Source organism: Martinezella sp. CNPSo 3957 (assembly GCF_057784395.1).
In genome coordinates this window covers 1-57,040 of record NZ_JBXSOU010000019.1, presented here as the reverse complement: position 1 = coordinate 57,040, position 57,040 = coordinate 1, and the positions used below count along the sequence as shown (strand labels likewise).

Here is a 57,040-nt window from a genome sequence, read left to right as displayed (position 1 = left end):
TGGTTGGTGAATTGCCCGAATTCAATCTTGCCAGTCGCATCGCGAAGATCGGTGCCGTTGATGGCAGGACCCGTCTGGACACGAACGGTGATGCCGTCAGGCATGCCGTCCACCTTGAATTCGTTGAGGTTGGCCTTGCGCTCGCCAAAGGTGCCCGTCAAGGAGACGGGAAGAACGGGACCGGTTGTAGTCGCGACGCCATATTTCTCGCCGGCCGCCTTCTTGTCGGCGAGAGCCGCACTGGCGAGCGTCACCGCATCGACGGCGCGCTTTTCGACATCGGCCTGTACCTTCGGGAATTCGGCAGTGCCATAGGTATCCGGTTGGAAACCCTGTTCGCGCACGTCGTGTTCGGAGCCGATTTTGACCACCTTGGTATCGGCGGCGATGGCGCCGATCACGATCAAAAAGGCGGCTATGGAGGCGACGATCTTCGCCTTGGAGCTGGTCGGCTTGGCAGTTGCGTATTGAGCTTGCGTATTCATGTTCAAACGACCTTGGGCATCTCAGCCGGATTGCCTGATGGAGAAAGGGAGAAAAGTGCCGCGATCCGGCTTAGCGGCAGTCGGGCTTGCGCATTTAGCGCGCGGCGCGTTCCGCTTGGCTTCGGGCTACGCCGTCACCGGAAAGGAAATTCAACATCAGGAGCCTCCTCAGCATATGGGCGACTGTCTCCTCCAATCGCCCTCTTCACAACTTTCGCATCTATGCGATATTTGTGATATAAGTATGTTAATAACTGCACTTCATATGTTATAAATCTTTAAGGCTGTCAACCGTGATTTAGTGCGCCTTGTATTCGGTGGGCCTCACTGAGTTTCAGTGTTTCCTGTTTTTTCGCGCTTAAGCTTGCTGCTCTATTGGTGCTGTACGGACGTCCTGCGATCGGTGCCGCTTTAGTCGCCTTAACCACAGGGAAACTACTTAAGTAATTAAAAATAATTCGTAAATATGGAAACGCTGCACACATATTTTGCAACGTCTTACTAACCCTTTCTGAGAAGCTCCGTCCGTTACGTCAATTTTCTTCGATTGCAGTCGCCGCTCCTGCTTGTGACGGCGCGGCGTTCATTCACATCTATTTTATATGAAAAAAATTACAACGCCAGAAAATTATTACTGCAGCCGCGATATCTTTGTGTTATGAGAACGGTATCTGGATGAATCGTGGATCCAATGTCTGTTAGGTAGCGCTTCATTCGTCATTCTGTCTGTGGAGTGGCAAATATAGCGACGACGAATGCGGACAAGCATAGCTTATGCCCTTGGTCGTAAGGGGAGGAATGAAAATGTTTGTGGTGTTTGCTTGCGCTCGTGTTGCAAGACGCGGAATGGTGGGGTCGGCGTCCAATGCCTAAGGCTGACGGGATCATCATCGGGATCGATGCGGGGACCTCTGTTTTGAAGGCGGTTGCCTTCGACCTAACCGGAAAGCAGATCGCTTCCGCTTCGGCGCGAAATCGCTACCGGACGGGTGAAGACGGATCGGTCACGCAGTCGCTCGACCACACCTGGTCGGACTGTGTCAGCGCATTGCGCCGGCTTGGGGAGAAGGTCGAGAATCTCGCCGCCCGGACGGCTGCGATCGCTGTTACGGGGCAGGGTGACGGCACCTGGCTTGTGGGTCCAGGCAATGCACCCGTCGATGATGCCTGGCTTTGGCTTGATGCCCGCGCCGCATCGACGGTCACGCGGTTGAGCGCCCTGGAAGGTAACCGCGCCCGTTTCGAGGCGACCGGAACCGGTCTCAATACCTGCCAGCAGGGTGCGCAGCTCGCCCATATGGATCGCTTCATGCCTGAGCTTCTCGATCGGGCCGAGACGGCGCTACATTGCAAGGACTGGCTCTATCTCAATCTGACAGGCATTCGCGCGACCGATCCATCCGAGGCGAGCTTCACTTTCGGCAATTTCCGCAATCGTCAGTATGATCCTGTTGTCATCGATGCGCTCGGCCTTGCCCGCCGGCGCTCGCTTCTTCCCGCGATCGTCGATGGAACGGAGATCAGCCATCCCTTGACGGAAACAGCGGCAAAGGCCGCCGGTCTGCTGGCCGGAACGCCGGTATGTCTCGGCTATGTCGACATGGTGATGACCGCACTTGGCGCCGGAGTTCGCACCGGCGGCCAGAACGCGGCCTGCTCAACGATCGGATCGACGGGCGTGCATATGCGCGCAAAGGCCGTGCCGGATGTCCAGCTCAATGACGAAGGGACCGGCTATGTGATCGCTTTGCCGATCCCTGGTATCGTCACGCAGGTCCAGACCAACATGGGTGCGACCATCAATATCGACTGGATTCTGAAGATCGCGGCAGATCTGATGTCCGCAAGCGGGAGCGAGGTTTCCTATTCGGACCTCATTCCGCGCATCGACGCCTGGTTTGCCGAAGCGAGGCCGACGAACCTTCTTTATCATCCCTATATTTCCGAGGCCGGCGAGCGTGGTCCCTTCGTCAATGCCCATGCGCGTGCCGGCTTTACCGGCCTTTCGACGCGGCATGGATTTGCCGACATGCTGAGGGCTGTCGTCGAAGGGCTCGGCATGGCAACGCGCGATTGTTATGCCGCCATGGGCGACATGCCTTCGGAGTTGCGCATCACGGGAGGAGCTGCCCGGTCGCGCGCACTGCGGGGTTCTCTGTCGGCCGCCGTCAAGGCGCCGGTGCGCATTTCCGACCGCGAGGAGGCGGGGGCCGCAGGCGTCGCGATGATGGCCGCCGTCGCGATCGGCGCCTATCCGGACATGGACAGCTGCATTGCCGATTGGGTCACGCCGCTGCTCGGCGAAGCCGAAGCGCCGGATCAGGAAAATGTCGAGCGCTATGACCGCTTGTTCGACGCCTACAAGGACGTGCGCCAGGCGATTGCGCCGGCTTGGGACAAACTGGCCCAGCACTAGCCGTTATCGGGCCGGCGAGCGAGCGCGGCTTAAAGGATTGAATTGATGATGCCACAGGCATCCTTAGGAGCATGACATGATGGAACCGGAAATCTTTGATCTTTTCGTGATTGGCGGAGGCATCAATGGTGCCGGCATTGCCCGCGATGCGGCCGGCCGCGGCCTTTCGGTTATCATGTGCGAGAAAGGCGATCTCGCCGAGGGGACGTCTTCGCGCTCCGGCAAGCTCGTGCATGGCGGTTTGCGTTACCTCGAATATTATGAATTCCGCCTGGTGCGCGAGGCGCTGATCGAACGTGAGGTGCTGTTGAACTCGGCAAGCCACATCATCTGGCCGATGCGCTTCGTTCTTCCTCATAGCCCGACGGATCGTCCGGCCTGGCTCGTGCGTCTCGGTCTGTTTCTCTACGATCATCTCGGCGGCCGCAAGAAGCTGCCGGGCACCCGCTCGCTCGATCTGCACCGCGATCCGGAAGGAGCGCCGATCCTGGATCAATATTCCAAGGGTTTTGAATATTCCGACTGTTGGGTTGATGACGCCCGGCTCGTTGTTCTCAACGCTCTCGATGCTTCCGCAAAGGGTGCGCGGATCCTGACGCGCACGGCTTGCGTCAGCGCGCGCCGCGAGCAGGGTAACTGGCTCATTCAGATGCGCAGCGAGCGCTCCGGTGAGGTGCGGACAGTGCGCGCCCGCGTATTGGTCAATGCCGCCGGTCCCTGGGTCAACGACATTATTGGCCGTGTCGTCGGCTCGAACAGCCAGCGCAGCGTCCGACTCGTCAAGGGCAGCCACATCATCGTTCCGAAATTCTGGGCGGGCCAGCAGGCCTATCTCGTCCAGAACCACGACAAGCGCGTCATCTTCATCAACCCTTACGAAGGCGACAAGGCGCTGATCGGCACGACCGATATTCCCTATGAAGGCAAGCCGGAAGAGGTGAGGGCCGACGAGAAGGAAATCGATTACCTGATCACGGCGGTCAATCGCTACTTCAAGGAGAAGCTGCGCAGGTCTGATGTGCTTGAAAGCTTCTCCGGTGTGCGGCCGCTGTTCGACGATGGCAAGGGCAACCCGTCTGCTGTCACGCGCGACTACGTCTTCGATCTCGACGAGACCGGCGGCGTGCCGCTCCTGAGCGTCTTCGGCGGCAAGATCACGACCTTCCGCAAGCTCTCCGAGCACGCGATGCAGCGGCTTGCGAAATTCTTCCCGAAGATGGGTGGCGACTGGACGCGGAGTGCTGTTTTGCCGGGCGGCGAAATCCCCAATGCCGATTATGTCGCCTTTGCCGATACGCTGCGTGCGGCCTATCCCTGGATGCCGCGTGCGCTCGTCAATCACTACGGCCATCTTTATGGTGCGCGCACCAGGCAGATCGTCGGCAATGCCGCGTCGCTTGCTGAGCTCGGCCGGTATTTCGGCGGCAATCTCTATGAAGCCGAAGTCCGCTATCTCGTCGCTTCCGAATGGGCGCAGGCGGCCGACGACGTGCTGATGCGGCGTACCAAGGAAGGTCTGCACATGACAGCTGAGGAAAAGGCGGCTTTCGCCGCCTGGTTCGACGCCGAACTGGCGCTAGCCGCCTAAACCACCAGATCCTGCCGGAGAATACGCATGCCCTTGACGCTTTCACTCAACACCAACCCGCTTGTCAATCGCTTTGCCGAGCCGGCCGATTTGATCGAAACGGTCGCGGGTGATCTGCGCATCCGCGATCTGCAGCTGACGCACGAATTCATCAATCCGAGCTGGCAGGCGCCGGTCATTCGCCGGCTGACGCGGGATATGCAGGTGGCACTGAAGCGCACCGGCGTTCGCGTAACCTCAGGCATGACCGGTCCCTATGGCCGCCTTAACCATTTCGGCCATCCGGACAGGGATGTTCGTCGCTACTATATCGACTGGTTCAAGACCTTTGCCGATATCACTGCCGATCTCGGCGGTCATTCGGTCGGCACGCAGTTCGCGATCTTCACCTACAAGGATTATGACGATCCGGTCCGCCGCGCGGAATTGATCGAGATCGCAATCGACTGCTGGGGCGAGGTGGCCGAACATGCGCGTGCTGCCGGTCTCTCCCACATCTTCTGGGAGCCGATGAGCATCGGTCGCGAATTCGGCGAGACGATCGAGGCCTGCCTTTCCCTGCAGGACAGGCTGACAAAGGCGCCATTCGCCATTCCAATGTGGATGATGGCCGACATCGATCATGGCGATGTCAGCTCGGCCAATACCGATGACTATGACCCTTACGCCTGGGCGCGCGCCGTGCCGAAGGTTTCGCCGATCATCCATATCAAGCAGAGCCTGATGGACAAGGGAGGGCATCGTCCCTTCACGGCGGAATTCAATGCCAAGGGCCGCATCCAGCCTGAACCTTTGCTCAAGGCTTTCGCGGAAGGTGGTGCCAAGGACAATGAGATCTGCCTGGAATTGTCGTTCAAGGAGCGCGAGCCCAATGATCGTCAGGTTATCGCTCAAATAGCCGAAAGTGTCGCCTTCTGGGCGCCTCATATCGACACGGGCGCTGGTGACTTGCATATCTAGCCGGTGAAGAGCCCGAGTCCTGATTCATCAGGTACCAAATTCTTTCGAGGAGGTGGCCGGATCGGACACTATGGCCGGAGAGAACAGACGAGGGACCATGCATAGAAAAATGAAAGGGAACGGACGATGACGGATGCGGATGCTTCGCTCGCCGTGCGGGCGGCCTGGTTGCACTATGCCGGCGGATTGACGCAGTCCGAAGTGGCGAAACGCCTCGGCGTTCCCTCGGTGAAGGCGCATAGGCTGATTGCGCGCGCGGTTGCCGAAGGCGTCGTCAAGGTAACGATCGACGGCGATATCGTCGAATGTGTCGAGCTTGAAACGGAGCTTTCAGCGCAGTTCGGGCTGCAATATTGCGAGGTCGCACCCGATCTTGGCGAGGAAGGTTTTGAGTTTCGCGCACTCGGCCAGGCGGGTGCCGGCTTCCTGCGTCGTGAAATCGAGAGTGGCAATAATAAAGTCATCGGCCTCGGCCATGGCCGAACGCTCTCTTCCGCCGTCCATCACCTGTCGCGCGTCAGCGCCAAGGATTTACGTTTTGTCTCGCTGCTCGGCGGCCTGACCAGAAATTATGCAGCCAACCCCTATGATGTGATGCATCGCATCGCGGAGAAGACCGGCATGCAGTCGCATGTCATGCCGGTGCCCTTCTTCGCCAATACGCGGGAAGACCGCGATGTGCTGCTTGCGCAGCGCGGCGTAAAGGAAGTCTTTGACCTTGCAAACGGTGCCGATCTCAAGCTTGTGGGTCTCGGCACCGTCGATACCGATGCGCAACTCGTCTTATCGGGCATGGTCGAGCCGAAAGAGATCAAGGAGATCACGGCCGCCGGCGGCGTCGGCGAAATTCTCGGCCATTTCTTCGATGGCGACGGCAATATTCTTGAGACGACGCTGACCTCGCGCACACTGTCTGCCTCCCTGCCGCGCTTCAAGGGTGAGCGGCTGGTCGCGCTCTCGGGCGGATTGCCGAAGGTCGAGGCCATCCGCGCCGTCCTCAAGAGCCACTGTCTCTACGGTTTGATAACGGATGAGAAAACGGCGCGGGCACTCCTAAAGGATGAGATGTGATGCTGCGGCATAAAACAGAAATTCATCTCAATGTAACAGAAGAAATGTTGATTTGTGAGATTTTGATGTTATATCTCCTTTAAGATCCATTTCGAGCCAAAGGCCGGAGTGCAAGGTGAAACGCGAAGAGCGCCAGCAATCGATCATCAATCTGCTCATCGAACACAAGACCGTCGATCTCGACGATCTCGCTGACCGCTTTGTCGTGTCCAAGATGACGATCCACCGCGATCTCGATGACCTCGAACAGGCCGGCGTACTGCGTAAGGTTCGCGGCGGTGCGACGATCGATGCCGGCACGCAGTTCGAAAGCGATTTCCGTTTCCGCGAACGCCAGGGCCATGACGAGAAGCTCGCTATGGCGCGCGCGGCGTTGGAATTCGTCGAGCCCGGCATGACCGTCATGATCAACGATGGGTCGATGGCGGCAGTTTTGGGCGAGATGCTGCTGCAGAAGCGGCCGTTGACGCTGATCACCAACAATGCCGCAATCATCGATCGGATGAAGAACGAAAGCGGCATCACCTTGATAGCGCTCGGCGGCATCTATTCCGCAAAGTTCAATGCATTTCTGGGCGTCGTTACGGAGGAGGCATTGTCGCGGCTGCGGGCCGATATCGCCTTCCTGTCGACGCCGGCCGTTTCCGGCAAGCTTGCCTATCACATGGACGATAACGTCGTGCGCACCAAGCGGGCGATGATCGCATCGGCTGCCAGGAGCTGCCTGCTCGTCAGTCATCAGCGCATCGGCCATACCGCACTGCACGTAATGGCCGCTCTGACCGATTTCGATGCCGTAATCACCGATCACGCGCCTGATGCCGACATCCTCGAGCAATTTCGCCGCGACGGCATCGCTCTTACCATCGCCTCGAACCAGGATATGACATGACAGAGAAGCCTCGCTATTGGATCGGCACGAGCTGGAAGATGAACAAGACGCTTGCCGAGGCCCGCGCCTTCGCCGAGGCCTTGTGTGCCGCCGATGTTCTTCGGGATCCTCGCATCCAGCGCTTTGTCATTCCACCCTTCACGGCCGTGCGCGAGGTCAAGTCGATCCTCTCGGAAAGCTCCGTCAAGGTGGGTGCCCAGAACATGCATTGGGCCGACCAGGGTGCGTGGACGGGGGAAATCTCGCCGTTGATGTTGAAGGATTGCAATCTCGATATCGTCGAGCTCGGCCATTCGGAGCGTCGCGAGTATTTTGGCGAGACCAACGAAACCGTCGGCCTCAAAACAGAGGCGGCCGTCCGTCATGGCTTGATCCCGTTGATTTGCATCGGCGAAACGCTGGCTGATCGTGAAAGCGGCCGTGCAACGGAGATCCTCAGCGAGCAGGTCGTCGGCGCTCTGTCGAAACTCTCGGGCGTGCAGAAACAGGCCGAGATCCTGCTCGCATACGAACCGGTATGGGCGATCGGGGAAAAGGGCATTCCCGCCGAGCCATCCTATGCCGACGCGCGCCAGGCCGAAATCATTGCGGTCGCGCAAAAGGTGCTCGGTCGCAAAATTCCGTGCCTCTACGGCGGATCGGTCAATCCGCAAAACTGTGAAGAACTTATATCCTGCCCGAATGTAGACGGGCTCTTCATCGGCCGCTCCGCCTGGAACGTCGAGGGCTATCTCGACATTCTCGCCAAGTGCGCCGCCAAACTCTGAGGAGATATATCATGAAGCTTGCTATTGCTGGAGACAGCGCCGGCGAAGGCCTCGCCAAGGTTCTCGCCGATCATCTGAAGGAGCGTTTCGAGGTGAGCGAAGTCTCGCGCACTGACGAAGGGCCTGATGCGTTTTACGCCGACCTCGCCGACCGCGTTGCCTCCGGCGTCATCGACGGCACCTATGACAAGGCGATCCTCGTCTGCGGCACCGGCATCGGCGTCTGCATCTCGGCCAACAAGGTGCCGGGTATTCGCGCTGCTCTGACCCATGACACCTATTCGGCGGAGCGCGCAGCGCTCTCGAACAATGCCCAGATCATCACCATGGGTGCCCGCGTCATCGGCACTGAGCTCGCCAAGGCGATCGCTGATGCCTTCCTGGCGCAGACGTTTGACGAGAATGGCCGCTCGGCCGGCAACGTCAAGGCCATCAACGAGGTCGATGCGAAGTACAACGCCCGTTAAGAGCGATTTTGGGAAAGGGCAGGCCGGTTTGTCTGCGCTGCTCGGATGGCTGCCTCCCAGGCTGGATCGAGCCAATATCAGGCGAAGGCACGTGAAGCGCCTTCGCCTGATTATTTTTGTAGGCCTACGACGCGGCCTGTCAGGCAGCGGGGGCCAATGGCTGTGTCGCCTGATGGCGCGCCCAGGCGATACCGTCGTCGAGTGAGGTCGCGCGGTAGGCAAGATCGGTGCCGCCGGAGAATGCCGCCATGAACCGACGTATCTTGCCATAGCTGTTGTCCAGCACCGCATGCGGCCGTCCAAGCAGGATCGAGCAGATGTGGACATGCAGACGGTCCGTGACGATCGCCTGGCCGCGGGAAATCTGGCGTATGCCGCGTCTCAGACGATTATGTGCCGCTGCGTCGAGCTTGCGCAGCCTTATTTCAGCCGGTTTGAGAGCCATGAGAGCCGTTGCCGCGCCGATCGCCTTGGAGATGCGCACACGCTTGGCGGATTCGGTCGTCCAATCCTCTTTCGGAATATCGGGATAGGCGGAGAGATTGGCGTCGCCCACCTTCTCGAGATCGGATCTCAACATGGCAAGCACGGGAAATTCCGGGGCTTCTGGCCGGATTGGGCCGATGCTGAAGGCCATGTCCGGGCAAAGGCGCACCTCGCAATCGAAGTGCTTATGGGCAAACTCTTTCGATTCCTCGTCGCGCACCAGCAATACGAAATGCTTATGACGTCCGATGACGCGGGCGCTTTCCTCTATGCGTGCCTGCGATTTGTAATGGATGGATTGCGGGAACTGGATTACCTGCCGATTGGGAAATCGCTCCAGAACCCGTTCACGAAAGTCCTGATGCGCATCCCAGATGTCGCCGAAATTGCCGCCGCCATGAATGAAGATTGGGCCGGTCGGCATGGTGCGCTCGAGCTGCTCGGGCGAGAAATCGTCGATGCGCGAGACATAGGCCGGCCGCTTGCCGTATCGCCTGTTGAGATAAGCCATTTCGCCGAGCCATATGGCGGAGTCGCCGCAGTTGCGGATGTCGGGAAAGTCGAGGATCGCCAGAGGTTCATCATTGCTGATGTAATCCTTTAGGCAATCGTGGATCATATTGTCCAGTTTGGCGATCAGCTGTTGATTTGATGGTAATGTCATTTCCCCATTCCCCCATTCAGATGACAATCGGTCCGGCCGGTATCGGCCGCGCTTCAGGCAGGCCGAAGTCTCGGCAGCACCTTGCCGAGTATGTTTCGGACCTCCGTTTCCGGGCCGGCCGGCCGCTTCATCAGCGTCCACAGCAGGAGCGTCGAACCGCAATAGAGCAGGCCGCCGAGCAGGATCAGGATTGCGAGATGCGTCACGAGCACGAACTTGTCGTCCGTGTAGGCAAGATGGCTTGAGGCGAGCGAGACGCCCGCCGCCATGATGGCGACGCTTGCGAGTGCCCGAAGGTTCACCGACAATTGCTTTGCAACGGTAATGCCGGTGAAGCGTCGCACGAGCATCATGTTGACGGCCGTGCTGAAAAGGCCCGTGAAGACGCGCCCAGCAATGACCCCCGGAAGGCCATAGAGCATCAGGCCGCCGATCATGATCGGTACGCGCAGGCAGAACATCTGCGTGTCCCGGACGAAGAGCACGCGCGTCTCGCCCTTTGCCATGCCGAGCGGCTGTACGAGCGAGCCCAGCGTCTGCAATGCAAAGACCGAAGCAAGCGACTGGATGATGAAGATGACTGGCGCCCATTTATCGCCGAGCGCCAGCCTGACCAGCGGATCGGCCGTCACGGCAACGCCGATCCCGGCTGGAAGGGCGACTGCCGCGACCAGCGCCTGCACGCGCTGATAGGCGGCGGCTAACCGGCCGGGATCGCTGTGAATACCGGCAAAAGCCGGATAGATTGTCTGCGTGAGCGGAGCGGTCGCCTCCCGCGTCGGCATCATGGCGAGGTTGCTGCCGACCGAATAATAGCCGAGCTGGATGCCGCCGAGCATCTTGCCGACAAGCAGATAGTCGAAGCGCCAGTTGAGCGTGCTGACGATCTGGCCGGCGGTCAGCCAGGCGGAGAAGGAGAAGAACTCCCGCATGTGCTGGAAGGTGATCCTGGGGCGGAAGGGCAGCACGAGATAGGAGACGATGACATTCGTCGCCTGGCTGATCAGCGTGCCGACGATCAGCGCCCAATAGCTTTGATAGATGATGGCGATTGCAACGGAGGCGACGAAGCCGGCGAACTTCTGCGAGACCGCAAGCACGAACTCCTGCCAGAAGATCAGATCGCGCTGTAGCATGATGCGGCGCGGATTCGTCAGACCACCAAGCAGCATGCTGATGCCAAGAGCGAACATGACGCCCGCCAGTCTAGGCTCATTGAAAAGGGCCGCCGCCGGATAGGCAAAGATCGCAAACAGGATGCAGATCGCCAGCCCGCGCGCGGCATTCAGCGTCCAGGCGGCACTGAAATGGGATTCGTCCGGTGCGGCATGACGGATCAGCGCCTCCGAAAGGGAAAGTTCGGTAATGGTCGTGACGATCATCAATATCGTCATGCCAAGGGCGACGACGCCAAAATCGGCGGGCGCCAGATAGCGGGCCAATACGAAGGTGCTGAGCGTTGCAAGTCCGTTCACGATGGTCCGGGACAGGCTTAGCCACATGCTTCCTTTGACGAGCCGTCCAGTGATGCTGCTCATGCGATACTGAAGTCCCACTGCGCTATGATGCGACCTCTTAACCGCACGAATATTCCTTGCCGTAACAGCGTCTTAGCTGCTGCAACGGCTGCACAGGATTATGCAGGATCATATGGTCGCTATGGATGGGGCGGGCCCCGGCGTATGAGCGGGAACTAGTTCAGCGATTCCTTAAGTCAACATTCAAAATTCATTTTCACATCAGTTTTAATTCATTTTCGTATCATTTTCTTCGCGATGCAGCATTTGCCCTTCAGAGGACCAAAATTGGTAAGGTTGCTGCCGAGAAACGCTCCCTCCGCAGGCACGAAGGCTTCGCTTTGGATTGCTGACAGCGCCGGAGGACGCAAAAGCCCGGGCGATGAGAAACCGCCCGGGCTTTCTTGTCTGCCCGTTAAGCCGAAGGGGCTTTATTTGCCGCTTCTGGTCGCGAGCCACCGCTTGAATTCGACATTCGTATCGGTCTGGATGGCGCCGACGCCGGCGTCAACAAGCGTTCCCCATACGCCTTCAGGGTCGCTAAGCGCCCGGCTATCGTTGAAGTCGAGATTGTAGGAGACATCGAGCGTATTGATCCAGAGCCGGATATTTTGGCGTTCCAGTTCCTCGCGCCCGGCTGCGAGATCAGCAATGTCGGTAAATTTCACCTCGATCATCGGCGCCTTGAGCAGTTCGATCATTCGAAGATCCTCGGTAAATTTGCCGGGCCGGACGCGAAACATCGGCATATGCGGGATCGATCCGAACCAATCGGCATCGAGCACGGGGAAAGAGCCGCTTTGCGGCTCGACATCCGACTTGATGATGACGTGATCCTCGGCACCTAGCCGGCGCACCGCGGCAATGACCTGCGGCAATTCACGCGGAAATTTCGTGTCGATATTGACGAAGACGCGCCCGCGCGCCTCCTCCAGTGCCTCTTCGAGCGTGGGGACACGCTCATCCGTCAACGCTGCCATCTCTTCGCCGGCGCCGACACGCAGTCGAGCCTCGCGGATTGTGGCAAAGCTGCTCGCGCCGACCACGCCTTTAGCCGACGTGGTGCGGTCCAGCGTCTTGTCGTGAATGACGACGAGATGGCCATCAGCAGTCGCCTGCGTGTCGATTTCGACGAATTCCACGCCAAGCTCGGCTGCCGCACGGATTGCCGCCAATGAATTTTCGGGAGCTGCCGACCAAAGCCCACGATGGGCAATAGTGAGAATGTTTGGATTGGTCCGGGAGAGGAGGTCGTAGATATCGGTATTGCGGGATAAGGGCGAGGTGGCGGTCTGGCTGTGCATGAGAAGAGCTTTCGTGAGCTGTCGGTTTTCAGGCGGTTCGATGTCGAATGTGAGCACCACTGGCTGTGGTCGACGCGGTGCATTGGCACCGATCGCTGTTATGGTTATTAATACACATAAAGTGTAATATTTGTGACGAGTAGCCGCGAATATATGGGTCCGGATTGTGCCCGGATAGGCGAACGGCTAGGTCGGTACGACAGGATCAGGATTGCAGTCATGGTAGCGCTTGAAAAATTCCCACTGGCAAGCGAAAACGAACGCCTCATCCTTGATATTGTCCGCAGCCGCGAGCCGATCCCGCGCGCGACCATTACGGCCCACACCAACTTAACGCAGCAATCGGTACATCGTCTCGTCGAGGCGCTGATGACTCGCGGCTTGCTTCGCGCCGGTGCGCCAATCAAGGGCGCGCGCGGGCAGCCGAGCCCCACAATCGAATTGGAGCGGCAGGCAGTTTATTCGGTTGGTATTTCCGTCAACACAGATGCCGTGACACTGTCGCTTGCCGATTTCGGCTGCGACATCGTCGATCAGGAGGTGCTGAGTGGCGTGCCCGCCGACCGCAAGGCAATGCTAGCAATCCTCGAGGAAAAACTGGATTCGATCCTGGCGCACCATGAAATATCGCGCGCAAATCTCATTGGACTCGGCTTTGCCATGTCGGGTTTCTTCGTCGGCGATGATCGTCGCTTTAATGCTCCGGAGCCGCTGCGCGACTGGTCTCTGGTCGATCTGCAGCCGGAACTCGAGCATGTGTTCGGAGTTCCGGCCTGGTTGGAAAACAACGCAACGACGGGCGCCATAGGTGAGAGCCTGCGCGGTGTCGGGCGCTGGTGCAAGACCTTTGCATATCTCTCCTTCAACTATGGATTTGGCGGCGGTCTTGTTCTGGAGGGCAGGCCTTATCTGGGCTTCCATGGGAACGCTGGGGAATTCAGCGTCATCTATAATCCGGACGAAGTGCTGCGCCGGCCGGCTTTGCAATATCTCATCGCCACGTTGCGGGAGAGCGGTATCGACATAGGCTCCATCGAGGAACTGAAGCAAAATTTCAACCCTACCTGGCCCGGCGTCGAGAGCTGGCTCTCCGAGACCATGCCGATGCTCGACCGTCTGATCGCCACGCTTGCCGGGGTGATCGATCCGCAGGCCATCGTCTTCGGTGGCCAGCTACCGCCCGAGCTTGGACGAATGATGATCGCGCGCGCCCGCCTGCCGTCGCAGCGCCCGCACCGCTATGGTGCCGCACCGCCAGGACCTCGGCTGGTTCTCAGCGAAACCAAAGGTGATGCCAGCGCGATCGGCGCGGCGCTGCTTCCACTGAAGTTCCGTTACTTTCTGTAGCCATTTCATTTGCTTTGCGCTGCTGCGACTGGATCTAGGGGATTTCAGTTCCGCCTCATCAATGTTTCAGTGTGCTGTCAGAACCTCTTGCTAAGGCACAGCCCGTATTTTCTGGACGACCGTATTGGTGCGCAACACTGCAATCATTGTCGGCAATGGCAAGCTGGAACGCGATATCGCCGGTATCGTAGACGAGGCGCAATTCGTCATGCGTTTCAACGAGCCGGTCCTTTCCGGCGGCATGAGCGGCGAGCGCACCGACATGATCATGCTGGCCGCCTCGAGCAAGATCCTGTATCGGCGGCTTCTCGATCCTGGCTTCATGGATAACGCTGCGCTTAAGGCCGCAAAGGTCTTCATGCTGGCCTACCACCCCGATATCATTCGTAAATATCATCCAAGACCCAACATTTTCCAGCGTCTGCAGGGCCGACGGGCTGACTGGACGATGCAAGCAATCGAGTTACTGGGCAGGGCTGGCAAGGAGATCCGCATCATGCCGCCGCAGACCTATATTGCAGGCTGCGGTGAGCTCGGTATTTCCGGGCGCCGCATGCACAAGGTCTTTCCCAGCACAGGCTTTCTTGGCATCCGTTATGCGCTCGCAAGGTTCCCCGCGTCCGAATGGGACATCAAGCTATGCGGCTTCGGCTGGGAAGGGTGGAAGCGGCATGATTGGCAGAATGAACGAGCCTGGGTCGAAAACAAGATTGCCACTGATCGCGTGAGCCTGATCGCCTGATTAGGCCAAGGTCTTCATTGGTGAAGTTCTGCCGGCCTATTGGCTGTTGTCGCTGCCGAGCAACCCGCGCAGCTCCGGAAGTTTATCATTCACCAGCCAACCATAATAGTTTTCTTCCGGCAGTTTCTTGCCGCCGGAAGCGTCCGCTGCTTGCCGCAGGGCGGCCGCACGGCGGCGCGGCTGACCGACATTGTAAAGCGTTGCCGTCAGGCCGGGGTTGTCGGTGATGTCGAAACCCTCCGCGCGGTAGGCGTCGATGGCATCCTTTACGATGGCGGCGATATAGATCACGCTGCGATCGGGATCCATGATGTCGCGGTAGATCGCCTGCGGATCATCGACGGAAAGCTTCGGCAGGCCGCTCGTCGCATGGACGAGATCGGTGACTTCAAGGGCGGTCAAAGGGCTGATCTGTCCAAGGCCGAAGGTCTGGCCGGCAAAGAAAGGCTGGAAGAAGGCGCGCTGGAAGGTCATGTTTTCGTAAGCGACGCCGTCGATGACCTTGCCTCGGAAACTCTTGTCCCAGGTCTCGTCACGGCATTCCCACAATTCGGCGCTGCCGGTAAAGGCGTCGCAATGGGCGAATTCCGGCTTCTTCAGGAAGGTCTGGACCGTCACGTCCTTATAGGCAAACTTGAAATCGGACTGCGAATAGGCGAGCGCCTTGACGTAATAGGACTTTACCCTGTTGACGATCGTGATGTTGTAGGTGTGCTCGCCGACAAGGGCGCCAACGATGTGAATGGGATCGATCTGGTAGGCCTGTCCGGCCTTCCTGATCGAGGCCATCAAATCCTTGTCGTCGCGAAGCACTCCGACGATCTTCTGGTATTTTTCGTCGTAAGTCGTGTTGAAGGCCTTGGCCCGCAGCACCGAGGTATTGGGTATGGGCGGCTGAACGCTGTTGCGATTGCCCGGCGGTACGCGTACGAGCTCACGCGCGGAAGTGGCATTCGTCAATGCAAGGATAAAAAGGAGACCGAGTGCCGGGAGTATCGACAGGCGTGTTCGCATTCGCAAGCTGACTTTCCAAAATGTACTCCGGCGCGGGGACGATCTTGATACGCGATCGTTATCCGAAGGCAAGAGCGCAAGCTTCTTCCGCCTCGCGAATCACAATAAACTTCGATCAAAGCAGCTTTCGGCTGCAGAGGCATACGGGATATAGCCGTCCAGGGTTGCGTTCCCGTGGTCCAGGCTTTCGAAAGGATGTCGATGCAACATCTCGTGATCGCAGGGAGCATCTTGCTTGCAGCGGCCCCCGGCGAAACCATGCCGACCATGGCGGATGTCCCGGCACTGGCCAAGGCAGCGGTCGCACGGCGCATAGAGGTGCCGCCCTCTGCCATCCATATTCTGACGGCCAAGCCGAGCGAACGAATGCCAGGCTTCGTCGTCTGTGGTCGTGTCGACGCGGCAAGTGCAAATGGCAGCGCCGGTGCAGAAAGCGGAGAACGCTTCTTCGTCGTTATTCCCGGCAATTTTGCCATCCTAGACCAAGACGGCAAAGGTCTGATCGATAGCTATTGGGCTGCCAATCACTGTGAATGAGACGCCAAGGCCTTGCTGATCATGGCAAGCTCTTCAGGTGTGCGACCGGATTCCAGCCGAACCCAATTGTTCGGATCGTTGGCCGTCTGGCGCTTGATGAAGGTATAGCCTGTTCCGCTCCAGTTTTTGACTGCATCGGTGAGATTGTCGAGGATGAGGTCGCCGTCGTTCGTGCGCGCCATCAGGACAAGATGTCCCTCGTTATGGGTGTCGAGGACCACCGTAAGCAGCAGGGCAGACCGTGGCCAGCCTGCTTCGATGAGCAATTTCTTCTTCAGGAGGACATAGTCGTTGCAGTTGCCGGCACCATCGTCGGGATAGGTCCACCAATTGACGATGCCGAGCTTGTAGATGCCGTAATGATCATTGTCGCCGATGCCCTGGATCTCGTGATTGACCAGGCTGTTGATCTGCTGCAGTTGCAGCCGATGATCGCGATCGAGATTGACGAATTCCGTGCTCTTTTGGCCGGCCACGCATTCGGTTGGTTGCGCTTTGCAGAAGTTGATCCAGCCGACGGGTACGCTCGCATCTGTCACCTCGCGCGCAAATTGGTGCGCGTGCGCCGCGGCGGTATTGGCCACGGGCTTTGCCGTCGTTGCCGTCGAAAACAACATGCCGGCGACGAAGAGAAAGCTTGCAGCGACGAGAAGTGAACGCATACTCGGCTCCATGAGTTGGGCTCATGAAATCCGACACGGTCAAATTTATTCAGAAAAAGATTATTCGCATTTTATCGAACCGGTGCTTTTGCCAGGCGCTGCCATCGGCGATACCCGTGCAAGCACCAAATTTATGATTTCCGACTGGTTGCCACGCATGTCGCGATGCGGAAAAGATCGAATATTACGGAAAAATAGATGTTATTTCATTGGTTTACCGATTTATCCAAAGAGCATCTGGCGTATTTATGATTTGTTGGTCTTAAATACGAATCCTCACCGCGGATGGACGGTGGAACAGCCAGGGAATTGCTCGGGAGGCCTAATGATCGACGATATTCTCGACCGGATGACGCTTGAAGAGCAGGTTTCGCTGCTGTCGGGCGCCGATTTCTGGACCACGGTGCCGGTTGAGCGCCTTGGCGTCCCGAAGATCAAGGTCACGGATGGGCCGAACGGAGCTCGCGGCGCCGGCTCGCTGGTTGCCGGCGTTAATGCGGCCTGCTTTCCCGTTGCGATCGCGCTTGGCGCCACATGGGACCCCGCCCTTGTCGAACGTATGGGCGTGGCGCTCGCCGGCCAGGCCAAGAGCAAGGGCGCCTCGGTGTTGTTGGCGCCGACGGTCAATATTCACCGCTCTGGCCTCAATGGCCGCAATTTCGAATGCTATTCGGAAGATCCCATGCTGACGGCCGCTCTTGCCGTTGCCTATATCCAGGGTGTGCAGAGCCAGAGTATTGCCGCCACGATCAAGCATTTTGCCGGCAATGAATCCGAGATCGAGCGCCAGACGATGTCGTCGGATATCGATGAACGCGCCCTTCGCGAAATCTATCTGCCGCCGTTCGAGCAGGCCGTGAAGAAGGCCGGCGTCATGGCCGTCATGTCCTCCTATAACAGGCTGAATGGCACCTATACGAGCGAGCATCCCTGGCTTTTGACCAAGGTCTTGCGGGAGGAGTGGGGATTCGGCGGTATCGTTATATCGGACTGGTTCGGCTCCCATTCGACAGCGGCGACCGTCAACGCCGGGCTCGATCTGGAAATGCCTGGTCCGACGCGTGACCGTGGCGAAAAGCTCGTGGCGGCGGTGCGCAACGGCGAGGTCAAGTCGGAAACGGTGCGCGAGGCTGCTCGCCGCATTCTGACATTGCTTGAGCGGGTCGGCGCCTTCGAGAAGACGCCTGATTTGAGCGAACACGCACTTGATCTGCCGGAGGATCGCGCGCTGATCCGCAAGCTCGGAGCCGAGGGTGCCGTGCTCTTGAAGAACGACGGCATTCTACCGCTGCAGAAGACAGGCCTTGGGCATGTGGCTGTTATCGGACCGAATGCCGCCGAAGCCCGGGTCATGGGTGGCGGCAGCGCCCAGATCGCAGCGCACTACAGGGTCAGCCCCTTGGAAGGCATCCGGCAGGCACTGTCGAATGCCAACAGCATTCACCATGCTACCGGCTGCCGCAACAATCGCCTCATCAATGTCTTCTCCGGTGAGATGCGGGTGGACTATTTTAAGGGCCGCGATCTTGCAGGACCGGTGATGGTCACCGAAACGGCAAGCAAGGGTGAGTTCTTCTGGTTCGATCTGCCGTCCTCCGAGCTCGATCCCAATGAGTTCTCCGCCCGGATGACGGCCTCCTATGTGCCGACGGAGAGCGGGGAGCATGTATTCGGTATGACGAATGCGGGTCTTGCCAAGCTCTTTCTCGACGGCAAGCTCGTCGTCAACGGCTATGACGGCTGGGCTCGCGGCGACAATTACTTCGGCACCGCCAATGTCGAGCAGCGACAGGGCATCCATCTGGAAGCCGGACAGAGCTACAGGGTGGTGGTCGAATATTGCTCGTCCGCGACGACCGAGGAGGGGATCAATCTGACGGCGGTACGCTTCGGCGTGGAGAAGCCGCTCGGCGAAGAGGCGATGCTGGATGCCGTCCAAAAGGCAAGCGATGCAGACGTCGTTCTGCTCTTTGTCGGCCGCGACGGCGAGTGGGATACGGAGGGCCTCGATCTGCCAGATATGCGCCTGCCGGGTCGTCAGGAAGAACTCATAGACCGTGTGGCGGCCGCCAACGCCAATACGATTGTCGTGCTCCAGACCGGCGGCCCCATCGAGATGCCCTGGCTCGGCAAGGTTCGGGCCGTGTTGCAGATGTGGTATCCCGGTCAGGAGCTCGGACATGCCGTTGCCGATGTGCTCTTCGGCGATGTCGAGCCTGGCGGACGTCTGCCGCAAACCTTCCCGAAGCGCCTATCGGATAACTCCGCCATGGTTGGCGACGCATCCGTCTATCCCGGCAAGGATGGGCATGTGCGTTACGCCGAGGGCGTCTTCGTCGGATATCGCCATCATGATAAGCGCGATATTGAGCCCTTGTTCCCCTTCGGCTTCGGTCTGGGCTACACGCGATTTTCCTGGGGCGAGGCCCAGGCTTCGGCAACGAGAATGGACCAGGATGGCATCACCGTGACGGTCGATATCATCAACACCGGCGACAGAACCGGTTCGGAGCTTGTGCAGCTTTACGTGCGCGCGCCTGCTTCGACAGTCGAGCGGCCGGATAAGGAGTTGCGCGCCTTTGCCAAGCTTCGGCTGATGCCGGGTGAAAGAGGCACCGCCTCTCTTGTCGTTCGTCCGCGCGATCTGAGCTATTTCGACGAGCGGATCGGAGCATTTCGAGCCATCGCCGGTCGCTATGAGCTTCTCGTGGCCGTCAATGCTCTCGATATCCGCTCCGCCGTTGCGATCGAGCTTGAAAGCGAATGGATTGGTGAGGTTTCGGACCGTTCGATCTGATATCGCGAACGGCCGCAGCTGACGAAATCAAGCATAAGTCAGGGAGGGCGCAGGTCTACGCCCTGCAATTGCCGCAGATTTTGCATTGACGCGTGTGGAACTTCCTAGCGACGGCGCATGCGATAGGGCGGCAGCCGGCCGGAAAATGCCGACGTCTCGTCATCCTCTGCCGATGATTCCATTTGAAAGATCTGCCCGACGGGCTTTGGCCGGCCGAGGAAGAAGCCTTGTGCCTCGTCGCAGCCTTCGACGCGCAGGATTTCGAGCTGATGGTTGGTCTCGACGCCTTCCGCCAGAACAGGGATATCCAGGCTCTTGCCGAGCGTCAGTACTGCGCGAACGATCGCTTTTGCCTGAATGCTGTGATCCACCTCATTCATGAAGGAACGATCGAGCTTGATCTTGTCAAAGGGGAAGGATCGCAACGTATCGAGCGAGGAATATCCGGTGCCGAAATCATCGATAGCAACGGTCACGCCGAGATCCCGGATCTGCCGCAGGACATGCAAGGTCCGAGTTTTATCGGCAATAATTGTGGATTCGGTAATTTCAAGTTCCAGCCGCGATGGCGCAAGGCCGGTTTCGAGAAGGATCGTATGAACGAGCTTTGCAAGATCCGCATAAGCAAACTGTACGGGCGAGAGGTTGACGGCGATCTTGTAGGGCTGTTCCCATGATGCTGCCTCCTTGCAGGCCGTGCGCAAAACCCATTCGCCGATGACGAGGATCGTGCCGCTTTCTTCCGCGATCGGAATGAATTCCGAAGGCGGCACCGCGCCATGCTCGGGATGATGCCAGCGGACGAGGACCTCGTAGCCGCAGATCTGCCCTGTGCGAACTGATGTCTGTACCTGATAGTGCAGGTCGAGCTGATCCAATTCGACGGCGCGGCGTAGATCTTGCGCCAGCGTATGACGGGCGCGGGCAGCTTCATCCATCTTGGATTCATAGAAGCAGACAGCGCGGCCGATGTCGGCCTTGGCGCGATACATTGCGAGATCGGCGTTGCTGACGAGGCGCTCCTGGTCGACGTCATCGTCGGGATAGATGGCAACACCGATGCTGGCGCCTGTCACTGTCTCGAAGTCGTCGATCCGGATGGGCTCGAACAGGACTTTCTCCAGCCGGGCTACGAAATCCAGCAGCTCGCTCTGTTCGCGAAAGCGCTTGGCCGCGGCAAACTCGTCGCCACCGACACGAGCAACGAACTCGCCGTCCCGGACGAGGCGCAGCAGGCGTCGTCCGATTGCCTTTAACGCCTGGTCGCCAGCCTTGTGTCCTCGCAGGTCGTTGATTTCCTTGAAGCGATCGAGGTCGATGCCGATGACCGCGAGTTTTACGCCGTCTTCCTTGGCATGACCGATCTCGCGCTGCAGATGGTCAGTGAAACTGCTGCGGTTGGGCAGGCCCGTCAGCAGGTCGTTGAGTGCCATATGCTGAAGCTTCTCGATGGATTCGCGCGAGGCCCGCTCGTCGATCATGTAGCTTGCCACGCCTGTACCGATAATAAGCAATCCGCCGCCGGCAACAGCAACCGCCATAGCCTTCAGTGCGTAGGTGTCCGCAATCGCAGCGCCGGTTGCAAGCGGCGTGACAGAGACGGCCGTCATCGCCGTAAAATGAAGCGAGACCACGGCGATGACAAAGAGAGCGAGGCCGGCGATCGGGGAGAGCTGCCAAGGCCGGCGCACGGCCTGATTGAGTGCAAGCGCTGCAAAAATCACCGAAAGGGCAACAGAAGCGGCAACATAACCCTGGTTCCACTCAACGATGCCATCGACGTGGTAGGCCAGCATACCGGTATAGTGCATGCTGGTGATGGCAAGGCCGACGACGGCTCCGCCGAATTCCGGTGCGATGCGCGGCAGGCGCGACAAGGCGATCGCAAAACCGCCGGCACAGCCGATGGCGGCCAAAAGAAACGAGGCCATCGTCAGGATGGGATCGAAGGTGACCGGCGCGCCGACTTCATAGGCCAGCATGGCTATGAAATGCGTGCACCAGATCGACGAACCGGCAGCCACGGCGGTCAGAAAAATCCAGCCGCCACGTTGAAGGTCGCGCGTCTTTTCGGCTCGGCGGAGCAGATTGAGGGTGATCCATCCGCCGCTGACGCAGACGAACGCCGCCAGGAGAACGAGCCACAGATTGTGCTCCGTGAAGATGCAGGAAAGAACGCGCACGCAAAGATCCCAACATTAACCATCAGGGTGAGGGGCAGTTTCCGATGCGGTCAGCTGCGCCTGATATCGACACTGCTGCTTTCACGGGTAAACACTGAAAATCAAGTAAAGATACTTGGCGTGAAATTGCAATTTCTGCAACCTCCGGCTTTGTGCCCGCTGCATATCTTCTTTACGAAGTATTGGATTTTGCGCATCTTTTTCGTTTCGAACGAGCATTTCATCGCGTTCGATTTTCATCCGCCGTTTGCGCCATGCACAGATATATTACGGATTCTTGGTAAATTTCCCCTGAATATTGGAAGTATAATTGAGAAACTCTCCCTTATGAGAATCTAAATATTTCTCGAATATAATATACATAAGTATATTTGAAAGTAATAATGCTTTCATTTTGGCGAATGTTTTGACGCTGCAACTTATAATGTAGAAGGTTTGCTTGTGAAGAGATCTACGATTTATCTGAAGTCCCTTTATGCCATGCGAAAGCTCTCGGGACGACTGTTTCTGGATCGGTCGGGCAATTTCGGGATCACAACGGCATTGGTCGCCGTTCCGTTGATCGCGGCTGGGGGACTGGCGCTCGATATCACCAATGCGATGCTCGTGCGAACGGAGCTGCAGAATGCTGCCGATGCGGCCGCGGTCGGCGCAATTGCGGATTCGTCGCCGGCTGTTGCGGCTGCCATGGCCATGACAAGCGATGGGACCGTCACGATCGGTCAAAGCGATGCCAACAAGCTCTTCTATGGCCAGGCGTCCAGCGATATTCAGAACATACCGGTTAACGTCAGCGTCGGGGTAATGCGTACGGGAAATGTTGTCTCATCGACGGTCAATTTTTCGGCGAACGTACCGACGACGTTGAGCCAGATTATCGGAAAAACATCCATTCCCGTCAGCGGCTCGGCATCTGCACAGTATCAGACGGCGAATTTCATGGATTTCTACATGCTGCTGGACAACACGCCATCCATGGGGATCGGTGCTACCATGGCCGATATTGATAAAATGGTGGCAAACACGTCAGACAAATGTGCCTTTGCGTGCCACGACAGCAATAACCAAAACAATTACTACAATCTCGCAAGTCGCCTTGGTGTCAAGACCCGTATCGCTGTCGTCGGGCTGGCGACACAGTCGCTTACGGGTACTGCTAAGACGAACCGGGTAACACCCGATCAGTACAGGATGGCCGTCTATACATTCGGTAAAGATACCTCGACAATTGGCTTGACCAACGTATCCCCGCTATCATCCGATATGGCGCAGGTCAGTGATGCCATCAGCAAGAACGTGGACCTGATGTCTGTTCGAGGGCAAGGCGACAACAACGACCAGGATACGAGTTTCGATACGATGCTGACGCAGCTCGCGCCGATCATTGGCTCGGGCGGCAGCGGAAATACCAGCACCGATCGCCAGAAAGTCCTCTTCCTTGTCACCGACGGCGTCGGCGACAGCTATAAGCCCACGACCTGCACTAAGCCGACCACGAATGGTCGCTGCCAGGAGCCGCTTGCCACCGCCTTCTGCCAGCCGCTGAAAAACCAGAACATCAAGATCGCTATCCTCTATACGACCTATTTTCCCTTGCCGACAAACGGCTGGTACAACCAGTGGATCGCGCCGTTCCAATCGCAAATCGGCACCAATTTGCAGACTTGCGCCTCACCCGGCCTCTATTTCGAGGTGAGCCCGACGCAAGGCATCTCCGACGCGATGAACGCGCTCTTCCTCAAGGTCATTCGTACGCCGCGCATCACAAGCTGACGCCAAGCCGCGCACTGACCAGACCGGGAAGGCTAGGCGAAGGCCAGTGATTTGAGCAGGCCGACGATCTTCTGGCGCGTTCTGGCATCCTTGATTTTTGTGAAAGCCCGATTGAGTTCCAAGCCCTCTTCGGACGACAGGAAGCCGACGAGGTCGTTGCGCGGCGCGTCGGTTGGAACAGGATTATCAAAGGCTGTATTGTCGAAGAAGTGCGATATCGGGACGCCGAGGCTGTCAGCAACACGTTGCAGACGACTTGCGCCGACGCGGTTGACGCCTTTTTCATATTTCTGGACCTGCTGGAAGGTAAGGTCCAGTTTCTCGGCGAGCGCCGATTGGCTCATGCCAAGCAGGCGCCGTTGCGCGCGGATACGTTTACCGACTTCGACATCGATCGGGCTCGGCGCCTTCTTTGCTGCGATTTCCTGCATTGGTTCCTCCTCTTGGCGCTTATCGATCTTTGTGACCGGAGGCTGATGGCGGATGCCGCAGCACTTCCGAACGCCTCGCTGGAGAAGCGTTTCGCTATGACTGCCGGGAGTTACGGCAGACGACAACCTCGATTTATTTCGAATAGCGACGGGCGTTCTGTTTCCTGCGCCTTTGGGACCGGCCCCGCGCAATTTGACCATTCGTGAGCGTACCGCTCGCAGTCGATGGAGCTTGCTCCTAGCCGGTGGCTGCCTCGCGATTGATCTGCCGTATCGTGTCGATGAAAGCCCGGAGCTTTGGCGCCAGCTCGGCGCGGCGCGGAAAATAGAGGAAAAGACCTGCTTCCGTCACCGCATAGTCGCCCAGGACCTGAACAAGCCTGCCGGATGCGATCTCTGTCTGCACGAGCGGCTCGAAGACATAAGCCAAGCCGACGCCCGCCAGCGCAAGCTCGACGGCCGAATGCGATTCTGTGACGATCGCCTGGCCGCTGACGGTCACGGCGACATCGCGCCCGTCTTCAATGAATTCCCACTGATAAAGGCCGCCGGAGCGGATAAGGCGATAACCGATGCATATGTGATCTGCGAGATCAGCCAGCGTCTTCGGCCGCCCGAACCGCCCGATATAATCGGGTGATGCCACCACGATCGCGCGGAAAGGCGGGGTCAGGCGGACCGCCACCATATCCTGAGCGATCATCTCTCCGACGCGGATACCGGCGTCGAACCCCTCGGAAATGATATCGGTCAACCGCTCATCGGAGAATATCTCGATCTCGACCTCCGGATAACGTTCCGCCATGGCCCTGATGACGCGGGTTATCGCAAGCGGCAGACTGATGCGGGAGGCATTGATGCGCAGCAGGCCGCTCGGCTTTCCCTTGGCCGCCTTGATGCGCTCCATACGATCGTGAATGTCCCGCAGCGCAGGATTAATCGTTCCGATCAGGCTTTTTCCGGCTTCCGTTAGCGCAACACTGCGGGTCGTCCGGGCGAAGAGCGGCTGTCCAAGTCTTTCTTCCACCAGCCGAACGGCATGGCTGACGGCCGATGGGCTCATGCCCAGTTCGCTGGCAGCGGCCGCAAATCCGCCGCGGCGCGCGACGGCGGCGACGATAGGCAAATGTGTGAGCAGATCGCGATCCATTGCTGAGCCATATCGCATAATGAATGCAGATTAAATGACCTTATCGAACGGACGGAAAGTAGCGAAGCTATAAGCACTGAATTGCGGCCGACCGCTTTCGATTATCGAGCTGGTTTGGTGCGCCACAGAGGAGAATAGTGATGAGCATGGAATTTTACGCGCTTGGCAATAGCGGACTGAAGGTGACGCGGCTTGCACTTGGAACTATGACCTTCGGCACGGAATGGGGATGGGGTGCCGACAAAGAAGCGGCGCGAGCCATCTTCAATGCCTATGTCGATGCCGGCGGCAATTTTTTCGATACTGCCGATGCCTATACCGGTGGTACGTCGGAGACTTGGCTGGGCGAGTTCATTGCTGAGCGCGGCTTGCGCGACGATGCCGTCATTGCGACCAAATTCACCATGAACCTTGCGGCCCAGACGCCGAATGCGGCCGGCAATGGCCGCAAGAATATCCTGCGGGCGGTCGAGGGATCGTTGAAGCGGCTCAACACGGACTATATCGACCTCTACCTCATGCATTGCTGGGACCGCCTGACGCCACCGGAAGAGGTAATGCGTACCTTTGACGACCTAGTGCGCTCGGGCAAAGTCCGGCATGTCGGTCTGTCCGATGTTCCGGCTTGGTATGCGAGCCGCGCCCAGGTCATTGCCGAATATCGCGGTTATGAGCCGATCTCGGCGCTTCAGCTCGAATATTCCCTGGCCGAGCGCAATATTGAGAATGAATTCGTACCGTTCGGGACGCGTTACGGTGCCGGCATCATGGCCTGGAGCCCGCTTGCGAGCGGTCTGCTCAGCGGCAAATATCGCCCCAGCAGCCAGGGAGAAACGGCCGGCCGCCTCGAAACCGTACGGGGCACGAGCAATCCCGGTTTTCAGAAATTCAACGAGCGCAACTGGGCGATCGTCGCCGAGTTGGAAAAGGTGGCGGGCGAGCTTGGCCGCAGCATGGCACAGGTAGCGGTCAACTGGGCGATGACGCAGCCCGGCATTGCCTCGATCATCGTCGGCGCGACGAAACTGGAGCAGCTAAAGGATAATCTCGGCGCGCTGGAGTTCACGATACCGCACGAACTGCGCCAACGCCTCGATGATGTGAGTGCCCTGCCATCGACCTTCCCATACTCCTTTTTCGGACCGGAGATCCAAGGCAGCCTGACCGGCGGCCAGACTGTCGGCGACAAGCCCGTGGGTTACTATCCGGATCTCAACATCTCGGGAAAGTTTGCAGGTGTCAGCTAAAGACGTCACAGCCATCGCAACGCGCTGGGCAACTGACAGCGCGTTGCGATGAAATGAACGATTGCCTTGTTTCCTCCGGTTTCTGCTGCTAGAGACCCCGCCGTGGCTTTGAAAAGCCATGAAATCCGGTCGCAGCCCACCCGGTCAAAACAAGGGATCCTGAATTATGAAGACTATCGTGATCTGCTCCGGCGGATTGGACTCCGTTTCGCTCGCCCATAAGGTCGCAGCCGAACATCAGCTTATCGGCCTCGTCTCCTTTGATTACGGCCAAAGGCACCGCAAGGAGCTGGAATTTGCCGGCGCCTGCGCCAAGCGTCTCGGCGTGCCGCATGAGATCATCGACATCACCGCCATCGGCCGGCATCTGACCGGATCAGCTCTGACAGATGATGTCGAGGTGCCGGACGGGCACTATGCCGAGGAAACCATGAAGGCGACGGTCGTACCGAACCGTAACGCGATCATGCTGGCGATCGCCTTCGGGCTTGCGGCGGCGCAGAAGGCGGATGCCGTCGCCGTTGCGGTTCATGGCGGCGATCATTTCATCTATCCCGACTGTCGCCCGGGTTTCATCGAGGCTTTCCAGCAGATGCAGAAGCAGGCACTCGACGGCTATGCCAGCGTTTCGCTCTACGCGCCCTATGTGACGATCTCCAAGGCGGATATCGTTGCCGATGGCGCCCGGCATAAGACCCCCTTTGCCGAAACCTGGTCCTGCTACAAGGGCGGAGAGCGCCATTGCGGCCGCTGCGGCACCTGTGTGGAGCGGCGCGAAGCCTTCCATCTCGCTGGTATCGCAGATCCCACGGAATATGACGATGCCGATTTCTGGGTTGCCGCGACATCGGGCTTTTCGGCTGAGGAGGTGAAGTGATGTATCGCATCACCAAGGAGTTTCATTTCTCCGCGTCGCATCAGCTCTCGCATCTTCCCTCAGATCACCATTGCGCGCGCCTGCACGGGCACAATTATATCGTCGTTGTGGAGCTTTCGGCCGGCGAACTGGACGAGAACGGGTTCGTGCGAGATTATCATGAGCTGCAACCTCTGAAGCGCTATATCGACGAAGCGTTCGATCATCGCCATCTCAATGATGTCTTTGGACATGACCGGGTGACCTCGGAGTATCTCGCCAAGCATTTCTATGACTGGTGCAAGGAGCGCTTGCCGCAGACATCTGCCGTGCGAGTCAGCGAAACCCCGAAGACCTGGGCGGAATACCGGCCATGAGCGAAGCGCCCATTCGCATCAGCGAGATCTTCGGGCCGACGATCCAAGGCGAGGGCATCCTGATCGGCCTTCCGACGATCTTCGTGCGCACAGGCGGCTGCGATTATCGCTGTTCCTGGTGCGATACGCTGCATGCCGTCGATAGTGATTATCGCGATCAATGGCGGCCGATGTCGGTCGACGAGATCTGGCAGGAGGTAACGCGACTTTCAGGCGGCAAACCGCTGACCATCTCGCTCTCCGGCGGCAATCCTGCGATCCAACCGCTCGGCCCGCTGATTGCGCGCGGCCATGCGGAGGGATATCGCTTCGCGCTGGAGACTCAAGGGAGCGTGGCCAGGGAATGGTTCGCCGAACTCGATGTGCTCGTGCTGAGCCCGAAGCCTCCATCGAGCGGCATGGCGACGGACTGGATCGCCTTCGACGACTGTCTGCGCATGGCGGGCAGCGGACCGCAGATCGCCTTGAAGATCGTCATATTCGACGAGCTCGACTATGAATATGCGCGAGACGCGGCTGCTCGCTATCCTCAATTGCCCGTCTATCTGCAACCCGGCAATCATACGCCGCCGCCAGCCGATGCAGAGGATGCCATTGTCGATATTGACGGCATCGTCGAGCGGATGCGCTGGCTCGTGGAAAAGGTCAGCAATGATCGATGGTTCGAGGCGAGGGTGCTGCCGCAACTGCACGTGATCATCTGGGGAAACAGGCGCGGCGTTTGATAGATTGCGAACGGGCCACATTTTGCCTGGCCCGATCGCAATTTACATTTTTGTAGGCCAACCAGCAGAGCCGCATCGGTACTGCGTTACGATTTCTCCTCGCGACTGCCATGCTCGACGGTATTCGACATCGCTGATTTGAGTTCAGCATCGAAAATTCCCGCAAGTGTCTTGAGGATCTGCAACACGCCCGGATGATCGCAGGTATAGTATCTATACTGCGCCTGACGGCGCACTTTGACGATGCCGGAATGATGCAAGCGGGTCAGGTGCTGGCTGAGGGCTGATTGCGATATTCCAAGCTTCTTGGCCAGGCTGTTTACATCCTCCTCACGGCCGGACAGATGAATACAGACCTCAAGGCGTTTGGGATTTGAAAGCTGGCTGAGAAGATCTGCATGGTAGATGAGACGCTCATCTTCTGTGGTCTGATCTGAGGAATACATAGCACGGCCAATCGTCGATAGTTAATCTTAAAATCCACCTGCAGCGCGTGATGATAAGCGCAAAAGTTGCAAAATTATGGTTTGGATATTCCAAAACGTCGCATCCTCGCGGAGCAGGCGGCCCCTCCCAGTTCGGCCGATTTCCAGGAAATCAACCTCTCCCAGCGGTCAACTAGGGTCCTATTGTAATTTTGGAATATGTACCGCTTTGGGTTTTGCAATTATTCTGTAACAAAATCGAACGAAATGCCTTGTTTTTGTCCGGGTTCTGACATCGCACTGCTAATAAAGCGGCTTATCTTCTGCTCCAACGAACAGGAGGTAACCATGACCCAAAGGGACTTGACGATCGCCGAAGTTCTCAAAGATCCGCTGATCCGCCAGGTCATGCGCGCGGATCGCATTTCCGTGACTGGAATGGCAAGCCTGCTGCAGGATGCCGCGCGCCGGCAGGAGCGTGCCTTGTCCGCCAATCTGGCGCCGATCACCCATGCCGCTTCGTGCTCCAGGCCGCAGGCCGATTTGCGCTGAGATCGTCTGTTCCGGGCCGACATGGCAATCGCTCCGTGACGAGCGCTTTGCCATCACTTCAGATTTCAGGGCAGGGTGGTCCTGGGCATGATTTAGGGCCGCCTCATTTCGCCCGACGCCTTTGGCCCGCTGTCACAGTGCGCCGCTTCGGTTCAAGGAGATCGCGTAGACGCTTGTCGTTGCCGTCATGAAAAGCTTGTGCTTGCCGCGACCGCCGAAGCAGAGGTTGGACACTGTTTCCGGTACCAGGATCTTGCCCATGAGATGGCCGTCGGGCGCGATGCAATGCACGCCGTCGGCTGCCGAAGACCAGAGATTGCCGTCGCCGTCGAAGCGCATGCCGTCAGCACAGCCCGGCGAAATCGCATGAAATACCTCGCCGCCGGAGAGCTGCCAGTTTTGGCCGACGTTGAAGACTCGGATATGTTGCGGATCGTTGCTATGCATGCGACCGGTATCGGCGACATAAAGCTTCGTCTCGTCAGGACTGAAGGCAAGCCCGTTCGGGCAATTGAAATCCGTCAGCACGGCCTGAATGGAGCCGTCTGGATCGACGCGATAGACATTGCACGGCAGCTCCTGCTCGCTCTTATATCCCTCGTAATCCGTCGCGATGCCGTAATGCGGATCGGTAAACCAGATCGCGCCGTCAGAGGCGACGATCACATCGTTGGGTGAGTTCAGGCGCTTGCCCTGATAGCGATCCGCGATGACCGTGATGGAGCCGTCATATTCGGTGCGCGTGACACGCCTGATGCCATGCTCACAGCTGACGAGCCGGCCCTGCCGGTCACGGGTATGACCGTTCGAAAAATTCGAAGGTTCGCGAAAGACGCTGGTGCCGAGCCCCGGCATCCAGCGCATGATGCGGTTGTTGGGAATATCCGAAAAGAGCAGGCAATTCAGATCTCCGAACCAGACAGGGCCTTCCACCCAGTCGAAACCGGTGGCGATTTGCTTGACGGGGGCATTGCCAAGAACAAATTTCCCAAAGGCCGGGTCGATGATTTCGAAGAACGACATTGTGACAATACCTCCCGTAATGCTAGATCGTGCGTTGATCTGTTATCGATAACATAACTCGATGAGTCCGCAATGAGGAGGATAGTGCATGAGCCACGTTCTGACGTCGAGCGTCTTGAGTGACGAAGGTGTGATGACCTTGTTGAACGCCGCCATTTCCGCCGCGACCGCGATGGGCCAGCCGCAATGCATCGTCATCGTCGATCAATCCGGCGTGACGCTCGGCTCCTTCCGCATGCGCGGTTCGCGTTTTCAGTCGCTGAAAAGCGCCGGTGCTAAAGCACAGACGGCGGCCTCCATCGGCGCTCCCAGCCATTCGCTGCCGGACCATGCGCGAGTGCCGCTGGCAATCGCCACCGACGGCGGGATGACGGGGTTGCGCGGCGGTTTGCCAATCCGCGTCGGCGGCGCGCTTCTCGGCGGCATCGGCGTCGGTTCGGGTTCCGGCGAGCAGGACGAACAGGTTGCCCGCGCCGCGCTCGAAGCGATCGGCGCCGACCTAGACTGAACGGGTGAGCGCGAAATCCCTCTTCGGCTTCAATCGAGTGGATTTCGCGCCGCTTTCGTTCAGTTGAAGGCGATCTGCGCCTTCATGGCCTGGCTTCGATCCGACGCGATCTCGAAGGCGCTGATCGCGTCGGCAAGCGGGACTGTGTGGGTGATGAGCGGCCGCACATCGATAAGGCGCTTGCGCATCAGATCGACGCCAACCGCAAACTCTTCATGAAAGCGGAAAGAGCCACGCAGTTCCAACTCCTTTGCCGTAATCGCCAGCATCGGCAGGCTCATGTCGCCGCCGATACCAAGCTGTACGATGATCCCCCGCGGTCTCAGTGCCGCAATGCCACCGGCGAGGGCCGCCGCCGCACCTGAGCATTCATAGAGCACATCGAACGTGCCCTTGTCGGAGGAATAGGCGGCAAGCGCTTCAGGTTCGTCCTTCGTATTGATGACCCTGTCGGCTCCTGCCTGCCTGGCGAGCGACAAGGTGAAATCCGAAAGATCGGTCGCGACGATCTCGACGGCGCCAGCGCGGCGGGCCGCCAGGATCGAGAGGACGCCGATCGGACCGCAGCCGGTCACGAGAACGCGTTTGCCGAGAAGCTCGCCCGCACGCCGCGTAGCGTGCAAGGTCACGGCCAAAGGTTCCGCCATGGCCGCTTCACCCGGCGTCAGGCCATCGGCCGGCACGCATTGAATGGCATCGGCCACAAGCGTCTCGCGAAAGGCACCCTGGATGTGCGGGAAGGGCATGGCGCTGCCATAGAAGCGCATGTTGAGGCATTGATTGGGCAGTCCCTGCAGGCAGTAGCGGCAGGTGCGACAGGGGCGGGAGGGGGAAACGGCAACGAGCTGGCCGATCTCGAGCCCCTGCACGCCCGGACCGAGCGCGGTCACGGTCGCGCTGATTTCATGCCCGAGGATCATCGGTTCCTTCAGGCGAACAGTGCCGAAGCCGCCGTGATGATAATAATGTAGGTCGCTGCCGCAGACGCCGCCGGTTGCAAGCCGCAGCTTCACTTCTCCCGCGCCCGGTTCTTCCTCAGGATAATCCTCGATCCGCACATCCTTAGCGGCGTGGGCGATGATGGCCTTCATATCTTTCTCCTCAAAGAACGGGTGTCGGCAGTGCCTGGCCGGCGAAATGGGCGGCGAGATTGTCGCGCACCAGCTGACCCATGGCCTTGCGCGTCTCAACCGTGCCGGAGGCATGGTGGGGCTGCAGCAGCACATTGTCGAGTGCCAGGAAGCGCGGATTAAGCTTTGGCTCGCCTTCGAAGACGTCAAGGGCTGCCGATCCGAGCCTGCCGGTCTCCAACGCGTCGAGTAGGGCGTCTTCGTCTATATTGGACGCGCGGGAGATGTTGATCAACATGCCTTCCGGGCCGAGCGCCTCGATCACGTTACGACCGACGATATGGCGGGTGGCGGCGGAAGCGGCGAGCGTGACGAACAGGAAATCCGATTGTGCTGCGAGCTCGACGGGATCGGCGACAAAGGTCATGTCTGACGCGTAAGATTTCGCCTCGACGTCCGAATAGGCAATCTGCATGTCGAAGCCCTTCAGGCGTTTCGCGACTTCGAAGCCGATGCGGCCAAGACCGAGCACGCCGGCACGCCGTCCCCAGACGCGGCGTTTGAGGGGATAAAGTCCCTTCTCTGCCCAGCTGCCGTCACGCACCCATGTCTCTGCCCCGATCATGCCGCGCGAGAGGCAGAGCATCATCGCAATTCCAAGATCCGCCACATCATTGGTCAGGACGTCGGGTGTGTTGGTGACACGGATACCGCGCTCGCGGCAGGCTTGCAAATCGACGGCGTCGAAGCCGACGCCATAGACCGAAATGACCTCCAGTTTGGGGCAGGCCTCGATCATGGCGCGGTTGGCGCCGAGTTCGCCGCGTGTGGCGATGCCCCTGATCGACGGTCCGACCTCGGCGAGTAATCTGTCCTTGTCGGCCGCCTCGAAATAGCGATGAACCTGAAAGGCTGCGTCGAGAGGCTCTTGATCCCATTGCGGGTAGGGGCCAATCTGCAGGATTGGGGGCTTACTCATCTTGTGTGTCCTCCCTTGACATCAAATGTTATCGATAACATAAACAGGGGAGACGACCATTGTCGAGATAAAAACGGAGGAAACAATGTCTGCTGGTCTTTTTGATCTGAAAGGGCGGCGCGCCCTGGTGACGGGTTCTTCCCAAGGTATCGGGCTTGCGCTCGCGAAAGGGTTGGCCGCCGCCGGCGCTGAGCTGGTGCTCAATGGGCGTGACAAGGAAAAGCTCGCTACGGCGGCTGAGAGTTTCGACAGCAAGGCGTATCAGCTGGCCTTCGACGCCACTGACCATGAGGCTACGCGTCAGGCCGTCGATGCCTTCGAGGCGGAGATCGGCGCGATCGACATTCTCGTCAACAATGCCGGTATGCAGTTTCGCACAGCGCTCGAGGATTTTCCCGCCGATGCCTTCGAGCGGCTGCTGCGGACGAATATATCGAGCGTCTTCAATGTCGGCCAGGCGGTCGCCCGTCACATGATCAAGCGCGGAGCCGGAAAGATCATCAATATCGCCAGCGTGCAGACGGCGCTGGCACGCCCATCGATCGCGCCATACACGGCGACCAAGGGTGCCGTCGGCAATTTGACGAAGGGCATGGCGACGGATTGGGCGAAGTACGGGCTACAATGCAACGCCATTGCGCCGGGCTATTTCGATACGCCATTGAATGCGGCCCTCGTTGCCGATGCCGATTTCTCAGCATGGTTGGAAAAGCGCACGCCGGCCGGCCGCTGGGGCCGTGTCGAAGAGCTGGTCGGTGCCTGCATCTTCCTTGCTTCCGACGCCTCCTCCTTCGTCAACGGTCATGTGCTCTATGTCGACGGCGGCATCACGGCTTCGCTCTGATGGCGCTCTGCCGCGCCGCTTCGTCATCATGGGCGTCAGCGGTTGCGGCAAGTCGTCAGTCGGGTCGGCGCTGGCCGCTCGCCTTGGAGGCATCTATGCCGATGGTGATGATCTTCATCCTGCGGCAAATGTCGCCAAGATGAGTGCCGGCATACCGTTGACCGACGCCGATCGCTGGCCTTGGCTCGACAAAGTCGGTCACTACCTGGCTTTGGCGCAGGATACGGCGTTGATTGGGTGCTCTGCATTGAAACGCATCTATCGCGACCGGATTCGCGAGGTTGTCGGAGCGCCGGTTTGCTTCATTCACCTTGCCGGGACGAGGCAGACCATTCTTCAGCGGATGCGGGCAAGACGGGATCATTTCATGCCGCCAGCATTGCTCGACAGTCAATTTGCAACCCTCGAGCTGCCTGGATCAGACGAGCAGGCGATTACCGTCGATATCGATCAGCCGCTGGATCAAGTCGTGGCGGCCATCATCATTGCATTGGAGGAGACGCAATCATGAGCAACAAGGTGGCGCTGATCGGCGCCGGCGCTATGGGCGGAGCGATCGGCGCCCGCCTGGCGGAAACCAGCAATCAGCTGACGGTTTTCGATCTCGACAAGGAGAAGGTTGCGGTGCTGACCGCAAAAGGCGCTACGGCAGCCCCGAGTGCAGCGGCAGCGGCTGCCGTTTCCGATTTCGTCGTCCTCAGCCTCAATTCGCCGAAGATTGTCCATGCCGCTGTTTTCGGACCCGACGGCGTTGCCGCGGGTGCAAGAGCGGGCACGCTGATCATCGATATGTCGTCGATCGATCCCGATGCCACCAAGGCACTTGCTACGGAAGCGACAAAAAAGGGGCTGCGCTGGGTGGATAGCCCGCTGTCCGGCGGAGCACCGAAGGCCCTGATAGGGCAGTTGACGCTGATGGCCGGTGGCAGCGAGCAGGACGTCGTGGATGCGCATCAGGTCTTGCAGCATGTGGCATCGAACTACACACATATGGGGCCTGTCGGCGCGGGCCAGACCACGAAGCTCATCAATCAGGTTCTGTGCGCGTTGAATTTCCTCGCCGTCGCGGAAGCGACGCAACTGGCGCTTGATGCCGGTGTCGATGCCGCGAAAATCCCGCAGGCGCTGAAGGGCGGGCGGGCCGACAGCGCCATCCTGCAGGAATACATGCCGCGCTACGTCGCCAGGGATTATCGGCGCACCGGCCGGATCGACAATATGGTCAAGGATCTGAACGGCGCTCAGGATCTGGCCCGCAGGACCAATACCGCCATGCCGCTGACGGCGGTCTGCGCCGAGATACACCGCATGCTGACGGCTTCCGGTCTTGGCGGTGAGGATCAGGCGGCGCTGATGGAATTCTTCAAAGGGCCGAACAAGGAGATCGCCGGATGATTACCCGATATGCATTATTCGAAGGTAAGGTCAGGGAAGGAGAGGCAGAGGCGTTTCGAACGGCCGTCATGGAAACCATCCTGCCGAAGTGGAAGCAGTTTCCTGGTGCCCTCGACGTGCGGGTTACCTTTGCCGAGGCACGCGATGAAGGCGCCCCGGAGTTCCCGATGATTTTGGCCGTGAACTATCCGGATATGGCCGCCGTGGAGAAGGCTCTTGCGAGCCCGGTGCGCACCGAGGCGCGTGCAGCGACGGAAGCGGTTCTCTCACGCTTTTTCGAAGGACGCATCCATCATCATGTGACGCTGGCGCATGAGTTCCAGCTCTAATCTGGCTGCTGCAAGACGTTTCCGCCGCGGGCACGCTCCTGGCGGTTGCTCGCTTTGCGGGATAGCTGAAAGCGCCTCTTGCTATTTTGGGAAGAGACATACTACTCTGATGGTAACGATAACATAGGCCATTGATGAGTAACGATCGCAAAACGCCAACGATGGCAGACATAGCCCGCGTCATGGGAGTTTCTCCCATGACCGTGTCGCGTGCTTTCAAGGCTGACAGTCTTGTCAGCCCGGAGACGCGCGAGGCGATCCTGCGAACGGCGGAGGAGCTGGGCTATGTCTTCGACAGCACGGCGTCCAACCTGCGTTCGCAAAAGTCCGGTTTTGTCGCCGTCACCATTCCGTCCATCAACAACGCCAACTTCGCAGATACGGTCGGCGGCCTCTCGGACACCTTGTCCAAGCGGGACATGCAGATCCTGCTTGGCTACACGAACTACGATGTCGAAGAGGAGGAGCGGCTGATCGAGCAGCTGCTTCGCCGCAAGCCGCAGGCGATCGTCGTGACCGGCGGCACCCACACGGAGCGAGCGCGTAAACTTCTGCAGACCGTTGCGATCCCGGTGATCGAGACCTGGGATATCCCGACTGATCCGATCGGCCATTATGTCGGCTTTTCCAACAGAGCCGTCATGCGCGATATGGTCGATCATTTCGTCGCGCTTGGCTGTCGCCGCATCGCCTTCATCGGTGGTGATGTCCAGCGAGATTCACGCGGCAGCGAACGCCGGCTTGGCTTCATCGCTGCCATGCAGGCGCATGGGCTCGACGCCACCAGGCTGATCGCGGCTGGATCGCCGCCGATTTCTATGCGGGAAGGCGCCAATGCCATGGCGAAGCTGATCAAACTCTATCCCGATACGGAAGCTGTCGTCTGCGTCTCGGATCTTGCCGCCTACGGTGCACTCACCGAATGTCGGCGGCTCGGGATTCCGGTACCCGAGCGCTTTTCGATCGGTGGCTTTGGCAATTATGAGATCGGCGAGGTCTGCGTGCCGACTTTGACCACCATCAACGCCTTTGCGCGTGAGATCGGCGAGCGGACAGCACAATTGATCCTGGATATTCTCGATGGCACACAGCCGGTTCCCGACGTCAGGATCTTGCCACAACTGATTGCGCGCGATAGCAGCCGCTAAGCATAGTCTTATTGTCGAATGGAGTGGCCCAGCCTTTAAGCTAGGCCACATCCCGTTACTGGAATCACTTGCCCCAGATTTTCTTGTATTGGTCCTTGTAGCCGTTATCTGGATCGAAGGTATTCTTCGGACCACCATCGGATTGGATATTATCTGCCGTCACGACATGCAGCGGCGACAGGTACCCAGACCATTTTTCGCCGGCAAAAGCGCGATTGAGCTCGTCGACCAGCTGCCAGCCCTGGAGATTGAGGGGTTCGGCCACTGTGACTTTCTGGAACTGGCCGGCACGGATGCGCTCATAGGCCGATTGCGAGCCGTCGCCGGCGGCGACATTGATCGGCGCATCGGTGCCGCCCTTGCCGGCCGACGCAAGTGAAGGACCCATGAAGTCGAAATAGAGGTCGTTGATAGCAAGCGAATGCGTCCAGCTGTCACCGTATTTCTGCAGCAGCGAGGTGGTCAGCTGCGGCATGCGCTGCGACGTCTCGGCGATCGGGGTATCGACATATTCGAGCACCTTGCCGCCCAATCGTTCGATCTCCTGCTTCATCCTGTCCGCCTTGGCGATGGCGATCGCATAGGTGGAGTCGGTGAAGATGATGACGCCCGGCTTGCCCTTTGCATCGACGAAGGCCCAATCGGCAGCGGCTTTCGAGACTTCCATGGCGTCGGTGCTGACATTGGCAAAAAGACCGTTCTTGTCGTCCGGGCCGATGGTCGGGCCGGCATGCCAGGCGACCAACGGGATCTTGGCGGCCTTCGCCTGTTCCAGCGCCGGAGCCTGTTCGACGGCGTCGAAGCCGTCAATGATGATGCCGGCGGGCTGTAGCGCTATCGCCTGGCCGAAGGCCGCCGTGCGCCCGCCGATCGAGCCTGCGCCATCGAGAACCTTCACCTCCCAGCCGATCGCCTTTGCCGCTTCCTCGACACCGTTGCTGACGCCGAGAATGCCGCCATTCTTGAGATCACCCGCGAGTACGACGATTGTCTTGCCGGCCTGCGCCTTCGGGCCTGTCGTCGGGCCATCCCACTTAGTGACCGGGGTTGCGTATTTGTCGACGACGGCCTTCGCATCCGCCAACGGATCGGCATAGGCCTGCCCGGCACATAGCATCAGGACCGCTGTCGTGACCTGCAGGAATTGTCTACGGTTCATATCTTCTCCTCCCTTTGGACATTCGAACTTCAGATGATCTTCATTTCTCCGCCGGCTTGGCGGAAAGTTGCGGTGCCTGGGCCGGTGCCATGCGCCCTGCATGGCTGCGGCGGCGCTGCGCGTAACCGGCAATGCCGATGGCAACGAGCAGGGTCACACCATTGAACAGAGGCTCGACATAGAAGGAGCCACCGAACTGCTGGATGCCGGCAATGCCGACGGCGAGGATGATGACGCCGATCATCGTGCCCCAGACGTTGACGCGGCCCGGCTTGATGGTGGTTGATCCCAGGAATGCGCCGACCAATGCAGGCAGCAGATATTCAAGCCCGACGCTTGCCTGGCCGATGCGCAGCTTGGAGGCGAGCAGCACGCCGGCGATGGCGGCAAGCGTTCCCGAGGTGACGAAGGCGCCGATGACGAAGCGGCGGACGGGAATACCGTTGAGCGCGGCTGCTTTCGGATTGGCGCCGATCGCATAGATGTAGCGGCCGATCGGCAGATATTCGAGGACGATCCACATAACGAAAGCAAGTGCCAGAACATAGATGCCGGTAATCGGCAGGCCGAAGACCATCGTGCCATTAAGCGCATAAAACCCTTGCGGCAGCATGCCCACCACCTGCCGTCCGCCTGTATGCCAGAGCGCGATGGCGTAGAGGACCGTGCCGGTGCCGAGCGTTGCGATGAAGCTGTCGATTTTGGCGATCTCCACCAGCAGGCCGTTCAGAAAGCCGGTCAGCGCACCAAGCGCGATGACAACCAGCACGGCGACCGGCCAGGGCAGTCCGAACATGGTCTGAAGGCTGATCGCCAGCACATGCCAGAGAACGATGCCATAGCCGATCGTCAGATCGATGCGGCCTGCCGCCATCGGGATCATTGCAGCCAGCGACAGGATGGCGATGATCGTCTTGTCGGAAACGATCGAACGCAGGTTGAGCATCGTCGGGAAGGTCTGTGGCAGCAGAATGGAGAAAAGCAGGATCAGCAGCGCGGTCAGGATGACGAGGCCATAGACGGGCAGCAGGCGCTGGATCTTCTGGCCGAAGCTCATGGCCGAAAGCTCGGCGCGGGTCGGCTCGAGCGCGTTGGATTCGATCGATTGCATGGTGTTCTCCTCCGGTTCAGGCCGCTTCGGATGCTGATGCGGCGGCGATGACCGCCGGTGTTGTGAGGTCGGCACCGCTGAGTTCGCGCACGATCCTCCCGCGCGAAAACACCAGGGCACGATGGCAGATGTGAGCGATTTCCTCGAAATCCGTGGAGACGACCAGCACGGCAAGGCCGGCCTCGACCGCCTCAGCGATCAGGCGATAAATGTCAGCCTTGGCGCCGACATCGACACCGGCGGTCGGATCTTCGGCGATCAGCAATTTGCGCCCCGTCGCCAGCCATCGTCCCACGACGACCTTCTGCTGATTGCCGCCGGATAGCGCCTCGATGGCGAGGCTCTGATCGTTGGGCCGGAGGCCGACACGACTGCCGAGTGAATGGGCGATTTCCGCCTCCCGGCGCGGAGACAGGAACGAAAACAGGCTTCGTCCCGAAGCGCCTGGATTGAGAAAGGTGTTTTCGCGCAGGCTGAGCGACATGGCGACGGACTCTTCGGTCCGATCCCGGGCGATCAGCCCGATACCCGAAGCCATCGCGGTGACAGTGCTGGAAAGATCGGGTATTGCCCCGTTCAAGCGAACGCTGCCCTGCGACGGCTCGCAGCCGAAGAGGGCGCGTCCGATCAGTTCCTGGCCGGCGCCGCGCAAGCCGACGAGACCAAGCAATTCGCCCTGTCGGATATCGAAGGATACGGGTCCCGCGCCGCGGCAGGAAAGCTCCTTTACGGAAACGATGGCGGGGCCAGCGCTTCTTTCTGCCTTGACGAAAAGCTGGTCCGCCTTGCGCCCGACGATCATGCGGATGAGTTCATCCGGTGTCGTCTCGGAGACTGGCTTCTGGCCGACCAGCTGACCATCACGCAAGACGGCAACGCGGTCGGCGATACGGAAGATCTCGTCGAGGCGATGAGACACATAGATCATAGCCACGCCGCGCTCTTTCAGCGGGCGGATGGCGGCAAAGAGTTTCTCGACCTCGTCGGCGGGCAGGCTGGCCGTAGGTTCGTCAAGCACCAGCACGTCGGCTTCGACGGCGAGCGCCCGAGCGATTGCGACCAGCGACTTCTCGGTGCGGGTCAGCTCCTGTACGCGGGTCGACGGATCGAAATCGCAGCCGACGAGCTTCAGAGCCTCGGCGGTACGCCGCTCCGTGGCGCGCCAGTCTATCAATTTACCGCGCAGGGAATAGCCCTGCGCAAGCCCGACATTCTCGCCCACCGTCATCCATTCGATCAGTCCGAGATCTTGATGGATGAAGGCGACCGGCTGGCGTTGATTGGGTTGTGGCGGGCGGTGATGATAGGGTTTGCCGCGAAACAGGATCTGCCCGCCATCCGGCTTGTAGATGCCAGCCAATGTCTTGATGAGGGTTGATTTACCCGCGCCGTTTTCCCCGAGAAGCGCGAGGATTTCGCCGCGCTGCAAGTCGAGCGACACGTTCGACAGGGCTCGTGTTCCGCCAAATTCCTTGGTGATGTCGGAAAATGCGAGCAGCTTTTCGTCGTCCATCCTGCTCCTCCCAAAGCTTAGATAGGAGGAGGCTATGTTATCGATAACATTCCGTCAAGAGGCTCGGATGCTTGCCGGTATATTCAGGCATCATGTGCGGCCCCGGCTGAAAAGTTAACGTATTAACGAGAGGTATTCTTTAAATATGAAATATATCTCAACGCGTCCGATCATATTATGAAATGATATAAGCAGAAAGAAAATATATACTCGCGCTGCGATGCATCCGCATGGTTGTAATTATCATACTTATTCGATGAGGCATTGATTTTTAGTTTTATGGCGTTACTTTCTCCGGGGGCGTAAGCGAGGATGTATTTTCAAGGCAGATGACCGAAAGCTAAAAAGGTAATCTGCAGAGGCAGCGCAATGAGGGGAACATTTGACTTACGCAACGTGCTCGGTGTCCCAAATCGAGAAAGCCGATGCCGAGGAGATGACCGCGCATTACGCGAGAACCCTGTTTCCCGCGATTGTCGAACCTCTCCATCGCCGCGGTGCGATTTCGGTGGAAGACCGCCACTATACGATCGGCTCCTGCAGCGTCTGGCGCGGCAAATGTCATTCTGGCATGAGCGTTATGCTGCCCGGTGGCCCCGAAGCCTACGGCCTTTATCTGCCGACCGCCGGCAAGATGCTTGTCGACGCCGCTGGGCGGCAATTGGAATCGGAGCCGGGCAGGGGACTTGTGGCCGATATGTCTTCTTTCAGCCGGCTCACGTTTTTCGAGCAGCGGAGCCATATGGGCATCGCATTCGAAAAGGCGGCCATGATACGGCAGCTCAGCACGCTGCTTGACGCACCGGTGCGCTCTGATCTGGAGTTCGCCGGCCCGGTCGATTTGACATCGGGGCGAGGGATGCAGATTGCCGCGCTTGGAAACTTGATCTGGCAGGACCTCACAGCGACCGGCCAACAAAGATCCTCCGCTTCATTCAGCGAATGCCTTTTACAGGCAATGATGATTGCTCTGCTTGAGACTGTGCCACACAATTATACGCTGCAGTTGCAAGGGCCGGCATCGCCGGCAATCCCGAGGCAGATGAAGCGCGCAATGGAATATATGCACGTAAATGCAAGTGCGGACATCAAGATCGCCGATATTGCGCGCGAGAGCGGAACAAGCGTGCGGTCCTTACAGACCGCATTTCAGCAGTTCAAGAACATGACGCCCCTCGGCTATCTGCGCGAGATACGCCTGCAAGGCGCGCGCAAAGCCTTGATGGAATCGAACCGTTCCCGGGTGGTGGCCGACATCGCGCGCGATTGGGGATTTTCCCATATGGGGCGGTTCGCAGCGCTATATTATCAATCCTTCGGAGAAATGCCCTCCGAGACTGTCAGGCAAGCTCGGTAGGGCGGCAGCTTCGCCCGCGTGATCAATACCTTGCCAGACCTCAGATCTATTCGCCAACTTCCGCTACGATGCTGCTGTTCCTGTCATGCGGACAACTTTGCACAGGTTGGTCAAAAGGGAAGTAGCCCGTTCACGGCGCCCCAAGGACATCTGAGGCTCTCTGCCCGCGTTAGCGCAACGACGGGCGCCGCATTGCCATTTTCAGGATCATATTCATAGACTGCCTAGCCGGTAGGGTTTTGGTGAGGGTGGCCGTCTCGCCGTCGTGACGCATACTTAAAACCTCTTCTCGTAACGATGATGCTGGAGTGAATAGGCAATGGATCCTCTGAAGATCACCATCTTTTCATGCAGTCTTGATCCGAAAAGCAGGAGCCGTCGCATGGCTCGCGAGGCTGAAAACTTGTTGCGAGAGAGGCGATGCGAAGTCGAGTTTATCGATCTTCAGCATCTGGAGTTGCCCGCTTTCGACAATTTGAAATGCTATGAACATCCTTCATACGACCAGCTGTATCGTGCAATTCATGATGCGGATGGTGTCTTGCTTGCGGTACCCATTTACAATTGGTCGGTGGGCAGTGCTGCCAAGAGCCTGATCGAACTTACCGGTGCGACAGGCGCCGGCGGACGAAAATCGGCCTGGTTCGATCAGATCGTCACTTTCATCTGCTCCGGTGGGCTTCCGCACAGCTATATGGCCTATGGAAGTCTGGCCACCTCGCTGATGCTCGATTTCAAGTGCGTGATCAATCCCTATGTCGTTTACGCCACGGAGAGGGATTGGATAGATGGTCCCACCCCGTCCGACACCCTTGCGACACGGTTGCAGAAGACGATCGAAGTGCAGCTGGAATTGTCGTCGAGATTGAGATCCAGGGCATATAGTTCTGACTGGGAAATCTGATGGGCCTGCCTGGCCCAATTGCATTCGACGCGCCTGATGTTAAGACTATTCATATGATGACTTGCTGCCGGTGAGAAACGACTGCGATTGAAGGCCAACAAAAAGGGTCGGGATTGGGAATGACGACAAATGCCCGGACACGGCAAAGGCTGGCACAAAGGGTCATCGACGAATTGCGCTTGCAGATCGAGAGCGGCAAGCTTCGGGCCGGCGACCAGCTTCCGACCGAGCCGCAGCTTGAGGCTGCATTCGATGTCAGCCGGACCGTCGTGCGCGAGGCGATTGCAGATCTTCGTGCGGCAGGTCTCGTCACGCCGGTTCAAGGCAAGGGCGTATTCGTTTCCGACACGCCCACGCGATCTGGCCTGCTGCTGACGTCGGTCGAGGTCAAGAGCATCCCCGAAACGCTGGAACTGCTGGAATTCCGCATGGCAGCGGAAGGCGAGGCGGCAGCCATCGCCGCCTATCGCAGGACGGCCGAACAGGAGGCCGCGATTGCAGCGGCCAACCGCAAGATGGCGCAGCTGATAGAGCAGGGGCTGTCGACCGTCGAAGCGGACTATGAGTTTCATATGGCGATCGCGGCTGCCACGAATAACCGGTTCTATGTCGACGTGCTTCGGCATTTCGGTACGCGAACCATTCCGCGCCGGCAGTTTCCAACATTGCCCGAGGCGAATGACCGCGCCTATCTGCAGAAGGTTCATGCAGAGCATGCGGAGATTTTAGCGGCGATCGCCGATCAAGATCCAGAACGCGCGCGACAAGCGATGCGGGCGCATATGATGGCGAGCCAGCGTCGCTATCGCCGTCTCGCCGAGCTGCAGGAGCAATGATGCTCGACAGGGCGCCGCTATCATATTATGTCATATGATAGCGGCCGATTCTTCGAAAGAGATGTTCCGTCTGTTTGGCCAGCCGGGTCGAGGTGTGACGGCAACCATCCGGTTTTTGCGCATTCGATGGATAACAGTATCTATTTTCCAAATGATCCGCATCGGCGCCGATGGAACCGGCCCTGATGCTCGGACGAGGTGATCCGTGATTCAGCCTTCCTCCAGTGTGCATCCCACGTTCGTCTATGTCTCTGCGGCAATTGCCGGAACGATCGATGCCTATCGAATGGATGGGACGACAGGTGCGCTCACGGCGATATCCAGCATGAATGTCGGCGCGATGGTCATGCCGATGGCTGTCAGCCCCGACAGGCGGCATCTTTACGCCGTTATCCGTGCGCAGCCTTACCGGGTGCTGACGCTGGCGATCGACCCCGAAAGCGGCAGATTAAGGCAGGAGGCGGCCGCAGCGTTGCCCGACAGCATGGCCTATGTTGCCCTCGACCCGACTGGCGGGCTTCTATTGGCTGCCTCGTATGGCGGCAACAAGATCGCCGTGCTGCTCATCGATAAAAATGGGCTCGTCACCGCGCGAGCCCAACAGGTGATCGCAACCGGCCGCAACGCCCATTCGATCGTCACTGATCGGACAGGCAAATATGTCTTTGTCACCAATCTCGGCTCCGATGCCGTGCAGCAATTCATCCTACACCCGGAGACCGGGATACTGACGCCGAACGATCCTCCTGAGGTCATGACCGGCGCCGGCTTTGGCCCGCGGCATATCGTCGTGTCGCCGGATAATAAGGCCGTCTACGTTCTGACGGAGCTGACCGGCCATGTCATCCATTATGCGCTCGATGCCGATAAGGGCACATTGAGAGAGGTCGAGAGCGTCGCTTCCGTTCCCAAGGATGCGGGCCTGTCGTCAGGCCTGGCACCGGCTGCAGTTTCACCAGACAACGGCGAGCCGAAAATCTGGGCCGCAGATATCGGCATCACACCGGACGGCAAATTTCTTTATACGACGGAAAGGACCACCAGCCGGATTGCGCTGTTGAAAGTCGATGCGGATAACGGAAGGCTGGCTTACGTCACGAATTATCCGACCGAGCAGCAGCCGCGCGGCATCCGCATCGACCCGTCAGGCCGGTTCCTCGTCGCATCCGGTGAAAAGTCCGACCGGCTGTCCGTCTACGCCATCGACCAATCCGATGGCGGTCTCGCATTGGTGGGGCGATATCCGGTCAATGCAGGTGCGAACTGGATCGAGATGGTGACATTTCCTTGAGACGCATCCGCGTGCGGCGAGCTGCCCCGTGCGAATATCTACCCGGCTTTGGCAACGGTCCCGGCAATCAGGCCTTCGATCTCAGAGGAGGGAAGGGGCCGGGCAAACAGATAGCCTTGAAGCAATTCGCATCCGGCGCCCTCGAGAAAACGGGCCTGCTCCTCCGTCTCGACGCCTTCCGCCACGACTTCCAGATCGAGTGTTCTGCCGAGCGATACGATGGCGGAGGTGATTGCCATATCGCCCGGCTTTTCGGGAATATCGGCAATGAAGGATCTGTCGATCTTCAGCCGGGAAAGTGGAAAGCGCCTGAGGGTGCTCAGGCTTGAATATCCGGTGCCGAAATCATCCATTGCAAGGCTGACACCCAGCTCTTTCAGCTCATGCATCCGCTCGATGGCGCCTTCGACGTCACGCATGATCAAGCTTTCCGTCAGTTCGAGCTCAAGCCATTGCGGATCGAGATCAGCCGATTGCAGTGCGGATGCCACATGGCTTGTCAGTGAACTCTCCAGGAATTGCCGCGCAGATACGTTGACGCCCATGCGCAGCGCGGGCAGGCCGCGATCTTGCCACAGACGGGCCTGCTGGCAGGCTTTTCGCAGAACGATTTCGCCGAGCGCGACAATGAGCCCTGTTTCTTCCGCGAGCGGAATGAAGACACCGGGCAACAACAAGCCCTCGACAGGATGCTGCCATCGCACGAGGGCCTCGACGCCAATGATCTTGCCGCTGCGAACTTCCTTTTGCGGCTGATAATGGAGCACGAATTCGTCCCGCTCCACAGCGCGTCGCAATTCTTCGATACGGATCAGCTTGTTGCGGGCGTCCTCCGCCATGGCTGGCGTGAACAAGCGAATGGCATTGCGCCCCGCTTCCTTGGCACGATAGAGCGCCATATCGGCATTCGCGAAGAGTTCCGAAGCCGTCGTACCATGCTCCATGGCGCACGCCACACCGATGCTGCAGCCTACCCGGATTTCGACGCCTTGTACGATCATTGGCTTGGAAATGTCTGCCAGGACGGCCGCGAGCCTCTCATATATTGGCTCAGCCGGATCTTCCAGAACGATGATGAATTCGTCACCGCCGATCCTTGCGACGATGCCGTCATTGCCGACATGGGTCGATATGCGCCGCGCGACCACCGTCAGCAATTCATCGCCGGCCGCATGGCCGAGTGTGTCATTGACCAGCTTGAAATTATCGAGGTCGACAAAGGCCACGGCCAGTGACCTTTGTTGTCGGGACGCTTTTTCCAAGAGGGCGCTGAGCTTGCGATCGAGCAGCATGCGGTTTGGCAGGCCGGTGAGCGCGTCATGTTCGGCCAGATAGGCGATATGAGCGATGTCGCGATGGCGGTCGATGGCAATGCCCACGGTCTGCGCTATGCCGGCGAAGAATTCCATAAGCCCGGCCTCGTCACCATCGGTTTGCACCGTCACCAGGGCTCCATGCCGGCCGCCGTCCCGCGAAAAAATGGGAAATTCCAGGATATCGCCGGCAAGCGGTTCGGCTTGCTCGCCATTGAGGACGAAGCTCACGCGTCTGCCGTTGAGCAACTCCTCAAGAAGGACCTGGGACTCCCTGAGAAATACGTCGAGATCAACGCCGCGCGCCACATCCTGTAGAAGCTTCGTCTGGGCACTCATCAATTTTTCTGCCCGTTTTCGAGCGGAAATGTCGCGCGATGCGCCGACGACGCCGATGATGTTGCCGTTTCCGTCGCGTAGCGGCACCCGCGACATCATGAGCCAGCCTTCGCCCTTGAGTCGCCGCTCCTCGACGCCGAGATCGGCCTTGCCGCTCTCCATTACCTGCCGTTCGACTTCCTCGATCTTGTGGGCATCGGCCATCGGGTGAATTTCGGCATCGGTAAGGCCGATCAGCTCATCGACATGCGTGAAGCCATTGTTGAGGACGATCGCCATGTTGGCGAAAAGGAACCGACCGTTCCTGTCCTTGGCATAGATATAGTCCGGCACGTAGTTGATCATGGCTTCGAGCCATTCGTAACGCTCGGCGAGAGACAGGTATCGGGCCTGGAGCAATTCAAATGGCTTAAGGACCTGCTCGTCTTCGACGTCTTGGTCCCGATGAGTAGGATCTGGCGCTCCATCCGGCGGCTGCATCATGTATCTTCTCTCACCCGGCAAGCGGACAATATCGGCAGGCTGTTATGCAACAATGAAAAGCATGTAGGCATATCGAGCGTCTCCCTTTGGCGAGGTTCGGCTCGTCGCTTCCATAAACGTTATCATATAACCGAATTTATAAACATCCGCTCAAGTTTTAGAGGAAGATCGCGTCTGCCGACGGCGAGCGCTCCGATGCTTCCAGGGCTGGAAGCCGATAGATTTTGGGAATAACTGCCCACGAGGAAATCCATTGCGGGTAGGGGGCAAAACCGGCTAAAGCGCAGGTGGTAAAATGCAGGATTCGCAAGGATAGTCAGCATGCGCATGGGCAAAGCCGTAACAAGCGGCAATCTTGTACTTGCCGGCATGCTGCTGATGCTTCTCGGCGACTTCCTGTTTTCGCTGAACGATGCCATGGGCAAGTGGCTGGTCGCGAGTTTCTCCGTCGGCCAGATTCTGGTGATCCGCTCATTCGGTTCGTTCATTATTCTGGCGCCTATGATCGCGCGACAAGGCAGTGACGCGCTTTTTCGCCTCGAACGGCCGCCGCTGCAGCTTCTGCGTGTCGTCATGGCGACGCTCGACGTCGCTCTCTTTTACGCCGCGGTCGCCTATCTGCCGCTTGCCGATGTCATGACCTTCTACATGGCCGGCCCGATCTATGTGGCGGCGATCTCGCATTTCTTCCTTGACGAGAGGATCGGCTGGCGGCGCTGGCTTGCGGTTTTCGTCGGCTTTATCGGCGTATTGATCGCGCTCAGACCTTCGGCCGCAATGTTTTCCTGGCCATCGCTTTTCGGCGTCGGCGGGAGCCTCGCATTCGCATTGACCCTGGTGCTCGGGCGGCGGTTGCGGCAGACGCGCGATGCCACCCTCGTTGCTTGGCAGACGGTCGGTGCGCTCATCGCCGGCTTGGCGCTCAGCATCGGCGACTGGCGTTCCGCATCAGCACTCGATCTCGGCGCGATGCTCGCCCTCGGCATTGTCGCCGGTAGCGCTCATATGCTGATAACAAGATCCTTGAAGCTCGCGCCAGCTTCGCTGCTGGCTCCGCTCCAATATAGCCTGCTTGTCTGGGCAATCGTCCTGGGCTTCGTTTTCTTCGGCGATATTCCGGACACCCAGATTATCGTCGGCTCCGCCATCATCGTCCTTGCCGGACTCTTCATTTTCCATCGGAAGAATCTGGTGGATACCGTCCCGAAAGACGACGTTGCCCGGGATGGGCATTGACGCGGGGAGAGTGGTATTCTTGCTTCGCAGGATCAGGACACTCCAACTTGGCGGCCGCAAACCAAAAATCAGATAATCTATCTTATGGAACTTAAAGCCGCAGTCATTTGCATGATCTCCATGCTCTGAAATGCAAATGATGAACCATCGGTGCGAAAAGCATCTTGATGCGGACAAACGGGCTTTTCTCAGGAGCGCAGCGAATTGAAGTGCCGCATCATGCGCTCAGCATCCGGACGCATGCCCGTGAACAGTTCGAAAGCTTTCACGGCCTGAAACACCGCCATTCCACCGCCATCGAGAACGCGGCATGCTGCCTGCTTCGCCCGCTTCACCAATTCGGTTTCTATCGGGAAGTAAACGATTTCGGCAACCCAAAGGCGCTCCGTTAAAAGCCGCCCGTCGAGCGGCAGACCCGGATGCGCATCCATGCCGGTTGGGGTTGCGTGGACCAGGCCGTCCGCGGCATCAAGCGCGGCGACAAGATCATGACCGATCGAGAAACGACAGGCATCGTGTGCCGGCTGAAGCTGCTCCACGAGAGCCTGTGCACGCTTGGGATCCAGATCGAATATCTCTATGGAGCGCGCGCCCATCTCGGCCGTTGCGTGCGCGACGGCAACACCTGCACCACCTGCTCCTAGCTGTACGATATGACCAAGCGCAACGCCGGCCAGCCCGCGACGGAAGCTTTCAGCAAAGCCCCACCAATCGGTGTTATGGCCGATCCTGCTCTTTCCATGAAAGGTGATCGTGTTGATGGATCTCAGCGTCTGGGCATCAGGCGATAGCTCATCCACGAGTGCAACAGCCGCCTGCTTGCAAGGGTGTGTGATGTTAAGACCGGCAAAACCCTGCGCTTCGGCTTCATCGATAAGTGCAGGCAAATCCGAGACCGATAGGCCGCGGGCATCCAGGTCGATGAGGTCGTAGCGATAGGACAGTCCGCAATGCTCGCCTTCGCGCATATGCATGGCCGGCGTGAGCGACCGGCCAATGCCGGCGCCGATCAATCCCACACGAAGCTGACGCGGAACGATTGCGGTTTGGGTGTTCAATTTTTCCTCCCGAGCAGCGAAATAAGGCCATGCCATATGGCTCTATGAGAAAATGTACGAACTAGTACGTAAAGTCAACGTGAGGCGCAGCTTTGCATGCCGGCTGGAGCCGCCGACGGAACTCAGACAGTTTGACGTGAATTCAGATCAGGTCGGGCACGGATTTTTTAGAAAGGCAAGAATGGCCTCTATTATCAAAGACTTGTGCCGTTTCTTCAATTCTTCTGATGAAAGGTCGCGCTCGAAGATCGCTCCGAAAGTATGCCGATTGGAAACGCGAAAAAAGCACTGCGCGCTGATCATCATATGTAAATCGACGGGATCGACGCGGCGCACGAAGCTGCCATCGGCATAACCCCTTTCGAGAATTTGTGAGATGATGTCGATGACCGCGATGTTCATTTGCGACAGGACGACCGAACGTTTCATATGCTCCGCGCGATGAATGTTCTCGATGCTGACCAGGCGGACGAAATCTGGATTTTGATCATCGTGGTCAAAGGTGCTTGCAATCAATTGCGCCATGGCCTGAACGGGCGGCATGTTTTCGAGATCGAGTTCGCTCTCGAGCGTGCGGATCTTCGTATAAGCCTGCTCCAGGACAGCGAGATAGAGCCCTTCCTTGCTACCGAAATAGTAGTAAATCATGCGCTTGGACGTCTTGGTGCGCTCGGCAATCTCGTCGACACGCGCCCCGGAAAAGCCGGCCGCGACGAATTCCTCGGTTGCGATCTTGAGGATATTTTCTTTGGTCGCGTCTGGATCGTTCTTTCGCGCAATACGCTCTATCTTCGCCGCTTGCGATTTGGTCATGCCCTCTGCCCGTCTTCCTGGGCGCTCCGGCCCATCATTGAAGATCAAAGCTTTAACATAGGCTTCGAGCTTATGGGGAGAGCCTAAAGTTTCGGTACACCAATTGGCCGCAGATGCCGCCGGAGTGCCGCAATGCGAAAGATGGCGTTTGCCGCACCATAGCCGCGATAGCCGCTGCGCTGAACGATTTCGAAGAAGAAGCCTTCGCCATAAGTCGGGCTATAGAGCTGGAAATATTCGCCGTAATCGTCTCGATCGTAGAGAATATTATGTGCCTTCAGACGATCGGTGAAGGTCGGCTCCAGGCCGAATCTCGCCTCGAGATCGTCGTAATAATTGGGCGAGATCATCAACGTCGCAAAACCATTTTTCGACAAAGCGGCCGCCGTCGCGAAAATATCGTCGGTAGAAAAGGCCAGGTGTTGAATCCCGGAGCCGAAAGTCTCGGCAATGAAGTGTCCCGCCAAGGTATTGCGATTTTCCGCACCGTTCAAAGTAATACGCAGAGTTCCCGGCTCGTTTTCGACCACCTGGCTGCGGACGACTCCGGCGGGATCGATAATGTCGACCATCGGTGTCTTATGCGCCTTCAAGATCGCGGTGTAAAAGAGCAGCCAGGTCAACAGCTCCTCATATTTCATGGTTTGCGCGACGTGATCGATTCCAGTCAATCCGACAGGACGCAGATCGGTATCGTCGTCGATCGGATCGAATTCGGTCTCCCATATGCGAGCGAGCGCGCTCCCCCGATCCAGGAAATAAAGGATGCCGCCGCCGACGCCCCTTATGGCCGGCATTTTTATTTCACCAGGCTTCAGGGGCTGCTCAAAGCGTTCGGCGCCGAGGGCGACAGCCCGTGCGACCGCAGCCTCGGCATCATCCACCCACAATCCCATTGCATAGGCCGACTGCCCATGCAGGGCATAGGACACGCCAGCAAACCCATCCGGATCGGTATTGACGACGAGATTGATACTGCCTTGCCGGAAGACGTCGACGCGCTTGCTCTTGTGGTGCCCGACATGGCGAAAGCCCAGCGCACGCAACCGATCCGAGAGGGCGGATGTCTCCGCTTCATCGACGGTAAATTCGATAAAGGCAACTCCCTCCACCTCGGCACGCGCCGGCATCGGCGGCAGGGTGAGGCCGCCGCTTTCCGCGCGGCGCACTTGGTCGCCGAGATAAATGAGCGAACGCCGGCCATCGACGGCAATGGCGGTCGGCGAGCCGCCACGAAACTGATCGTTGAAAATTTCGAGAGAGAGATAGCCGTCATAGCCTGTCGCCGCGACGGCTTTCATGAAGTCAAGCACGGGAAGGTCGCCCTCGCCCGGCATGTTGCGGAAATGCCGGCTCCAATAGAGAAGATCCATGTCGATCAACGGCGCATCGGCAAGCTGGATGATGAAGATCTTCTCTTTTGGGATCGACCGAATCGAATTGACATCGATCTTGCGCGAGAGCGTATGGAAGCTGTCGAGAATGAGGCCGATATTCGGATGATCGGCCCGGCGGACGATTTCCCAGGCGTCGCGATGGTCATGAATGTGCCGGCCCCAGGCAAGTGCTTCATAGCCAACGCGCAAGCCGCGCTTGGCCGCCCTCTCCCCGAGTTCGTAGAAGTCGGCCGCTGCGCGATCGATACCCCCCATTGCGACCGACGAAACATTCGTGCAGACAAGCACGAGATCTGTGCCCATCTCCTGCATCAGATCGAACTTGCGTTCTGCGCGGTCGAAGGTCCGGCTGCGCAAGGGCTCCGGCATGCCTTCAAAATCTCTGAAGGGCTGAAAGAGCGTGATCTCCAGCCCATGGTCGCGGACCATTTGACCGACCTGGCGTGGCGATTCATCGAAAGCGAGAAAATCGTTCTCGAAGATCTCGACACCATCGAAACCAGCTTTGGCGATGGCGTGAAGCTTTTCCTTCAGGTCTCCGCTGATCGAAACGGTCGCAATCGAGGTTTTCATTGTTTCATCCCATTCCTGTGGTGGTTTTCAACAAGCTTGTCCGCGATCGCGACGCGTTATCGTCGAGACCAGATTCTGATGACTATACCGTCCGATCGGCGTGGCCTATCGAGCTCGCGAAGCGCCGCGCATCCTTACCGAGCTGGTCGATCGGCGTTTTATAGGTCTCCGTCGCGGTTGCGGCAGAAATGGCGGCAATCAAGGCTGTGATCGAGGTAAACAAGGCAACCGGCACCCATCCCATGGGACCGCTGCCCATAAGGGCGGCGCTGATCGTCGGAGCAAAGCCGCCAAGCGCAAAACCGATCTGGGTGCCGACGGCCATGCCGGACAGACGCACGCGGGTGTCGAACATTTCAGCGTAGAGCGCCGGCCAGATGCCGTTGGATGCGCTGTAAACGACGCCCGAAAGCAGAATGCCGAGGATGAAGACGAGCGTGAGGTTATTCTGGCTGATTGCCCAGATATAGGGCCATATCAGAAGGGCGCAGCCGATGGCACCGAAAATGAAGACCGGCTTGCGGCCGATTCGATCCGCCAGAATGGCCCAAGCCGGAATGGCGCCAAGCGCCACGATGTTGGCGAGCACCAGAACGGTCAGCATCGTCGAGCGATCGATATGCATGGTGTTGACAGCATAGGAGAGCGTGAAGACGCTGAAGATCGTGCTGACGACGGAAATCAAGGCGGCAAAGATGATCCGCAGCACATCGGTCCAATAGTTGGCAAACAGCGAGACCAGCGGCAGCCTGACCACGTCGCCTTTCTTCGTCTCCTCAAGGAAAGCCGGTGTTTCCGCGAGCGTTCGACGAACCCAGAAGCCGACGATAACGACAACGAAGCTCAGGAAAAATGGGATGCGCCAGCCCCATGAGAGCAAAGTGGCTTCGTCCAGCGTTCCCAATGGAATGAAGACGAGGGTCGCAAGGATCAGGCCCGCTTGTGTCCCACTCAGCGTAAAGCTTGTAAAGAAGGCCCGACGATTCTCGGGAGCATGCTCGAGGGTCATGGAGCTTGCTCCGGCCTGCTCTCCCGCGGCCGAAATACCCTGCAGCAATCGCGCGAAAACCAGGAGGATCGGCGCCAGGATGCCGGCCTGGCCATAGGTCGGCAGGCAACCGATAATAAAGGTCGAGAATCCCATGAGAAGCAGCGTGAAGGTCAGCACTTTTTTGCGACCGAACTTGTCGCCGATGTGACCCAGGATCACCGCACCCAATGGCCGCATGATGTAGGCCACGCCGAAGGTCGCAAATGAAGCAATTGCGGCTGTTTGCGGATCTTCCGCTGAAAAGAATATTTTCGGAAAGATCAGCGCCGCGGCCGTCCCATAGACAAAGAAATCGTAATATTCGACGGCACTTCCCAGCCAGCTGGCAAAAGCGGCGCGTCTAGGCGTCTTATGATCAGTTGATATCGTCATCGTTGTTCCTCCCCAGACAATTCCAATTTCAAGGAAATGCAGCGTCCGCAGCGCCGAATCTACCTTCCGCGCCCCTTCGCATGGCATTCAAGCCGATCTTGGCAGTCACCGTGCTGCTTCGGGCAGCAGGTACTCCTCCTCTGAGAAAATAATGTACGAACTAGTTCGTTTTGTAAAGAGACGTACTTCGGTAATCATTGGCGTGTGTCATGCGCCTCAATCCAGCTGTCAAAGGCTACTATCGCTGCCGCTGTTTTCCGAGCTCACCAGCAGCTTGTCGATCCTGCGGCCGTCGAGATCCACGACCTCGAAGCGCCAGCCGTTTTTCGTGAAGCTTTCGCCCACATCCGGAAGGTGACGCAACTCCTGCAACACAAACCCCGCAACGGTCTGATAGTCGCGATCGTCTTCGATCTGGAGGTTCATGAAATCGGCGAACTCGTCGATGGGCATCCAGCCGGACACGAGATAGCTGCCATCGTGGCGACGGACGATCGCCTGTTCGCCACGGGCATCGGCTTCTTCCTGAACGGCTCCCAAGATGGCTTCGAGGATGTCACCCGACGTGATGACGCCTTCGAAGTGCCCGTATTCGTCATAGACGAGCACCATGTGCGAAGAGGAGCGACGCAGAGCCTTGACGACGTCAAGGGCGCTTGAAAGATCCGAAACGATCGGCACCTGCTTGGCGAGCTTCAGAATGTCAGGCTGACCGCCGGAAGCCAGTGCGTCGAAGAAATCTCTGGTCGTCAGTACCCCAACGATCTCGTCGGAGCTGTCCTTGCGTAACGGCAGCCGCGCTTTTTCGGTGCGACGAATCTGTTCGCGCATCTCGTCGAAGCTATCTTCGATATCGATAACCTCCACGTCGCGGCGTGGCGTCATCAACGCCCTTGCGGTTCGGTCGGCCAATCGCATGACACCCGAAATCATCGCCTGCTCTTCCGTCGCGATGACGCCGGCGCTTTGTGCCTCCGCCAGAACCGTCTTGATTTCCTCGTCGCTGACGCCATCGGCAACCTTGCCGGATTGACCCAGTGCCCTCAGAACCAGCCGTCCCGAGAGGTCGAGCAACCAGACGAGCGGGGCAGCAGCCCGGGAAAGAAAGACCATAGCAGGCGCGACTTTGCTGGCGACCAATTCCGGCGCCCGGAGAGCGACCTGCTTCGGTACGAGTTCGCCGATGATCAACGATAGATAGGTGATGGCCATTACAACGGAACCAACGCCGATGGCATCGGCGGCTGCGACCGAAAGACCTTGCGCGGCAAGCCAGCCCGACAGCCGAGCGCCGAGTGTGGCGCCCGAGAAGGCGCCGGACAGGACGCCGACGAGCGTGATGCCGATCTGTACCGTTGAGAGGAAGCGGCCCGGTTCCTCGGCCAACCTTATCGCCATGGTCGCGCCTCTGCTGCCTTGATCCGATAGCACTTTCAGACGGGCAGGACGGGAGGAGACGATCGCCAATTCCGACATGGCAAGCACGCCGTTCAAGAGGGTGAGGACGATGACGATAGAAATTTCGAGAAGCAAAATCGGCCCTTTTTGGTTGCAACGGAAAGATAGGTGGCAAGGGCTGCAAAAGCCAGGGTCACGGGGATAGGATTTCCACGACGCTACCATCGAGGGCAATTGGCGAAGCTACCGCATAGCCGGCAAAATATCCGCTGCGATCTCTTCCAAGACGTCGCCGGCCGGTCTGCCCTGGGTAACGAGATTGAAGGCGACGTGATGAATGCCGGCTTCACGCATTGCCGACAAGGCACCGATCAGCCCTCGCCTGCCGGTTCTGCCGCCAAGATTGATTTCCTCATAGGAGGCTTGCGGGTTGTCGTGCAATTCCAGCACCATGGACTGGCCGAAGCCGCGAAAATCCGTGGTTACCTTACCTTGGGCATTATGCCAAAGCGCCAACCGGTCTTTCTGAACGGGTAGCGGCCGGTAATAAGTCATCCAGGCAGCTGCGTGACGGGCAATCCATTCCAAGGATTGCGACGATGAACCGACCGCCACCAGGGGAATGGAGGGTTGTCGCAGCGTGGGCCTGATGACGAACTCGTTTCGTATATGGCCGCTTTCGTCTAAGACCTCTTGATCCGCGCGAAGAGCCGCAGCGAGGCGCTCCCAATGCGATTGAAAGAGCGCTTTGCGGTTCTCAATATCCTCTCCGAAAACGTCATATTCGCTCGGCCGGTCTCCAGAGCCGAGACCGAGGATGAGCCGGCCTTTCGAAAGGGAGGCGACGGACAGCGCGGCCTTGGCGATATGGAGCGGATGCCGCAAAGGCAGGACGATTGCGCCGGTCGCCAGATGGATATTGGAGGTGACAGCCGCCAAAGCTCCGAGGAAAACCCAGGGATCGGCATGTCCGATCGGGTCGGGGTAGCTTTCGCTATTGAGGGGAACATCCCTCACCCACAGCGCATCGAAACCCAATTTGTCGGCATGGGTTGCAATGCCGAGCTGGGTATCGAACTGAACGTCGGCCGCAGCTCGCGGCTGCGCCGGCAGTACTATGCCGAATGAAAGTCGGTCTGGATGGAAAAGCACGCCACGCCCTGAAGTTTATATCGTTGCTTAAGGAGATAAGGCGACTTGCCTGCGGGAAAAAGGGGGGACGTGACGTGCGCGGTGATTGTGCGAGGTAGTGGTCCGCCCCGTGAAGCGGACTGTTACGATGAACAGTTCCGGCGAGAGGCCGCGATTGCAGGTCGCTATTCAGCTCACGGTAATGCACTGCTTGACGTAATCGTGCAGCGCCTTCTTCTGCAAGCCTTTACCCGTACCTTCGTCATGGCAGGTCTTGCGTTTTGCCAGGACTGGATACTTTTGCTGCAGGCAGCTTTTGACTGCGTCCTTGCGTGCCTGACCCTTGAGGCCCTGCCCTGTCGCATCCTGCCGGCAGGCTTGCCGCGCCGTCTTGATCTCATCCTTCGACGGCATGGTGGACGATGGCGCCGATGTGGAAGACGTCGTGGCGGGAGCTGGCGTCGCAGGTGCCGTCGTTTGGGCGAAGACGACGGTTGTGGAAGACAGAGCGAAGAGAGCGGCGGCGGTCGCACCTAGCAACTTGCTGGTCATGGGCATATCCTTTTGCCTGAAGGTCACTCATGTTCAAGCCGCCGACCCCATCACGAGGCCGGCGTTCTTCTTGAACGATGGCGATCGGCTTATCCGTCGCTCTGACCGCCAAAAACTTCCGGCGAGGACGCCTGTACCGTCAGTAGATGACGACGCCGCGAACACTCTTTCCCGAATGCATGAGCTCAAAACCCTTGTTGATGTCTTCGAGGGGCATGGTGTGGGTGATCATCGGATCGATCTCGATCTTGCCCTCCATGTACCAGTCGACGATCTTCGGAACGTCGGTGCGGCCACGCGCGCCGCCGAAGGCCGTGCCCATCCACGAGCGGCCCGTCACCAGCTGGAACGGACGCGTCGAGATCTCCTGGCCGGCGCCGGCAACGCCGATGACCACCGACTTGCCCCAGCCGCGATGGCTT

The 57,040-nt window shown here is 58.6% G+C and carries 52 protein-coding genes and 1 pseudogene (1 of these 53 cut by a window edge); 28 read left to right on the top strand and 25 right to left on the bottom strand.

All coding sequences use genetic code 11. The features are described 5' to 3' along the window. Window positions 1-485: the 5' portion of a DUF2291 domain-containing protein gene (locus AC13QE_RS28995; protein WP_132720127.1), read on the bottom strand. Its footprint begins 172 nt before the window's first position; 485 of the gene's 657 nt are visible here — the first part of the coding sequence; the start codon lies at window positions 483-485; its stop codon lies beyond the left edge, outside the window. 865 nt (window positions 486-1,350) lie between these two features. Between AC13QE_RS28995 and AC13QE_RS28990 the strand changes: the two genes are divergently transcribed. From AC13QE_RS28990 to derI, 7 genes are all read left to right on the top strand, one after another. Further along, window positions 1,351-2,901: an FGGY family carbohydrate kinase gene (locus tag AC13QE_RS28990; protein WP_488486319.1), complete on the top strand. Its 1,551-nt coding sequence runs from the start codon at window positions 1,351-1,353 to the stop codon at window positions 2,899-2,901. Between the two features lie 76 nt (window positions 2,902-2,977). Then, window positions 2,978-4,489 (top strand): glycerol-3-phosphate dehydrogenase, encoded by a 1,512-nt coding sequence (locus tag AC13QE_RS28985; RefSeq protein WP_488486318.1) that lies wholly within the window; start codon window positions 2,978-2,980, stop codon window positions 4,487-4,489. Window positions 4,490-4,516: 27 nt separating this feature from the next. Next, the gene (locus AC13QE_RS28980; RefSeq protein ID WP_488486317.1) at window positions 4,517-5,449 is read left to right on the top strand and encodes a sugar phosphate isomerase/epimerase family protein; all 933 of its coding nucleotides are present in this window, start codon (window positions 4,517-4,519) and stop codon (window positions 5,447-5,449) included. Between the two features lie 126 nt (window positions 5,450-5,575). Next, on the top strand, window positions 5,576-6,520 hold the full coding sequence (locus AC13QE_RS28975; protein ID WP_488486316.1) for a sugar-binding transcriptional regulator: 945 nt from the start codon (window positions 5,576-5,578) through the stop codon (window positions 6,518-6,520). Between the two features lie 115 nt (window positions 6,521-6,635). Next, window positions 6,636-7,412, top strand: coding sequence for a DeoR/GlpR family DNA-binding transcription regulator (locus AC13QE_RS28970; RefSeq protein ID WP_488486315.1), 777 nt, complete (start codon window positions 6,636-6,638; stop codon window positions 7,410-7,412). After that, on the top strand, window positions 7,409-8,179 hold the full coding sequence (locus AC13QE_RS28965; protein ID WP_488486314.1) for a triose-phosphate isomerase: 771 nt from the start codon (window positions 7,409-7,411) through the stop codon (window positions 8,177-8,179). Before AC13QE_RS28970 ends, AC13QE_RS28965 begins: the two co-directional genes overlap by 4 nt. Window positions 8,180-8,190: 11 nt before the next feature. Next, window positions 8,191-8,646, top strand: coding sequence for a D-erythrulose-4-phosphate isomerase (gene derI / locus AC13QE_RS28960; RefSeq protein WP_015343124.1), 456 nt, complete (start codon window positions 8,191-8,193; stop codon window positions 8,644-8,646). A 139-nt stretch (window positions 8,647-8,785) separates the two neighbouring features. On the opposite strand, the gene AC13QE_RS28955 is transcribed toward derI, so the two are convergent. The 3 genes from AC13QE_RS28955 to AC13QE_RS28945 all read right to left on the bottom strand — a co-directional run bounded on the left by AC13QE_RS28955 (window position 8,786) and on the right by AC13QE_RS28945 (window position 12,617). Beyond that, window positions 8,786-9,796, bottom strand: a complete 1,011-nt coding sequence (locus tag AC13QE_RS28955; protein ID WP_488486313.1) for a polysaccharide pyruvyl transferase family protein — start codon at window positions 9,794-9,796, stop codon at window positions 8,786-8,788. Window positions 9,797-9,849: 53 nt separating this feature from the next. Next, window positions 9,850-11,334, bottom strand: a complete 1,485-nt coding sequence (locus AC13QE_RS28950) for a lipopolysaccharide biosynthesis protein (protein WP_488486312.1) — start codon at window positions 11,332-11,334, stop codon at window positions 9,850-9,852. A gap of 410 nt (window positions 11,335-11,744) precedes the next feature. Further along, window positions 11,745-12,617 carry a glycerophosphodiester phosphodiesterase family protein gene (locus AC13QE_RS28945; protein WP_488486311.1) on the bottom strand — a complete coding sequence of 291 codons (873 nt, stop codon included), beginning with the start codon at window positions 12,615-12,617 and terminating at the stop codon, window positions 11,745-11,747. A gap of 219 nt (window positions 12,618-12,836) precedes the next feature. Here AC13QE_RS28945 and AC13QE_RS28940 point away from each other — a divergent pair, with 219 nt between their 5' ends. Continuing rightward, window positions 12,837-13,964 (top strand): ROK family protein, encoded by a 1,128-nt coding sequence (locus tag AC13QE_RS28940; RefSeq protein ID WP_488486310.1) that lies wholly within the window; start codon window positions 12,837-12,839, stop codon window positions 13,962-13,964. Between the two features lie 124 nt (window positions 13,965-14,088). Then, entirely contained in the window at window positions 14,089-14,706 is a 618-nt protein-coding gene (locus tag AC13QE_RS28935; protein ID WP_488486309.1) for a glycosyltransferase family 29 protein, read from the top strand. 36 nt (window positions 14,707-14,742) lie between these two features. Here AC13QE_RS28935 and AC13QE_RS28930 read toward each other — a convergent pair whose 3' ends face one another. Then, the gene (locus AC13QE_RS28930; protein ID WP_488486351.1) at window positions 14,743-15,720 is read right to left on the bottom strand and encodes a DUF1402 family protein; all 978 of its coding nucleotides are present in this window, start codon (window positions 15,718-15,720) and stop codon (window positions 14,743-14,745) included. A gap of 201 nt (window positions 15,721-15,921) precedes the next feature. Here AC13QE_RS28930 and AC13QE_RS28925 point away from each other — a divergent pair, with 201 nt between their 5' ends. Beyond that, the gene (locus AC13QE_RS28925) at window positions 15,922-16,257 is read left to right on the top strand and encodes a hypothetical protein (protein WP_488486308.1); all 336 of its coding nucleotides are present in this window, start codon (window positions 15,922-15,924) and stop codon (window positions 16,255-16,257) included. On the opposite strand, the gene AC13QE_RS28920 is transcribed toward AC13QE_RS28925, so the two are convergent. Continuing rightward, a complete protein-coding gene (locus AC13QE_RS28920; RefSeq protein ID WP_488486307.1) occupies window positions 16,245-16,919 on the bottom strand; it encodes a transglutaminase-like cysteine peptidase in 675 nt (224 codons plus the stop codon). The genes AC13QE_RS28925 and AC13QE_RS28920 overlap by 13 nt on opposite strands. Before the next feature lie 325 nt (window positions 16,920-17,244). Here AC13QE_RS28920 and AC13QE_RS28915 point away from each other — a divergent pair, with 325 nt between their 5' ends. After that, on the top strand, window positions 17,245-19,716 hold the full coding sequence (locus AC13QE_RS28915) for a beta-glucosidase (protein WP_488486306.1): 2,472 nt from the start codon (window positions 17,245-17,247) through the stop codon (window positions 19,714-19,716). Between the two features lie 104 nt (window positions 19,717-19,820). On the opposite strand, the gene AC13QE_RS28910 is transcribed toward AC13QE_RS28915, so the two are convergent. Then, entirely contained in the window at window positions 19,821-21,899 is a 2,079-nt protein-coding gene (locus AC13QE_RS28910) for a putative bifunctional diguanylate cyclase/phosphodiesterase (protein ID WP_488486305.1), read from the bottom strand. Between the two features lie 480 nt (window positions 21,900-22,379). Here AC13QE_RS28910 and AC13QE_RS28905 point away from each other — a divergent pair, with 480 nt between their 5' ends. Beyond that, window positions 22,380-23,672, top strand: coding sequence for a TadE/TadG family type IV pilus assembly protein (locus AC13QE_RS28905; RefSeq protein WP_488486350.1), 1,293 nt, complete (start codon window positions 22,380-22,382; stop codon window positions 23,670-23,672). Between the two features lie 32 nt (window positions 23,673-23,704). Here AC13QE_RS28905 and AC13QE_RS28900 read toward each other — a convergent pair whose 3' ends face one another. Then, window positions 23,705-24,103, bottom strand: a complete 399-nt coding sequence (locus AC13QE_RS28900) for a helix-turn-helix domain-containing protein (RefSeq protein ID WP_488486304.1) — start codon at window positions 24,101-24,103, stop codon at window positions 23,705-23,707. Window positions 24,104-24,341: 238 nt separating this feature from the next. Then, window positions 24,342-25,253 (bottom strand): LysR family transcriptional regulator, encoded by a 912-nt coding sequence (locus AC13QE_RS28895; RefSeq protein ID WP_488486303.1) that lies wholly within the window; start codon window positions 25,251-25,253, stop codon window positions 24,342-24,344. 140 nt (window positions 25,254-25,393) lie between these two features. Here AC13QE_RS28895 and AC13QE_RS28890 point away from each other — a divergent pair, with 140 nt between their 5' ends. From AC13QE_RS28890 to queE, 4 genes are all read left to right on the top strand, one after another. Next, complete coding sequence (locus AC13QE_RS28890; protein WP_488486302.1) at window positions 25,394-26,500, top strand: aldo/keto reductase; 1,107 nt, start codon at window positions 25,394-25,396, stop codon at window positions 26,498-26,500. A gap of 166 nt (window positions 26,501-26,666) precedes the next feature. Beyond that, complete coding sequence (queC, locus tag AC13QE_RS28885) at window positions 26,667-27,377, top strand: 7-cyano-7-deazaguanine synthase QueC (protein WP_488486301.1); 711 nt, start codon at window positions 26,667-26,669, stop codon at window positions 27,375-27,377. Further along, on the top strand, window positions 27,377-27,733 hold the full coding sequence (gene queD, locus AC13QE_RS28880) for a 6-carboxytetrahydropterin synthase QueD (protein WP_488486300.1): 357 nt from the start codon (window positions 27,377-27,379) through the stop codon (window positions 27,731-27,733). Before queC ends, queD begins: the two co-directional genes overlap by 1 nt. Next, the gene (gene queE / locus AC13QE_RS28875; RefSeq protein ID WP_488486299.1) at window positions 27,730-28,458 is read left to right on the top strand and encodes a 7-carboxy-7-deazaguanine synthase QueE; all 729 of its coding nucleotides are present in this window, start codon (window positions 27,730-27,732) and stop codon (window positions 28,456-28,458) included. Before queD ends, queE begins: the two co-directional genes overlap by 4 nt. Before the next feature lie 86 nt (window positions 28,459-28,544). Here queE and AC13QE_RS28870 read toward each other — a convergent pair whose 3' ends face one another. After that, window positions 28,545-28,904 carry an ArsR/SmtB family transcription factor gene (locus AC13QE_RS28870; RefSeq protein ID WP_488486298.1) on the bottom strand — a complete coding sequence of 120 codons (360 nt, stop codon included), beginning with the start codon at window positions 28,902-28,904 and terminating at the stop codon, window positions 28,545-28,547. A gap of 327 nt (window positions 28,905-29,231) precedes the next feature. Between AC13QE_RS28870 and AC13QE_RS28865 the strand changes: the two genes are divergently transcribed. After that, a complete protein-coding gene (locus AC13QE_RS28865) occupies window positions 29,232-29,435 on the top strand; it encodes a hypothetical protein (RefSeq protein WP_132720104.1) in 204 nt (67 codons plus the stop codon). Between the two features lie 132 nt (window positions 29,436-29,567). Here the strand turns inward: AC13QE_RS28865 and AC13QE_RS28860 are convergent, their stop codons facing one another. Beyond that, complete coding sequence (locus AC13QE_RS28860) at window positions 29,568-30,458, bottom strand: SMP-30/gluconolactonase/LRE family protein (protein WP_488486297.1); 891 nt, start codon at window positions 30,456-30,458, stop codon at window positions 29,568-29,570. An 88-nt stretch (window positions 30,459-30,546) separates the two neighbouring features. On the opposite strand from AC13QE_RS28860, the gene AC13QE_RS28855 reads away from it, so the two are divergent. Further along, window positions 30,547-30,966 (top strand): GlcG/HbpS family heme-binding protein, encoded by a 420-nt coding sequence (locus AC13QE_RS28855; protein ID WP_488486296.1) that lies wholly within the window; start codon window positions 30,547-30,549, stop codon window positions 30,964-30,966. Window positions 30,967-31,025: 59 nt separating this feature from the next. Here AC13QE_RS28855 and AC13QE_RS28850 read toward each other — a convergent pair whose 3' ends face one another. Beyond that, window positions 31,026-32,057, bottom strand: coding sequence for an L-idonate 5-dehydrogenase (locus AC13QE_RS28850; RefSeq protein WP_488486295.1), 1,032 nt, complete (start codon window positions 32,055-32,057; stop codon window positions 31,026-31,028). A gap of 10 nt (window positions 32,058-32,067) precedes the next feature. Next, window positions 32,068-33,015 (bottom strand): 2-hydroxyacid dehydrogenase, encoded by a 948-nt coding sequence (locus AC13QE_RS28845; RefSeq protein WP_488486294.1) that lies wholly within the window; start codon window positions 33,013-33,015, stop codon window positions 32,068-32,070. Between the two features lie 85 nt (window positions 33,016-33,100). On the opposite strand from AC13QE_RS28845, the gene AC13QE_RS28840 reads away from it, so the two are divergent. The 5 genes from AC13QE_RS28840 (at window position 33,101) to AC13QE_RS28820 (ending at window position 36,731) form a co-directional block, all read left to right on the top strand. Then, window positions 33,101-33,859 carry an SDR family oxidoreductase gene (locus AC13QE_RS28840; protein ID WP_488486293.1) on the top strand — a complete coding sequence of 253 codons (759 nt, stop codon included), beginning with the start codon at window positions 33,101-33,103 and terminating at the stop codon, window positions 33,857-33,859. Then, window positions 33,828-34,370, top strand: coding sequence for a gluconokinase (locus AC13QE_RS28835; protein WP_488486292.1), 543 nt, complete (start codon window positions 33,828-33,830; stop codon window positions 34,368-34,370). The genes AC13QE_RS28840 and AC13QE_RS28835 overlap by 32 nt, the downstream gene beginning before the upstream one ends. After that, window positions 34,367-35,254, top strand: coding sequence for an NAD(P)-dependent oxidoreductase (locus AC13QE_RS28830; protein WP_488486291.1), 888 nt, complete (start codon window positions 34,367-34,369; stop codon window positions 35,252-35,254). The genes AC13QE_RS28835 and AC13QE_RS28830 overlap by 4 nt, the downstream gene beginning before the upstream one ends. Further along, complete coding sequence (locus AC13QE_RS28825) at window positions 35,251-35,583, top strand: hypothetical protein (RefSeq protein WP_004120191.1); 333 nt, start codon at window positions 35,251-35,253, stop codon at window positions 35,581-35,583. Before AC13QE_RS28830 ends, AC13QE_RS28825 begins: the two co-directional genes overlap by 4 nt. A 134-nt stretch (window positions 35,584-35,717) precedes the next feature. After that, a complete protein-coding gene (locus AC13QE_RS28820; protein WP_488486290.1) occupies window positions 35,718-36,731 on the top strand; it encodes a LacI family DNA-binding transcriptional regulator in 1,014 nt (337 codons plus the stop codon). A gap of 64 nt (window positions 36,732-36,795) precedes the next feature. On the opposite strand, the gene AC13QE_RS28815 is transcribed toward AC13QE_RS28820, so the two are convergent. The 3 genes from AC13QE_RS28815 to AC13QE_RS28805 are packed head-to-tail and all read right to left on the bottom strand — an operon-like array spanning window position 36,796 to window position 40,514. Then, window positions 36,796-37,890, bottom strand: coding sequence for an ABC transporter substrate-binding protein (locus AC13QE_RS28815; protein ID WP_488486289.1), 1,095 nt, complete (start codon window positions 37,888-37,890; stop codon window positions 36,796-36,798). Window positions 37,891-37,930: 40 nt separating this feature from the next. Further along, window positions 37,931-39,001: an ABC transporter permease gene (locus tag AC13QE_RS28810; protein WP_488486288.1), complete on the bottom strand. Its 1,071-nt coding sequence runs from the start codon at window positions 38,999-39,001 to the stop codon at window positions 37,931-37,933. A gap of 16 nt (window positions 39,002-39,017) precedes the next feature. Next, window positions 39,018-40,514 (bottom strand): sugar ABC transporter ATP-binding protein, encoded by a 1,497-nt coding sequence (locus AC13QE_RS28805; protein ID WP_488486287.1) that lies wholly within the window; start codon window positions 40,512-40,514, stop codon window positions 39,018-39,020. A 382-nt stretch (window positions 40,515-40,896) separates the two neighbouring features. On the opposite strand from AC13QE_RS28805, the gene AC13QE_RS28800 reads away from it, so the two are divergent. The 4 genes from AC13QE_RS28800 (at window position 40,897) to AC13QE_RS28785 (ending at window position 44,902) form a co-directional block, all read left to right on the top strand. Next, on the top strand, window positions 40,897-41,871 hold the full coding sequence (locus AC13QE_RS28800; RefSeq protein ID WP_165915286.1) for an AraC family transcriptional regulator: 975 nt from the start codon (window positions 40,897-40,899) through the stop codon (window positions 41,869-41,871). Window positions 41,872-42,190: 319 nt separating this feature from the next. Continuing rightward, entirely contained in the window at window positions 42,191-42,775 is a 585-nt protein-coding gene (locus AC13QE_RS28795) for an NADPH-dependent FMN reductase (RefSeq protein WP_488486286.1), read from the top strand. A 119-nt stretch (window positions 42,776-42,894) separates the two neighbouring features. Then, window positions 42,895-43,611 (top strand): FadR/GntR family transcriptional regulator, encoded by a 717-nt coding sequence (locus AC13QE_RS28790; protein WP_488486285.1) that lies wholly within the window; start codon window positions 42,895-42,897, stop codon window positions 43,609-43,611. A 205-nt stretch (window positions 43,612-43,816) separates the two neighbouring features. Then, complete coding sequence (locus tag AC13QE_RS28785) at window positions 43,817-44,902, top strand: lactonase family protein (RefSeq protein WP_488486284.1); 1,086 nt, start codon at window positions 43,817-43,819, stop codon at window positions 44,900-44,902. A 38-nt stretch (window positions 44,903-44,940) separates the two neighbouring features. On the opposite strand, the gene AC13QE_RS28780 is transcribed toward AC13QE_RS28785, so the two are convergent. After that, on the bottom strand, window positions 44,941-47,037 hold the full coding sequence (locus tag AC13QE_RS28780; RefSeq protein WP_488486283.1) for a putative bifunctional diguanylate cyclase/phosphodiesterase: 2,097 nt from the start codon (window positions 47,035-47,037) through the stop codon (window positions 44,941-44,943). 321 nt (window positions 47,038-47,358) lie between these two features. On the opposite strand from AC13QE_RS28780, the gene AC13QE_RS28775 reads away from it, so the two are divergent. Further along, window positions 47,359-48,273, top strand: coding sequence for a DMT family transporter (locus AC13QE_RS28775; RefSeq protein WP_132720088.1), 915 nt, complete (start codon window positions 47,359-47,361; stop codon window positions 48,271-48,273). A gap of 188 nt (window positions 48,274-48,461) precedes the next feature. Here AC13QE_RS28775 and AC13QE_RS28770 read toward each other — a convergent pair whose 3' ends face one another. The 8 genes and pseudogenes from AC13QE_RS28770 to AC13QE_RS28735 all read right to left on the bottom strand — a co-directional run. Next, window positions 48,462-49,367, bottom strand: coding sequence for a shikimate dehydrogenase (locus AC13QE_RS28770; protein WP_488486282.1), 906 nt, complete (start codon window positions 49,365-49,367; stop codon window positions 48,462-48,464). Window positions 49,368-49,478: 111 nt separating this feature from the next. Continuing rightward, the gene (locus tag AC13QE_RS28765; protein ID WP_488486281.1) at window positions 49,479-50,144 is read right to left on the bottom strand and encodes a TetR/AcrR family transcriptional regulator; all 666 of its coding nucleotides are present in this window, start codon (window positions 50,142-50,144) and stop codon (window positions 49,479-49,481) included. An 83-nt stretch (window positions 50,145-50,227) separates the two neighbouring features. Then, window positions 50,228-52,114: a bifunctional sugar phosphate isomerase/epimerase/4-hydroxyphenylpyruvate dioxygenase family protein gene (locus AC13QE_RS28760; RefSeq protein WP_488486280.1), complete on the bottom strand. Its 1,887-nt coding sequence runs from the start codon at window positions 52,112-52,114 to the stop codon at window positions 50,228-50,230. 82 nt (window positions 52,115-52,196) lie between these two features. Next, window positions 52,197-53,537 (bottom strand): MFS transporter, encoded by a 1,341-nt coding sequence (locus tag AC13QE_RS28755; protein WP_488486279.1) that lies wholly within the window; start codon window positions 53,535-53,537, stop codon window positions 52,197-52,199. Between the two features lie 228 nt (window positions 53,538-53,765). Continuing rightward, on the bottom strand, window positions 53,766-55,070 hold the full coding sequence (locus AC13QE_RS28750; RefSeq protein WP_488486278.1) for a hemolysin family protein: 1,305 nt from the start codon (window positions 55,068-55,070) through the stop codon (window positions 53,766-53,768). Between the two features lie 108 nt (window positions 55,071-55,178). Next, entirely contained in the window at window positions 55,179-56,087 is a 909-nt protein-coding gene (locus AC13QE_RS28745; protein ID WP_488486277.1) for a TIGR03571 family LLM class oxidoreductase, read from the bottom strand. Between the two features lie 168 nt (window positions 56,088-56,255). Next, on the bottom strand, window positions 56,256-56,618 hold the full coding sequence (locus tag AC13QE_RS28740; protein WP_488486276.1) for a PsiF family protein: 363 nt from the start codon (window positions 56,616-56,618) through the stop codon (window positions 56,256-56,258). Between the two features lie 139 nt (window positions 56,619-56,757). Continuing rightward, window positions 56,758-57,040 (bottom strand): annotated as a pseudogene (locus tag AC13QE_RS28735) (S-(hydroxymethyl)glutathione dehydrogenase); the annotation flags it as partial.

What these genes read in the sequence shown, in the direction of transcription:
- AC13QE_RS28895 (WP_488486303.1), bottom strand. Translation starts at nt 25,253, where the DNA reads ATGGATCGCGATCTGCTCACACATTTGCCTATCGTCGCCGCCGTCGCG.
- AC13QE_RS28855 (WP_488486296.1), top strand. Translation starts at nt 30,547, where the DNA reads ATGAGCCACGTTCTGACGTCGAGCGTCTTGAGTGACGAAGGTGTGATG.
- AC13QE_RS28980 (WP_488486317.1), top strand. Translation starts at nt 4,517, where the DNA reads ATGCCCTTGACGCTTTCACTCAACACCAACCCGCTTGTCAATCGCTTT.
- AC13QE_RS28740 (WP_488486276.1), bottom strand. Translation starts at nt 56,618, where the DNA reads ATGACCAGCAAGTTGCTAGGTGCGACCGCCGCCGCTCTCTTCGCTCTG.
- AC13QE_RS28955 (WP_488486313.1), bottom strand. Translation starts at nt 9,796, where the DNA reads ATGACATTACCATCAAATCAACAGCTGATCGCCAAACTGGACAATATG.
- AC13QE_RS28825 (WP_004120191.1), top strand. Translation starts at nt 35,251, where the DNA reads ATGATTACCCGATATGCATTATTCGAAGGTAAGGTCAGGGAAGGAGAG.
- AC13QE_RS28780 (WP_488486283.1), bottom strand. Translation starts at nt 47,037, where the DNA reads ATGATGCAGCCGCCGGATGGAGCGCCAGATCCTACTCATCGGGACCAA.
- AC13QE_RS28990 (WP_488486319.1), top strand. Translation starts at nt 1,351, where the DNA reads ATGCCTAAGGCTGACGGGATCATCATCGGGATCGATGCGGGGACCTCT.
- AC13QE_RS28965 (WP_488486314.1), top strand. Translation starts at nt 7,409, where the DNA reads ATGACAGAGAAGCCTCGCTATTGGATCGGCACGAGCTGGAAGATGAAC.
- derI (WP_015343124.1), top strand. Translation starts at nt 8,191, where the DNA reads ATGAAGCTTGCTATTGCTGGAGACAGCGCCGGCGAAGGCCTCGCCAAG.
- AC13QE_RS28850 (WP_488486295.1), bottom strand. Translation starts at nt 32,057, where the DNA reads ATGAAGGCCATCATCGCCCACGCCGCTAAGGATGTGCGGATCGAGGAT.
- AC13QE_RS28905 (WP_488486350.1), top strand. Translation starts at nt 22,380, where the DNA reads ATGCGAAAGCTCTCGGGACGACTGTTTCTGGATCGGTCGGGCAATTTC.
- AC13QE_RS28940 (WP_488486310.1), top strand. Translation starts at nt 12,837, where the DNA reads ATGGTAGCGCTTGAAAAATTCCCACTGGCAAGCGAAAACGAACGCCTC.
- AC13QE_RS28815 (WP_488486289.1), bottom strand. Translation starts at nt 37,890, where the DNA reads ATGAACCGTAGACAATTCCTGCAGGTCACGACAGCGGTCCTGATGCTA.
- AC13QE_RS28925 (WP_488486308.1), top strand. Translation starts at nt 15,922, where the DNA reads ATGCAACATCTCGTGATCGCAGGGAGCATCTTGCTTGCAGCGGCCCCC.
- AC13QE_RS28760 (WP_488486280.1), bottom strand. Translation starts at nt 52,114, where the DNA reads ATGAAAACCTCGATTGCGACCGTTTCGATCAGCGGAGACCTGAAGGAA.
- AC13QE_RS28900 (WP_488486304.1), bottom strand. Translation starts at nt 24,103, where the DNA reads ATGCAGGAAATCGCAGCAAAGAAGGCGCCGAGCCCGATCGATGTCGAA.
- AC13QE_RS28765 (WP_488486281.1), bottom strand. Translation starts at nt 50,144, where the DNA reads ATGACCAAATCGCAAGCGGCGAAGATAGAGCGTATTGCGCGAAAGAAC.
- AC13QE_RS28975 (WP_488486316.1), top strand. Translation starts at nt 5,576, where the DNA reads ATGACGGATGCGGATGCTTCGCTCGCCGTGCGGGCGGCCTGGTTGCAC.
- AC13QE_RS28830 (WP_488486291.1), top strand. Translation starts at nt 34,367, where the DNA reads ATGAGCAACAAGGTGGCGCTGATCGGCGCCGGCGCTATGGGCGGAGCG.
- AC13QE_RS28865 (WP_132720104.1), top strand. Translation starts at nt 29,232, where the DNA reads ATGACCCAAAGGGACTTGACGATCGCCGAAGTTCTCAAAGATCCGCTG.
- AC13QE_RS28915 (WP_488486306.1), top strand. Translation starts at nt 17,245, where the DNA reads ATGATCGACGATATTCTCGACCGGATGACGCTTGAAGAGCAGGTTTCG.
- AC13QE_RS28945 (WP_488486311.1), bottom strand. Translation starts at nt 12,617, where the DNA reads ATGCACAGCCAGACCGCCACCTCGCCCTTATCCCGCAATACCGATATC.
- AC13QE_RS28890 (WP_488486302.1), top strand. Translation starts at nt 25,394, where the DNA reads ATGAGCATGGAATTTTACGCGCTTGGCAATAGCGGACTGAAGGTGACG.
- queC (WP_488486301.1), top strand. Translation starts at nt 26,667, where the DNA reads ATGAAGACTATCGTGATCTGCTCCGGCGGATTGGACTCCGTTTCGCTC.
- AC13QE_RS28790 (WP_488486285.1), top strand. Translation starts at nt 42,895, where the DNA reads ATGACGACAAATGCCCGGACACGGCAAAGGCTGGCACAAAGGGTCATC.
- AC13QE_RS28755 (WP_488486279.1), bottom strand. Translation starts at nt 53,537, where the DNA reads ATGACGATATCAACTGATCATAAGACGCCTAGACGCGCCGCTTTTGCC.
- AC13QE_RS28860 (WP_488486297.1), bottom strand. Translation starts at nt 30,458, where the DNA reads ATGTCGTTCTTCGAAATCATCGACCCGGCCTTTGGGAAATTTGTTCTT.
- queE (WP_488486299.1), top strand. Translation starts at nt 27,730, where the DNA reads ATGAGCGAAGCGCCCATTCGCATCAGCGAGATCTTCGGGCCGACGATC.
- queD (WP_488486300.1), top strand. Translation starts at nt 27,377, where the DNA reads ATGTATCGCATCACCAAGGAGTTTCATTTCTCCGCGTCGCATCAGCTC.
- AC13QE_RS28770 (WP_488486282.1), bottom strand. Translation starts at nt 49,367, where the DNA reads ATGGCATGGCCTTATTTCGCTGCTCGGGAGGAAAAATTGAACACCCAA.
- AC13QE_RS28775 (WP_132720088.1), top strand. Translation starts at nt 47,359, where the DNA reads ATGCGCATGGGCAAAGCCGTAACAAGCGGCAATCTTGTACTTGCCGGC.
- AC13QE_RS28835 (WP_488486292.1), top strand. Translation starts at nt 33,828, where the DNA reads ATGTCGACGGCGGCATCACGGCTTCGCTCTGATGGCGCTCTGCCGCGC.
- AC13QE_RS28795 (WP_488486286.1), top strand. Translation starts at nt 42,191, where the DNA reads ATGGATCCTCTGAAGATCACCATCTTTTCATGCAGTCTTGATCCGAAA.
- AC13QE_RS28930 (WP_488486351.1), bottom strand. Translation starts at nt 15,720, where the DNA reads ATGCGAACACGCCTGTCGATACTCCCGGCACTCGGTCTCCTTTTTATC.
- AC13QE_RS28810 (WP_488486288.1), bottom strand. Translation starts at nt 39,001, where the DNA reads ATGCAATCGATCGAATCCAACGCGCTCGAGCCGACCCGCGCCGAGCTT.
- AC13QE_RS28840 (WP_488486293.1), top strand. Translation starts at nt 33,101, where the DNA reads ATGTCTGCTGGTCTTTTTGATCTGAAAGGGCGGCGCGCCCTGGTGACG.
- AC13QE_RS28820 (WP_488486290.1), top strand. Translation starts at nt 35,718, where the DNA reads ATGAGTAACGATCGCAAAACGCCAACGATGGCAGACATAGCCCGCGTC.
- AC13QE_RS28845 (WP_488486294.1), bottom strand. Translation starts at nt 33,015, where the DNA reads ATGAGTAAGCCCCCAATCCTGCAGATTGGCCCCTACCCGCAATGGGAT.
- AC13QE_RS28985 (WP_488486318.1), top strand. Translation starts at nt 2,978, where the DNA reads ATGATGGAACCGGAAATCTTTGATCTTTTCGTGATTGGCGGAGGCATC.
- AC13QE_RS28920 (WP_488486307.1), bottom strand. Translation starts at nt 16,919, where the DNA reads ATGCGTTCACTTCTCGTCGCTGCAAGCTTTCTCTTCGTCGCCGGCATG.
- AC13QE_RS28870 (WP_488486298.1), bottom strand. Translation starts at nt 28,904, where the DNA reads ATGTATTCCTCAGATCAGACCACAGAAGATGAGCGTCTCATCTACCAT.
- AC13QE_RS28805 (WP_488486287.1), bottom strand. Translation starts at nt 40,514, where the DNA reads ATGGACGACGAAAAGCTGCTCGCATTTTCCGACATCACCAAGGAATTT.
- AC13QE_RS28950 (WP_488486312.1), bottom strand. Translation starts at nt 11,334, where the DNA reads ATGAGCAGCATCACTGGACGGCTCGTCAAAGGAAGCATGTGGCTAAGC.